This window comes from Streptomyces sp. NPDC007896 (genome assembly GCF_042959425.1).
Taxonomy (GTDB): domain Bacteria; phylum Actinomycetota; class Actinomycetes; order Streptomycetales; family Streptomycetaceae; genus Streptomyces.
Map to the genome: position 1 here is coordinate 1 of NZ_JBIBKX010000013.1, position 57671 is coordinate 57671.

Annotated in this window: 47 protein-coding genes (1 of these 47 running past the window's edge); 19 read left to right on the top strand and 28 right to left on the bottom strand. The window is 71.4% G+C overall.

Annotated elements, in window-relative coordinates:
• Positions 1-204: 204 nt before the first annotated feature.
• Together ACFZDJ_RS34940 and ACFZDJ_RS34945 are read right to left on the bottom strand one after the other, a co-directional pair.
• On the bottom strand, positions 205-2166 hold the full coding sequence (locus tag ACFZDJ_RS34940; RefSeq protein WP_390930426.1) for an MFS transporter: 1962 nt from the start codon (positions 2164-2166) through the stop codon (positions 205-207).
• A gap of 308 nt (positions 2167-2474) precedes the next feature.
• The gene (locus ACFZDJ_RS34945) at positions 2475-5171 is read right to left on the bottom strand and encodes a D-alanyl-D-alanine carboxypeptidase (RefSeq protein ID WP_391064966.1); all 2697 of its coding nucleotides are present in this window, start codon (positions 5169-5171) and stop codon (positions 2475-2477) included.
• Between the two features lie 230 nt (positions 5172-5401).
• Between ACFZDJ_RS34945 and ACFZDJ_RS34950 the strand changes: the two genes are divergently transcribed.
• From ACFZDJ_RS34950 to ACFZDJ_RS34960, 3 genes are all read left to right on the top strand, one after another.
• Positions 5402-6157: a GPP34 family phosphoprotein gene (locus ACFZDJ_RS34950; RefSeq protein ID WP_101404483.1), complete on the top strand. Its 756-nt coding sequence runs from the start codon at positions 5402-5404 to the stop codon at positions 6155-6157.
• Positions 6158-6573: 416 nt separating this feature from the next.
• Positions 6574-7431 (top strand): helix-turn-helix transcriptional regulator, encoded by an 858-nt coding sequence (locus ACFZDJ_RS34955; protein ID WP_168509247.1) that lies wholly within the window; start codon positions 6574-6576, stop codon positions 7429-7431.
• A gap of 263 nt (positions 7432-7694) precedes the next feature.
• Positions 7695-7904, top strand: a complete 210-nt coding sequence (locus tag ACFZDJ_RS34960; protein ID WP_168509248.1) for a DUF397 domain-containing protein — start codon at positions 7695-7697, stop codon at positions 7902-7904.
• Between the two features lie 143 nt (positions 7905-8047).
• Here ACFZDJ_RS34960 and ACFZDJ_RS34965 read toward each other — a convergent pair whose 3' ends face one another.
• On the bottom strand, positions 8048-8887 hold the full coding sequence (locus ACFZDJ_RS34965) for a hypothetical protein (protein WP_390930431.1): 840 nt from the start codon (positions 8885-8887) through the stop codon (positions 8048-8050).
• A 119-nt stretch (positions 8888-9006) separates the two neighbouring features.
• Between ACFZDJ_RS34965 and ACFZDJ_RS34970 the strand changes: the two genes are divergently transcribed.
• Positions 9007-9792 carry an SDR family oxidoreductase gene (locus tag ACFZDJ_RS34970; protein WP_391064969.1) on the top strand — a complete coding sequence of 262 codons (786 nt, stop codon included), beginning with the start codon at positions 9007-9009 and terminating at the stop codon, positions 9790-9792.
• Positions 9793-10188: 396 nt separating this feature from the next.
• Entirely contained in the window at positions 10189-11769 is a 1581-nt protein-coding gene (locus ACFZDJ_RS34975; protein WP_391064972.1) for a sodium:solute symporter family protein, read from the top strand.
• Between the two features lie 242 nt (positions 11770-12011).
• Here ACFZDJ_RS34975 and ACFZDJ_RS34980 read toward each other — a convergent pair whose 3' ends face one another.
• From ACFZDJ_RS34980 to ACFZDJ_RS34990, 3 genes are all read right to left on the bottom strand, one after another.
• Positions 12012-13127, bottom strand: a complete 1116-nt coding sequence (locus ACFZDJ_RS34980) for an ADP-ribosylglycohydrolase family protein (protein ID WP_391064976.1) — start codon at positions 13125-13127, stop codon at positions 12012-12014.
• 331 nt (positions 13128-13458) lie between these two features.
• Positions 13459-15768: a tetratricopeptide repeat protein gene (locus ACFZDJ_RS34985; RefSeq protein ID WP_391064979.1), complete on the bottom strand. Its 2310-nt coding sequence runs from the start codon at positions 15766-15768 to the stop codon at positions 13459-13461.
• 112 nt (positions 15769-15880) lie between these two features.
• Positions 15881-16456: a hypothetical protein gene (locus ACFZDJ_RS34990; RefSeq protein WP_391064982.1), complete on the bottom strand. Its 576-nt coding sequence runs from the start codon at positions 16454-16456 to the stop codon at positions 15881-15883.
• 278 nt (positions 16457-16734) lie between these two features.
• Between ACFZDJ_RS34990 and ACFZDJ_RS34995 the strand changes: the two genes are divergently transcribed.
• Entirely contained in the window at positions 16735-17937 is a 1203-nt protein-coding gene (locus ACFZDJ_RS34995) for an RNA-guided endonuclease TnpB family protein (protein WP_390930440.1), read from the top strand.
• A 33-nt stretch (positions 17938-17970) separates the two neighbouring features.
• Here the strand turns inward: ACFZDJ_RS34995 and ACFZDJ_RS35000 are convergent, their stop codons facing one another.
• Positions 17971-20556: a bifunctional FO biosynthesis protein CofGH gene (locus tag ACFZDJ_RS35000; protein ID WP_391064986.1), complete on the bottom strand. Its 2586-nt coding sequence runs from the start codon at positions 20554-20556 to the stop codon at positions 17971-17973.
• 240 nt (positions 20557-20796) lie between these two features.
• Between ACFZDJ_RS35000 and ACFZDJ_RS35005 the strand changes: the two genes are divergently transcribed.
• Entirely contained in the window at positions 20797-22344 is a 1548-nt protein-coding gene (locus ACFZDJ_RS35005) for a CehA/McbA family metallohydrolase (protein WP_391064989.1), read from the top strand.
• A gap of 97 nt (positions 22345-22441) precedes the next feature.
• Here the strand turns inward: ACFZDJ_RS35005 and ACFZDJ_RS35010 are convergent, their stop codons facing one another.
• The 4 genes from ACFZDJ_RS35010 to ACFZDJ_RS35025 all read right to left on the bottom strand — a co-directional run bounded on the left by ACFZDJ_RS35010 (position 22442) and on the right by ACFZDJ_RS35025 (position 25899).
• Positions 22442-23182, bottom strand: coding sequence for a TetR/AcrR family transcriptional regulator (locus ACFZDJ_RS35010; RefSeq protein WP_384924956.1), 741 nt, complete (start codon positions 23180-23182; stop codon positions 22442-22444).
• A gap of 29 nt (positions 23183-23211) precedes the next feature.
• The gene (locus ACFZDJ_RS35015) at positions 23212-24141 is read right to left on the bottom strand and encodes an SDR family NAD(P)-dependent oxidoreductase (protein WP_391064992.1); all 930 of its coding nucleotides are present in this window, start codon (positions 24139-24141) and stop codon (positions 23212-23214) included.
• A 58-nt stretch (positions 24142-24199) separates the two neighbouring features.
• On the bottom strand, positions 24200-24958 hold the full coding sequence (locus ACFZDJ_RS35020; RefSeq protein ID WP_391064995.1) for an SDR family oxidoreductase: 759 nt from the start codon (positions 24956-24958) through the stop codon (positions 24200-24202).
• Between the two features lie 95 nt (positions 24959-25053).
• The gene (locus ACFZDJ_RS35025) at positions 25054-25899 is read right to left on the bottom strand and encodes an alpha/beta fold hydrolase (RefSeq protein ID WP_391064998.1); all 846 of its coding nucleotides are present in this window, start codon (positions 25897-25899) and stop codon (positions 25054-25056) included.
• 85 nt (positions 25900-25984) lie between these two features.
• Between ACFZDJ_RS35025 and ACFZDJ_RS35030 the strand changes: the two genes are divergently transcribed.
• Positions 25985-26605 carry a sigma-70 family RNA polymerase sigma factor gene (locus ACFZDJ_RS35030; RefSeq protein WP_391065001.1) on the top strand — a complete coding sequence of 207 codons (621 nt, stop codon included), beginning with the start codon at positions 25985-25987 and terminating at the stop codon, positions 26603-26605.
• Between the two features lie 156 nt (positions 26606-26761).
• Here the strand turns inward: ACFZDJ_RS35030 and ACFZDJ_RS35035 are convergent, their stop codons facing one another.
• The 7 genes from ACFZDJ_RS35035 to ACFZDJ_RS35065 form a co-directional block, all read right to left on the bottom strand.
• Positions 26762-27070, bottom strand: coding sequence for a hypothetical protein (locus ACFZDJ_RS35035; protein ID WP_391065004.1), 309 nt, complete (start codon positions 27068-27070; stop codon positions 26762-26764).
• 74 nt (positions 27071-27144) lie between these two features.
• On the bottom strand, positions 27145-28620 hold the full coding sequence (locus ACFZDJ_RS35040) for an aldehyde dehydrogenase family protein (protein WP_391065006.1): 1476 nt from the start codon (positions 28618-28620) through the stop codon (positions 27145-27147).
• Complete coding sequence (locus tag ACFZDJ_RS35045; protein WP_390930921.1) at positions 28617-30401, bottom strand: amidohydrolase family protein; 1785 nt, start codon at positions 30399-30401, stop codon at positions 28617-28619. The genes ACFZDJ_RS35040 and ACFZDJ_RS35045 overlap by 4 nt, the downstream gene beginning before the upstream one ends.
• Positions 30361-31479: an LLM class flavin-dependent oxidoreductase gene (locus tag ACFZDJ_RS35050; RefSeq protein ID WP_097285170.1), complete on the bottom strand. Its 1119-nt coding sequence runs from the start codon at positions 31477-31479 to the stop codon at positions 30361-30363. The genes ACFZDJ_RS35045 and ACFZDJ_RS35050 overlap by 41 nt, the downstream gene beginning before the upstream one ends.
• 117 nt (positions 31480-31596) lie before the next feature.
• Positions 31597-32373 (bottom strand): SDR family NAD(P)-dependent oxidoreductase, encoded by a 777-nt coding sequence (locus tag ACFZDJ_RS35055; protein ID WP_101404461.1) that lies wholly within the window; start codon positions 32371-32373, stop codon positions 31597-31599.
• A gap of 53 nt (positions 32374-32426) precedes the next feature.
• Positions 32427-33332, bottom strand: coding sequence for a TIGR03619 family F420-dependent LLM class oxidoreductase (locus ACFZDJ_RS35060; protein WP_391065406.1), 906 nt, complete (start codon positions 33330-33332; stop codon positions 32427-32429).
• 83 nt (positions 33333-33415) lie between these two features.
• Complete coding sequence (locus ACFZDJ_RS35065; protein ID WP_168509261.1) at positions 33416-34687, bottom strand: amidohydrolase family protein; 1272 nt, start codon at positions 34685-34687, stop codon at positions 33416-33418.
• A gap of 242 nt (positions 34688-34929) precedes the next feature.
• On the opposite strand from ACFZDJ_RS35065, the gene ACFZDJ_RS35070 reads away from it, so the two are divergent.
• From ACFZDJ_RS35070 to ACFZDJ_RS35080, 3 genes are all read left to right on the top strand, one after another.
• Positions 34930-37890 carry a BTAD domain-containing putative transcriptional regulator gene (locus tag ACFZDJ_RS35070; protein WP_391065010.1) on the top strand — a complete coding sequence of 987 codons (2961 nt, stop codon included), beginning with the start codon at positions 34930-34932 and terminating at the stop codon, positions 37888-37890.
• A gap of 216 nt (positions 37891-38106) precedes the next feature.
• The gene (locus ACFZDJ_RS35075) at positions 38107-38277 is read left to right on the top strand and encodes a hypothetical protein (protein WP_390930461.1); all 171 of its coding nucleotides are present in this window, start codon (positions 38107-38109) and stop codon (positions 38275-38277) included.
• Positions 38278-38551: 274 nt separating this feature from the next.
• Complete coding sequence (locus tag ACFZDJ_RS35080) at positions 38552-39541, top strand: hypothetical protein (protein ID WP_391065013.1); 990 nt, start codon at positions 38552-38554, stop codon at positions 39539-39541.
• Between the two features lie 2 nt (positions 39542-39543).
• Here the strand turns inward: ACFZDJ_RS35080 and ACFZDJ_RS35085 are convergent, their stop codons facing one another.
• Positions 39544-41151 carry a FadD3 family acyl-CoA ligase gene (locus tag ACFZDJ_RS35085; RefSeq protein ID WP_391065016.1) on the bottom strand — a complete coding sequence of 536 codons (1608 nt, stop codon included), beginning with the start codon at positions 41149-41151 and terminating at the stop codon, positions 39544-39546.
• A gap of 101 nt (positions 41152-41252) precedes the next feature.
• On the opposite strand from ACFZDJ_RS35085, the gene ACFZDJ_RS35090 reads away from it, so the two are divergent.
• Genes ACFZDJ_RS35090 through ACFZDJ_RS35100 form a run of 3 tightly spaced genes read left to right on the top strand, consistent with a single transcriptional unit; the run spans position 41253 to position 43621 of the window.
• On the top strand, positions 41253-42401 hold the full coding sequence (locus ACFZDJ_RS35090) for a lipid-transfer protein (protein WP_391065019.1): 1149 nt from the start codon (positions 41253-41255) through the stop codon (positions 42399-42401).
• 9 nt (positions 42402-42410) lie between these two features.
• A complete protein-coding gene (locus ACFZDJ_RS35095) occupies positions 42411-42842 on the top strand; it encodes a Zn-ribbon domain-containing OB-fold protein (protein WP_384926174.1) in 432 nt (143 codons plus the stop codon).
• Positions 42818-43621 carry an enoyl-CoA hydratase-related protein gene (locus ACFZDJ_RS35100; RefSeq protein WP_391065022.1) on the top strand — a complete coding sequence of 268 codons (804 nt, stop codon included), beginning with the start codon at positions 42818-42820 and terminating at the stop codon, positions 43619-43621. Before ACFZDJ_RS35095 ends, ACFZDJ_RS35100 begins: the two co-directional genes overlap by 25 nt.
• 186 nt (positions 43622-43807) lie before the next feature.
• On the opposite strand, the gene ACFZDJ_RS35105 is transcribed toward ACFZDJ_RS35100, so the two are convergent.
• Entirely contained in the window at positions 43808-46132 is a 2325-nt protein-coding gene (locus tag ACFZDJ_RS35105) for a PQQ-binding-like beta-propeller repeat protein (protein WP_391065025.1), read from the bottom strand.
• Positions 46133-46292: 160 nt separating this feature from the next.
• Complete coding sequence (locus ACFZDJ_RS35110) at positions 46293-47045, bottom strand: VOC family protein (RefSeq protein ID WP_391065028.1); 753 nt, start codon at positions 47043-47045, stop codon at positions 46293-46295.
• Positions 47046-47213: 168 nt separating this feature from the next.
• Between ACFZDJ_RS35110 and ACFZDJ_RS35115 the strand changes: the two genes are divergently transcribed.
• The gene (locus ACFZDJ_RS35115; protein WP_101404450.1) at positions 47214-47849 is read left to right on the top strand and encodes a TetR family transcriptional regulator; all 636 of its coding nucleotides are present in this window, start codon (positions 47214-47216) and stop codon (positions 47847-47849) included.
• 85 nt (positions 47850-47934) lie between these two features.
• On the opposite strand, the gene ACFZDJ_RS35120 is transcribed toward ACFZDJ_RS35115, so the two are convergent.
• Positions 47935-48486 (bottom strand): nitroreductase family deazaflavin-dependent oxidoreductase, encoded by a 552-nt coding sequence (locus ACFZDJ_RS35120; RefSeq protein ID WP_391065032.1) that lies wholly within the window; start codon positions 48484-48486, stop codon positions 47935-47937.
• Complete coding sequence (locus ACFZDJ_RS35125; protein WP_391065035.1) at positions 48486-49676, bottom strand: acyl-CoA dehydrogenase family protein; 1191 nt, start codon at positions 49674-49676, stop codon at positions 48486-48488. The genes ACFZDJ_RS35120 and ACFZDJ_RS35125 overlap by 1 nt, the downstream gene beginning before the upstream one ends.
• A 114-nt stretch (positions 49677-49790) precedes the next feature.
• Between ACFZDJ_RS35125 and ACFZDJ_RS35130 the strand changes: the two genes are divergently transcribed.
• Positions 49791-50957, top strand: a complete 1167-nt coding sequence (locus tag ACFZDJ_RS35130) for an acetyl-CoA acetyltransferase (RefSeq protein WP_391065038.1) — start codon at positions 49791-49793, stop codon at positions 50955-50957.
• 87 nt (positions 50958-51044) lie between these two features.
• Here the strand turns inward: ACFZDJ_RS35130 and ACFZDJ_RS35135 are convergent, their stop codons facing one another.
• The 4 genes from ACFZDJ_RS35135 to ACFZDJ_RS35150 form a co-directional block, all read right to left on the bottom strand.
• Complete coding sequence (locus tag ACFZDJ_RS35135; protein WP_390930478.1) at positions 51045-51995, bottom strand: AraC family transcriptional regulator ligand-binding domain-containing protein; 951 nt, start codon at positions 51993-51995, stop codon at positions 51045-51047.
• Positions 51996-52176: 181 nt separating this feature from the next.
• The gene (locus ACFZDJ_RS35140; protein ID WP_391065041.1) at positions 52177-53517 is read right to left on the bottom strand and encodes a hypothetical protein; all 1341 of its coding nucleotides are present in this window, start codon (positions 53515-53517) and stop codon (positions 52177-52179) included.
• Positions 53514-53693: a DUF397 domain-containing protein gene (locus tag ACFZDJ_RS35145; RefSeq protein ID WP_390930482.1), complete on the bottom strand. Its 180-nt coding sequence runs from the start codon at positions 53691-53693 to the stop codon at positions 53514-53516. Before ACFZDJ_RS35145 ends, ACFZDJ_RS35140 begins: the two co-directional genes overlap by 4 nt.
• Positions 53690-54484 (bottom strand): Scr1 family TA system antitoxin-like transcriptional regulator, encoded by a 795-nt coding sequence (locus ACFZDJ_RS35150; protein WP_391065044.1) that lies wholly within the window; start codon positions 54482-54484, stop codon positions 53690-53692. The genes ACFZDJ_RS35145 and ACFZDJ_RS35150 overlap by 4 nt, the downstream gene beginning before the upstream one ends.
• Before the next feature lie 107 nt (positions 54485-54591).
• Here ACFZDJ_RS35150 and ACFZDJ_RS35155 point away from each other — a divergent pair, with 107 nt between their 5' ends.
• Positions 54592-54999 (top strand): hypothetical protein, encoded by a 408-nt coding sequence (locus ACFZDJ_RS35155; RefSeq protein ID WP_168509272.1) that lies wholly within the window; start codon positions 54592-54594, stop codon positions 54997-54999.
• A 10-nt stretch (positions 55000-55009) separates the two neighbouring features.
• On the top strand, positions 55010-55681 hold the full coding sequence (locus ACFZDJ_RS35160) for a pyridoxal 5'-phosphate synthase (RefSeq protein WP_391065048.1): 672 nt from the start codon (positions 55010-55012) through the stop codon (positions 55679-55681).
• Here the strand turns inward: ACFZDJ_RS35160 and ACFZDJ_RS35165 are convergent.
• Complete coding sequence (locus ACFZDJ_RS35165; protein ID WP_391065409.1) at positions 55618-56589, bottom strand: LysR substrate-binding domain-containing protein; 972 nt, start codon at positions 56587-56589, stop codon at positions 55618-55620. The genes ACFZDJ_RS35160 and ACFZDJ_RS35165 overlap by 64 nt on opposite strands.
• Positions 56590-56799: 210 nt before the next feature.
• Here ACFZDJ_RS35165 and ACFZDJ_RS35170 point away from each other — a divergent pair, with 210 nt between their 5' ends.
• Positions 56800-57671, top strand: partial view of an NAD-dependent epimerase/dehydratase family protein gene (locus ACFZDJ_RS35170; protein WP_391065052.1) — the 5' portion only. It continues 37 nt past the right edge of the window; the window shows 872 of its 909 coding nt (coding positions 1-872); the start codon lies at positions 56800-56802; the stop codon falls past the right edge of the window.

Here is a 57671-nt window from a genome sequence, read left to right on the forward strand (position 1 = left end):
CTCACCCTGGGGGCTCCGCCCCCAGACCCCCGATCGGCCTGACCGGCCTCGTCCTCAAACGCCGGACGGGCTGAAGGACGCGGGCCGGGGTGGGTGGGGGATGCGGGGCGAAGCCCCGCCTTCAGGGGCGCGGGGAACTGCGCGGCCAGCCCCCCACCGGCCCGCAGCCGAAGCACTCCACGCGGAAGGTGGCCGCGGGGCGGGTCAGCGCAGTTCTTCGGGGCACGGGGTTCCCCGGGGGAGTTGGTACGGGGCCGCCAGGCGGTAGGTGCCGGGGGCGGGGGCCAGGAGCTCCGTCCACTTGTCGCCGGAAGCGTTCTCCGGGGTTTCCATGAGGCAGCCGTTGAGGTTGTCGTACGTCTTCGGCTTACCCTCCGCACGGTGCTTGGACTTCTGCGTCTCCTGCGGCGGCTTCACGCCCTTCCCCTTGGCGTCGACGAGCCCGAGCCACGGGGAGTACGGGATGCGAATGAGAACGCGGCCCGCCTTCTTCACCTCGATGGTCAGTTCGCCCTGCTCCGCCCGGTCGACGACGGCCGGCGGATCGGCCAGCGGCATGGGGTCCGTGACCGAGAAGAGCTGCCAGTTCGCGTCGCCCCAGATCTGGCGGAGGTAGGGCATGCCGCGCTGGACCAGCCGCCGCTCGCGTTCGCCGCCGTCCCCGTCCGGTTCTCCCTTGGGCAGCACCACGTAGTGGACGGCCCAGCGCTGAAGCCACTCGTGGTAGTTCGCGGAGTTGAGGGTGTCGTCGTAGAAGAGCGGGTTGCGCTCCATGTCGGCCTGGCGGTTCCAGCCGCGGGCGAGGTTCACATACGGCGCGAGCGCGGACGCCTCGCGGTGGGAGCGGGCGGGGACCACCTCGACGCGGCCCTTCTCGGCACCGACCACCTGGAGCTGGTTCACCAGCGGAGCGAGCTCGCGGGCCCAGGACGCCGCCGGTGTCGTATGGATGATGTCGTCGACCGACTTGAAGCCGATCCACCCGACGAATCCGGCGAAGGCGAGGACGGTCACGTACCACTTGCGTGACTTCGGCACGGTGAAGGGGAGCGCGGCGAGCAGCACGACGCCCTCGAGCAGCATCGCCAGGCGGGTGATGTTCGAGCCGATCTGTGAGCTGATCAGCCACACGAGGAGCACGGCGAGGCCGTACACCGCCGCCGTGATCCGTACCGTCTTCCACTCCTTGGGAACGAGCGCGAAGACCAGCCCGGCGGAGATCAGCGGCAGCGAGGCCGAGCCGAAGGACATCGGCTGGGTGCCGGAGAAGGGGAACAGCCAGGCCGAGAGCGCGACGACGACGGTCGGCGCGATGCCGAGCGCGTACGCGCCGGGGCGGCGCTTCTGGAGGAAGAGGGCCGCCGCGACCAGGCCCACGAACAGTCCGGCCACCGGCGACGCGGCGGTCGCCAGCGCGGCGAGCGGCGCCGCGCACAGGGCCTTCGCCCAGCGCTTGTAGCGCCAGCGGTGCGGCCAGCAGAAGACCACGGCGGCCGCGGCGAGCCCGAAGACCATGCCGAGGCCGTACGTCACCCGCCCCGATATCGCGTTGCAGATGAGCGCGAAGACACCCGCGAAGGCCGGCGCCAGCGGCTGCCGTATCGCGCGGCTGCGGATGAGGATCATCGTCAGCAGGCCCGCCGAGATCGTCCCGGCGATCATCATCGTCGTACGGACGCCGAGGACCGACATCAGATACGGCGACACCACGCTGTACGACACCGGGTGCATACCGCCGTACCAGGCGAGGTTGTACGCCGAGTCCGGGTGCCGTCCGACGAACTCCGCCCACGCGTCCTGCGCCGCGAGGTCTCCGCCGCTGTTCGCGAAGGTGAAGAACCAGACGACGTGCAGGAGGCCGGCCACGACGGTGACGAAGGCGACGGGGTGGCGCAGGGCGAAGGCCTTGAGGCGGGTACGCCGCCCCTGGACCGCGGACTCGCGCGTCAGGGACTCCCGCGTCACGGACTCGCGCCTCAGCGACTCCGGCGTCACGGGCTCCCGCGGCTCGTCGTCCGTGAGGCTGTCGTCAGCGGGGTCGCCGGTGGCGTGTGCGGGCAGCCGTATTCGCGAGCCCGGTCCGCGATCCGGTTCAGGACCTGGTCCAGGGCCAGTGCCAGTGCCAGGATCGGCGTCGTCGGCGTGTGTCGGCTCCGCTGTCGCCACTGCAAGGCTCCCGTGTCCCGTTTTCTCGTGTTCGGCCCGGGACCCGCGGCCCGCGACCTCCCCCGATCTCGCGACGCTAGCACGCACCCCGCCGGGGAGCTCCCGGGTGGGGCGCCCCGACGGGGTGCGGTGCGTTCGTGCCGCGCTCACGGCGGGCTCACGGCGCGTTCACATGGTGTTCGGGGCGCTTCCGGCGTACGGGGGATACGCCCCCTGCCGGAAGCGCCCCCCACTCGTACGCCCGTACCCGTACCCGTACGCCCATACCCTCCTGCGTACGTCCACTCGGGCTCACTGTGTACGGCCGCTCAGCTCACGCGGGTCAGCTTGGCGCCGAAGCCCGGCTCGACGAGGTCCTTCTGGAGCTCGACGGGAACCTGCACGGCGCTGCTGCTGCCGCCGTCGCCCACGGTGAGCGAGCCCACCTTGGTGCCGGCCTTCGCGGAGTGCGGCAGCTCGGAGGAGACGAAGGACAGCTTCACCTTGAGCCCCGCCCAGCCGACCGCCGTGACGTCCTTGGTGATCACGACCGGCGTACGGCCACCGAGCCCGTCGTCGACGTAACCGACGACATCGCCCTTCTTCAGGATCGTCGCGGACTTCAGCGAGGCCTGCGCGGCGCGGATCAGCTTGTCGCCCGCGGCCAGGGCGCCGCCGAGGATGGTGTTGTCATTGCCGCCGGGGCCCTGGCTGATCACCGCTCCGACGATGGTCCGCACCTCGCCGCCGATCTCCTTGGTCGCCGCGAAGACGAGGTTGCCGCCTGCCGCGGTGGTGGTGCCCGTCTTGATGCCAATGACGTTGTTGGAGCCGACGAGGTGGTTCCAGTTGCTGTGCCTGGTGCCCTTGTAGTCGGTGTACTCCATCATCCGGGCGACCTCGCGGAAGGAAGCGTCCTTCATCGCGGCCTTGGCCAGCTTCACCTGGTCAGCGGCCGTGCTCACGGTCGTCTTCGTCAGGCCGGACGGGTCGGTGTACGTCGTGTTCGTCATCCCGAGTTCCTTGGCGGCGGCGTTCATCTTGGCGACGAAGGCCGTCTCGGAACCGGCGTCCCAGCGGGCCAGCAGCCGGGCCACGTTGTTCGCCGAGGCGATCAGGACGCCCTCCAGGGCCTCCTTCTGCGTGATGGTGTCGCCCGCGTGCACGTTGACGGTCGACTCGTCGCCGGCGTCCGACTGGTCCTGGGCCTTCTGGTCCACCTTGATCTTCGCGCCGTCGCCGGACTTGATCGGGTGGTCGCGCAGGATCAGGTACGCCGTCATCACCTTGGCGACGCTCGCGATCGGCGCCGCCTTCTGCTCGCCGGACGTGCCGAACGAACCGATGCCCTGGACGTCGAGCGCGCCCTGACCGGAGGACGGCCACGGGATGGAGGCGCCGCCGCCGCCGAAGGTGTAGCTGGATTCGGCGGTGAGGTCCAGCGTGGGGGTCGGCACCGGCCGGAGCGACTGTGCGACCGCAAAGATGACCGCGAGCAGCAGGACCAGCGGCGTCCAGATCTTCACCCGGCGCGCGAGCGTCCGCACGGGGGTCTGCGGGGGCGGCGGCGTGTTCGTCAGCTCGGCCAGCAGGTCCAGCGGCGGCTTCGGCGGCAGCGGCTGCTGCGTGGTGCGCTCGGGGCCGACCTGCGGGAGGGCGGCGGTGGCGTCGGCGGGGGCCACCCTGGTGGGCGAGGAGGAGGCGGAGGGAACGGGCGGGGTCGCGGTGGTCTTCGGCTTCACCCTCGACACGGGTTCGTCGAGGGGCTTGAGGGCCACGAATTTGCTGGTGCGCTCGGACGGGGTCTCGGGCTTCGGCCGGTCCGCCTTGGGCTGGTCGGCCTTCGACTCGTCCGTGGGCTTGTCGGTGGCCGGCTTGGCGCCGCCCAGCTTGAGCATGGTGGTGGGCTGGTCCACCGCCGGGCGCTTCGGCGCCTTGAAGATGGCGGTGGGCTGGTCGACGGGGGGCTCGGGCGCGTCGTCGGTGTCCGGGGCGTCCTTCGCGGACGGCGAATCGTCCGCGGACGGCGTGTCCTTGGAGCCCTCGACGTCCGAAGGGGCCTCGGGGGTCGCGGAATGCTCGGGACCTTCGGAGTCCTCGGAGGTCTCGGAGGTCTCGGAGGTCTCGGAGGTCTTCTTCGAGGTCTCAGACGTCTCGGACGCGTCCTCCGGAGAGTCCTTCGCCTCCGGCTTCGAGTCCTCGGTCTCGGTCTCGGTCTCGGACTCCGTCTCGGTCTCGGACTCGGCGTCCGCCGTGGACTTCGCGTCCGTCTTCGGTCCGGCGTCGGCGTCGGCGTCGGCGTCATCCGCCGCCGTGCCCTCGGCCTCGGCTTCGGCTTCGGCTTCGGCTTCGGCTTCGGCTTCGGCTTCGGCATCAACTTCGGCCTCGACCTCGGACTTGGCGTCAGAGTCCGCGTCGGAGTCGGAGTCGGCATCAGCGTCGGCATCGATGTCGGCACTGGCGCCGGACCCCGAAGCCGACTCCCCGTCAGCCTCGCCCTCAGCCCCAGCCCCAGCCTCAACTTCGGTCTCAACCTCGGCCCCAGCCTCGGTCTCAGCCTCCACCTCAGCCCCGGTCCCGGCCTCGACCTCGGCCCCGGCCCCGGCGCCGTCCCCCTCCGCCGCAACGGCCTTCTCCGCGCCCTTGGAGGCCTTGGAGGCCTTGTCGGAGCCCTCCGGGCCCGTGGAGGCTTCCGGAACCTCAGACTCCCCCTCAGGGGCCTCCTCGTCCGCCCCTGCGACCCAGGCGGCCACGGCCTCGCGCAGTCGCGCGTCCTCCACGGAGCCCTTCCCCCCGGACCCGGCGGAACCTTCCGCCAACGCCCGCGTCGAGAACACCGCCGTCGCCTGATCCACCCGTACGGTGGCGGCCCGTTCGCGGGCCACCGCCAGACGGGGATCGGCCGACGCCGCCGCCGCGGCGGCCCGGATCGGGCCCGGAACCGCGGCCGGGCTCCCCGGCGTCGCTTCTGCCGACGAAGCCGACGACTCGTGCTGCTTCGACCTGTCGGGGGACTCGCCCGCCACCGATGCCTCCTCCGTGCGCCACCCACCGGGCGCCCAACGAACCGTGAACCCTTGTCCCGCCGCCCGGACATCGCTGTCCGAACCATGTACCAGTGTCCTGTGTGCGGGCTTAACCCCTGCGGTAGACGAGAACGACATACCTGCTGGTTCCATCACGAACCGGTCAGGCACTCTCGACAGACCAATGTGAGAGGGGTCACCCTGTCATTCATCCACGCGGGGAGGCATGGATGGGCAGGAGCCGCAGAACTCTTCCGGAAGAGCTTCTGCTGCTGGCGTTGGACCCGACGACGGGTACCACCGCACAGCCGCAGTCGCTCGACCTCGGTCTGGCCGGAGCACAGCTAGTAGAGCTGGCGCTGGCCGGACGGATAGCCCCAGACGGGGATCGTATCGCCGTGGTGCAGCCACGGCCGACTGGAGATCCAACACTGGACTGTGCGTTGGAACTGCTTCGCCGACGCGGAGCACCCGTACGCGCGGTCAACTGGATTGGCGGACCCCGACTGGGGCTGCGCCAGACCTACCTCTCGCATCTGGAGAGGTGCGGCATGGTCCATGCCGTGGCCGGCCAGATGTGCGGGGTGCTTCCGACGACTCGCTACCAAGCGACGGACACGGAGATCAGCCGGGAGATCAAGTCCCGGCTGGACAGCGCGATCCGCACCGGCGTACCGCCGGACCCGCGGACCGCGGCGCTCGCCGCGCTGGCCCATGCGGTCGGTCTCGGCAAGCACCTGTATCCGGGCAATGAGGGACGCTCGTCCCGCTCCCGGCTACGGGACCTGATCAGGCATGACCCCATGGGCGGCCTCGTGGCCCACGCGGTCATGGACGTTCAGAACGGTGTGGGTGCACAGCCACGCCGCAACCCGGCACCGGCAGGCCGCCCGGCCACCGCCGGAGTCAGGTCCGCACCGGAACCCGCACACGGCGTTCCGATGCAACCGCGCCACGGTTCCATGGCGCGCGCCGTGGTCCACTGAGCCGCAGTCCCACGGCGCCACCAGGCACCGCACGCACCACCACGCACAACAGCACCGCCACGCACCACAAAGAGCACCGCCACGCACCATCAGCACGACCCCAGCGCCGCACCGCAGTCCCCAAGACCCGGTTCGGGAGCCGCTGGCTCGCGCGGGACGGTGGGGCCGTACGTCCGGACGACGACACGGCTCCACCGCCCCGCGCGGCCGCATTTCGCGGGCGTCGCGCATATGCGGGCGGTACGGGTGAAGGCGGCGTACGCGTACGCGATCCGCGTGATATGTACGCCGGATCTCCGAACTGGCGCGTACCCAGCGCATATCCGGTGTTTTCCAGCGGTAGAACGCACCTTGGTGGCAGTCTGCTCAACAGCAGATACGCAAAGTAGAGGCCCGCAGCCGGAGGTGCACGTCCCGTGGCGTCAAGTGTCAATCCCACCGTCCGGCGGCGCCGGCTGGGCCAGGAGCTGCGCCGGCTCCGCGAGCTCAAGGGCATGACGGCCGAAGAGGTCGCCGAGCGACTGCTGGTCTCGCAGTCGAAGATCAGCCGGCTGGAGAACGGACGGCGCAGTATCAGCCAGCGTGACGTCCGCGATCTGTGCGGGGTCTACGAGGTCGAGGACCACCGGATCGTCGACTCCCTGATGCAGATGGCCAAGGATTCGCGCCAGCAGGGCTGGTGGCACTCCTTCGGCGACATCCCGTACAGCGTCTACATCGGGCTGGAAACCGACGCCGCGTCTCTGCGTGCCTACGAACCGCAGATTGTGCCCGGCCTGTTGCAGACCCGCCCCTACGCCGAGGCGCTCATCCAAGGTGCGCTGCCGGAGACTTCGACGGCCGACATCGAAAAACGCGTCCAGGTACGCCTGCGGCGGCAGGAACGTGTCTCCACCGAGGATTCCCCTCTCCGCCTCTGGGCGGTGCTGGACGAGGCCGCCCTGCATCGGGTCGTCGGGAACCGGCAGGTGATGCGGGAGCAGTTGGAGCACCTCGCCGAAATGTCCCAACTCCCGCACATCACCGTGCAGGTGCTGCCATACGAGGTGGGGGCTCATCCCGGTCTCAATGGTCAGTACGCGATCCTGGAGTTCCCCGACGCGGCCGATTCGAGCGTCGTCTACATCGAGGGAGTCACCAGTGACCTCTATCTGGAGAAGGCCGCGGACGTGCAGAAGTACAGCGTCATGTACGAACACCTTCGGGCCCAGGCTCTGAACGTCGACCAATCGCGCCAGTTCATCGCGGACATCGCGAAGGAGTTCGCGCGCTGAAGTCCGGCGGACCAGCAGCCGGGGGAACGATTCTCCGAGTTGTCGGCCAGCGAGGCGGGGAATATACACCTTCGCCACCTCGAAACGGAAGACTCCACTGGAATATGCCACCCGGTCGAGTGAACGGTCACTTCGCCCGCCGATGTTGGCGAGTAGCGTCGATCACGCCATCACGCAACAACGTTGGCGCAATCCACACCGCTGGTTCCAGCAAGGACCGGCAGTGCGGTGACAGCAACTCGACACTGGCTACCGGAGCAAAAATGGCAATTCATCAGGGTGCTACGGAAACGTGGACCAAGTCCTCGTATTCGGCCGGCAACGGCGCGTGCATCGAGGTCAAGTCCCCGGTTCTCACGGCGCTGGCCGTACGGGACTCGAAGGTCCCCGAGGGCCCCACGCTGGCGTTCCCCGCGAACTCGTGGAACGCCTTCGTGACCGAGGTCAGCCGGGGGGCTTTCGACCGCGCCTGATGCACCGACCCCAACCTCATCACCCACAACTGCACCGACCAACCGCATACGCACCACGCAAAGAGCCCTCTCGACTGGCCCGCCGTCCTAGCCGAGGGGGCTCGGCCGTGCTCAAACGGCCGCCGGGCAGCACCCCTGAACGTCTACCGCAGCTGGTCCACGTAGCGGTCCGTCCCGGGGGCTGTCGGCACGAATGGGGCGACGAACTCCACGCGCCCGAGCCCCGAGTCCCCCACCTCCGTGTCCAGGCCGACGAAGTGCTCGTCCCAGACCTCGCGTGGGTCCTGCTCGAGGAACCACAGCAGCGTCAGCCGCGTCCCGACTCCTTCAACCTGTTTGACGTACGTCATCCGGTCCAACGGCAGCGGCGTAGGCGCGAACACCGTCACCATGGCCGTTGGTCCGCCCTCCAGGCGCCGGGGAAGGTGGCGGAAGCGGAGCCATTCGAGCAGCTCGGCGCGCCGGTCGGCGGAGTCGACGTCGACGACCTGGAGGACGAGGCCCGCGTAGGGGTGGTCCAGGGCGTGGAAGTCGCGGGGGCCGGCGGCGCCGTCGCGGTACACCGTGGCCTCGTGGTCCTGGAAGGCCGTGAAGACATGGGTCCGGTCCTGGTACACACGGCCGTCGCGATTCAGTCGTTTGTTGATGCCGACGGTCCACCTCATGTGGTCGTCGTAGCGGCCCTCGGTGACCCAGTACGTCGAGAGGTAGCAGCCGGCGGTGACCGGCTGGGCGACCGCCGACTTCTCCGGGTACCGCAGGAGCTGGAGATCGCGGGTGGCGACCCAGCGGCGGCCCGCGTACATCCAGGGCATGGCCATCGCGCCGGCGTAGTAGTGGTCGTCCTCGTACCAGCGGTTGTACGCGTACTCGTGGCCCGGGTGCGGCTCGACCATGGTGATCAGGGCGTGGCCCGGGTGGACGCCGTACGGGCCGAGAGCGGCCAGTTCCGCGTACACCTCGCTACGGGTCTCCTCCGACATGACGATCCCCTTCCTCGCTCTTCCTTCCTCCGCCGGACGCCCATACTCTGACGCTCCGTCAGACAATGCGCCAGAGCCACGTCAGGGCGAACCGAGCCACAAAGAAGGGGAGGCCTCGGATGTCACTGCTTGCGGGGAAGACGGTCGTCGTCTCGGGGGTCGGCGCCGGGCTCGGCCATCAGGTCGCGGCGGCCGTCGTACGGGACGGGGGCAACGCGGTACTGGGGGCGCGCACGGAGGCCAATCTCGCCTCGTCCGCGGCCGAGCTCGATCCGGACGGCGCGCACACGGCGTACCGGGCCACGGACATCACGGACGAGAAGCAGTGCGAGGCGCTCGCGGAGCTCGCGACGCAGCGGTTCGGGCGGATCGACGCGGTGGTGCACGTGGCGGCCTGGGACAGCTACTTCGGCGGCCTGGAGGATGCGGATTTCGCTACCTGGCAGTCGGTCATCGATGTGAATCTGCTGGGCACCCTGCGGATGACCCGGGCCTGCCTGCCCGCGCTGAAGGTGTGCGGCGGCTCGGTCGTCATCATCGGGACGCAGTCGTCGGTGGCCGCGCCGAGCCAGGTGCGGCAGGCGGCGTACGCGGCGTCCAAGGGCGCGCTGACGAGCGCGATGTACTCGCTGGCGAGGGAGCTGGGCCCCCATCGCGTCCGCGTGAACACCGTGCTGCCGGGGTGGATGTGGGGGCCGCCCGTCGAGGCGTACGTCCAGTTCACGGCACACACCGAGGGCGTACCGGAGGCGGACGTCCTGAAGCGGCTCACCGAGCGGATGGCGCTGCCCGAGCTGGCCACGGACGGGGATGTGGCGGACGCCGCGGTGTTCCTGGCGTCCGACCGGGCACGGGCGATCACGGGACAGTCGCTGCTCGTGAACGCCGGCGAACTCATGCGCTAGCGGAACCGATGGTGGATTCCAGTCGGCCGTCCCCTCCCAGCCGCGCGGGACCCGCATCCCGTACGCCTGATCGACTTGTCGGTGTGAACCTGCCTGTGTGGTCTGACGAAGTGCCCGCTCATGGTGTGGTCCACGTCACGAGCACGACAACAGCCGTACGGGTAAAGTGGAGGCAAAATCGTTCTGCTTTCTGATCTGTGTTCATATCTGTGACCGGGAAAGGTCTTGACCGCCCCCTCCGAACGGCGGTTCAATCCCCAAAGTCCCCGCTCCCGCACGGGGGCGCCGCCCTCCCCCAAGCTCTCGGCTTCGCTCGAGCAGGGGGACCCCCATGTGTGCTGGCGAAGTGCCGTCCGGTATCTGCAGGTTCACAAGGCGGACCCCTGGAGGGGGCACATGAACGGCTTCGACTGGGCCGTCCTGGTCGCGTACTTCGGCGTCATGACCGCGATCGGTGTCTGGTCCCACAAGCGTGTGGACGACGTCAGCGACTTCTTCACCGCGGGCGGCAAGATGCCCTGGTGGCTGTCCGGCATCTCGCACCACATGTCGGGCTACAGCGCGGTGATGTTCACCGGGTACGCCGGTATCGCGTACACGTACGGCATCACCTCGTACGTCACCTGGGCGCTGCCCATCGCCATCGGCGTGCTGCTCGGCGCGAAGCTGTTCGCGCCCCGGCTCAACCGGCTGCGCTCCCGGCTGCACGTGGCCTCACCGCTCGAATACCTCAAGGACCGCTACAACGTGCCGACGCAGCAGGCGCTCGCCTGGTCGGGCATCCTGCTGAAGATCGTGGACGTCGGTGCGAAGTGGGCGGCGATCGCGACCCTGCTGAGCGTCTTCACCGGGGTCACACTCACCCAGGGCATTCTCATCACCGGTGGCATCACGGCCGTGTACTGCACGATCGGCGGTCTGTGGGCGGACGCGCTGACGGAACTGGGTCAGTTCGTGATCCAGTTGCTGGCGGGGCTCTCGATGCTGATCATCGTGCTGAACAAGATCTCCGACCAGGGTGGCCTGTCCAAGGCTCTCGACTCGCCGAAGCTGCACGGTCACGCGAACGGATTCGCGGGCCCGTACCTCACCGTGTTCTTCATCGCGTACCTGTTCATCAAGCTGTTCGAGTACAACGGCGGGATGTGGAACCAGGCCCAGCGCTACATGGCGACGGGCAGCGCCAAGCAGGCCACGAAGTCGGCCTTCCTGTCCGCCGCGCTCTGGTTCGTGTGGCCGGTGATCCTTTTCATCCCGATGTGGCTGTCGCCGCTCCTCGTCACGGCGAAGAAGCCCGACGGCTCGGACGCGTACGGTCTGATGACCGAGCAGCTCCTCCCCCACGGGTTGCTGGGCCTGGTCGTGGTCGGCTTCTTCTCGCACACGATGGCCATGTGCTCGTCGGACGCGAACGCGATCGCCGCGGTCTTCACCCGGGACGTGGCCCCGGTGCTCTCCAAGGCCGCGCGTGCCTGGGACACGCGGACCGGGCTCATCGCGGGGCGGATCACGACCGTCGCCTTCCTCGGGTTCTCGATGGCGGTGGCGACGCAGGTCAACTCCCCCACGTTCAAGGACATCATCACGGTCGTCATCAAGTGGGTGGCGGGGCTCATGGGGCCGATCGCGATCCCGTTCATCCTGGGCCTGCTGCGACCGTTCCGTAAGTCCGGCCCGACGGCGGCGCTCATCAGTTGGGCCTGTGGTCTGCTCGCGTTCTTCTTCGTCAACTACAACCTGGACTTCTCCCAGCGCACCGATGTGAAGCTGGAGTACCAGGTCTCCGTCCCGATGGTCATCTCCCTCGTCCTGTACATCCTCATCGGCTTCCTGAAGCCCGAGGACACGCCGGAGCGGGACGCGATCATCGAGAAGATCAACACGGATGACGACGGGGACGGGGCCGCGGCCGCGGCGATCCCGTCCCCGGCGGAAGCCGCGGACGGGGCCGGCACCGCCAGCCCGTCCGGCGTCTGAGAACCCCCGGCGGCCGGCAGTCGTACGGCTGCCGGCCGCCGGGGGCCTCAACCGGGGCCGTCGTTTGGCTGCGGACCGGCGGGGGCTGGTCGCGCAGTTCCCCGCGCCCCTGGGGCGGGGCTTCGCCCCGCATCCCCCGGCCCCCTCAGGGACGCGGGGAACTGCGCGGTCTTTTGGCGGGGGCTGGGGGCGCAGCCCCCGGGGGACGGGAATGGGTAGGGGCGGCGGGGGCGAAGGGCGCCTTATGCCCGCGGGTATCGGGTCAGCCAGCCCGGTGCGGAGCCGCCTGGGCCGTGCAGGGCCGGGCCCTGGGTCATCTCCATGGCGAAGTCGTCCGCCAGGGCCAGCATCGTGGGACGGCCCTCCAGCTCGGCCAGCCAGGCAGGCGGGAGGGCCGTCTCGCCGTGCAGGGCCCCGAGCAGCCCCCCGGTGAGGGCGCCGGCCACCCCGGAGGGCCCACTCTGGTTCACCGCGAGGCACAGGCCGTGCCGGATGTCCTCCCCCACCAACGCGCAGTACACGGCGACCGCGAGCAACCCCTCCGCCGTACCGTCCCCGGCGAGTTCCTCGACGCGCCCCGGCGTCGGCATCCCCTGCCGCACGGCCCCCAGCGCATGCTGGAGCGCGTCCGCGACGGGCTGCTGCCCCGGCCGCGCCGCGAGAATCGCGAGCGCCCGCTGCACGGCCCCGTCGAGGCTCTCGCCGCGGGCCAGCGCGTGCACGATGACGGCGTACGCGCCCGCCGCGAGGTACGCCGTGGGGTGCCCGTGCGTCTGCGCGGCGCACTCGACGGCGAGCTGCATCACGAGCTGTGGCTCCCAGCCGACGAGCAGCCCGAAGGGCGCGGAGCGTGCGGCGGCCTCGGGACCGAGCTCGCCGGGGCTCTTGGGCGCGTCCAGCGTGCCCATGATGTCGTCGCCGAAGCCGATCAGGCAGGAGCGGGCCGGGTCCCGGCGGGCGTACAGCCACTCCTCGCGGGCCAGCCAGCCGTCGTCCTTGCGGCGCTCGTCGGGGCCCCAGTCGCTCTGGGTGGCCGCCCAGCGCCGGTACGCCCGGTGGAGGTCGGTGGGCGGATGCCAGGCGCCGGTGTCACGGCGTACCTGGGCGCGTATCAGACCGTCCAGGGTGAAGAGGGTCAGCTGGGTCAGGTGGGTGACGGCGCCGCGCCGGCCGTGCCCGAAGGCGAGGTCGACCAGCCCCTCCACGCCGTGGGCCTCCCGGATCCCCTCCAGGGTGAGCCCGTCGACCGGCGCCCCGAGGGCGTCCCCGACGGCCGCGCCCAGCAGGGTCCCGCGTACCCGGCTACGGAAGTCCTGCTGCTCCGCACGGCCCCAGACGGCACCGGCTGTCGCACCCACCGAGACCTCCCCAGGCACAGTCCGTACGTCCGACAGCTCAGCACTGTAATCGACCGGGAACGGTCCGTTCAGGGCACGATCGGTATACGGAGTGTGGGTCGAGTGAACCCGCCCGGTCAGGTTGCGACGGCTCCCTCGGCGATGTGGCCTTGGTGAGGGCCTGGATCCACTCGGTCCTCCGGGGAGGCCGATGGTCAGCCCTACCAGGTCACCGGGATCAGCGGTCCGTACGGGCCGTTGGTCTGGGCGCTCACGGTGACCTCCGGTGCGGGTGGCTCGGCCCTCGTACGGTACCGGCGGAGGGGGTGTTGCGCTGCTGCGACTGCGCCTGTCATGCGGATTCTCCGGGGCCCAGGAGGCGGGCGCGCAGGGCGCCGGCCCACTCGTAGGAAGGGCGGAGTTCCAGCGCGCGGTCCAGGGCGGCGAGTGCCTCGTCACGGCGGCCCAGGTCGGCCAGCGCCGCGCCCCGGCTGGCGTGGGCCGAGGCGTACTCGGGATCGATGGTGAGCGCCTCGTCGTAGTCGGCGAGGGCCTCCTCGTGGCGGCCGGCCACTCTGAGGGCGTCGCCACGTTCGCAGTGGCCCCAGCCCCAGTCGGGCCAGAGGGCGAGGGCCCGGTCGAGGTCGGCCAACTGGCGGTCGTGTTCGGCCAGTCCACGCCAGACCCGGGCCCGGCGGCCCAGCGCCCAGGCGTAGTCCGGCTTGAGGTCGAGCGCGCGGCCGAAGTCGGCGAGCGCCGCATCGGGGTCTCCGGCGCGCTCGTGGGTGGCGCCTCGGGAGGCCCAGGCGAAGGCGTTGGCCGGGTCGCGTCGAATGCCTTCGCTCAGGTCCCGGACCGCCTCGTCGTCATGGCGCCGGAGGCGGTGGTGCTCGCCGCGCAGGACGATGTTGTTGGGGTTGTCCGGCTCCAGCTCCACCACGCGCTCGACGTCGGCGAGTGCGCCCTCGTGGTCGCCCAGGCCACCGCGGGTCAGGGCCCGCCCTCGGTGAGCCCGCACCAGGTACGGGTCCAGGGCGAGGGCGCGGCCGTACTCCTCCAGGGCACGCTCGTAGGCACCGTCCCGCGCGAGAAAGTCGGCCAGCTCCGCCCGCGCCCGCGCCCGCCAGGGCTCGTCGCCCCGTGCCCGCCCCAGCAGGAACCGGAGCACCTCGGGCTTGCCTCCCTCGTCAAGCACCCGCGTCAGGTCGCTTCCGCAGGCCCGCACGGCCTGGGCGTCCGCGTCCTGTCCCGCGTCGACGAGCAGCCGCATCCAGCGCCTCACCAGGTCGTCCGCCTGACCACAGGCATCCACGACGTCGGTGAGGACGGCGGGAAGCGCGGAGCGCGGTGCGGCGCACAGCAGGTGGTACGACTCCGCGAGCCGCAGCTCCCGCCAGTCCTCGTCGGCCCACTCGTGGCCGTCCTCCAGCCTGGCCTCGGTCTCCTCCCGCCATCCGGCGAAGGCCGCCGCGAGCCGCTCGTGCCGCTCGGCCCACCGCCTGGGCGAGCCCTTGCGCTGGAGGCGCAGCATCGGGGCCCGTACGACGTCGTGGTACTGCATCCGGTCGCCGCGTTCGTCGACGAACGGTCGTTCCCGCAACCAGCCGTAAAGGGCGTCGAGTTCGGTGTCCGTACCGTCCACCACCGCCCGGAACACGTCCGCGTCCAGGCGCCGCGGCAGCGCACACGCCAGAGCGACCGCGCGCCGCACCGGGTCCGGCTCCCACTTCAGGAACCGCTCCACCGCCGTCGTGCTCGGGTCTCCCACGTCGTCCGGATCGGCCGGCCGGGTCTCCGCGAGGGTCGACACCAGCACCGGCAGCCCGCCCGTGAGCCGCAGCACCTCGTCGACAACCGGCTCGGCCACCACCCCCTTGCCGGCGAGCAGCCCCCGTGCCTCCGCCTCCGTGAACGGCCCGAGCGGCACGTCCGTCATGAAGTCCGCGAAGCCGCCCCAGCGGGCGGTGTCGAAGGGCCGTTGGCCGGAGGTGACGATGACGACGTCGGCGGACAGAGTGCCGTAACGGTCGGTGGTGATCACCTCGTGCAGCCAGCCGTCGAGGAACGGCCCGGTGCGTTCGTAGGTGTCGAAGAACAGGACGATCCAGGGCGCCGTCGACGCCGCCTGCGACAACTCGTCCAGCAGCACCGGCGTCAGCACCCGTTCGGGTGTCAGGACCAGCTGCACGTCCTCCTGGCCGCGGAAGCGGGCACTGAGGCTTGCTCGGAACCTGTCGGTGCCCTGGACCAGTTGGCCCGCGTCCAGGGCGCCCGCGAAGGCGCCCACGCCCGGCACCATGCCAAGTCCGACCAGTCCGGCGCGTGCCACCAGCAGACCGGCCGCCGAGGGCTCACCGGGTTCGGCGTCGACCACGGCGAGCGCCTCGGCCTCGTGCCGCCGCTCCCGGTGAACGGCGAGCATCCGATCCAGTTCCTTGAACCTCCGCCCCTGCAGGCCGAGTTGGCGACTGATCGTGCTCATGGCCTCGGGCACGCTACCGACGCTCTCGTCGACGTACGCCGTCAAGGCCCCGCGCTCCCGGGCGATCTGCTCGAACTCCCTCACCAGGAAGGTCTTTCCGACCCCCGCGTTGCCGTGCACATGGAAGAGGAAGCGGTGGCGTTCGTCCTCGGGCCGCAGCTCCAGGTTCCGCCGGAACACGTCCCGTTCGTGGCTCCGCCCCACGAATCCCGCCCGTCTGCGCCGAGCGATCAACTCCTGCATCGACGGCCGCGCGCGCCCCATCCGCCAGCCCCCTCCATCGCCCTGGCCGTTACTTCACCACGGAGACCTTCGTACCCTTGCTGCCGAACGCCCAGACGGCGTCCCCGTCCGCGCTGTGCATACGGATCCCGCCGGTCTTCACGCCCGCCGCGGGCTGTGGCGAGGAGCCGTCCTGGGCGTTGGAGAACGCGATGTTCACGCCGGACGCGACGGTGAAGTAGACGATGTTCTCGACCTTCGTGCCGTCCGTTCCCGTGGTGGAGGGGACGGTGGTCGACACCGCGTACCGGCCCGGCGCCGGGCTCACCGTGCCCGGCCACACCGTGAAGGTGCGGCGGACGGCCTCGCTGGTGTCGACCAGCCACACGCGCTGCTGGGCGAGCGAGTAGACGATCCGGCGTCCCGTGCCCGAGCCGTCGGGCACGGCGACCGGCTCGGCCTTCCTGGGCGAGGCGGAGGGCCGCGGGCTCGCCGACGCGGACGGCTTCGCCCCGGAGGCGTGGGCGGCGGTCGGGTGCGCTCCTTGGTCGGCCTGCGCGGCGAGGGCGGTGACGCCCACGATCGCCGCGGCGGTCAGACCGGTGACCCAGATCCAGGAGGGAAGCCGTCGGGCAGGCACGGACACGCAACTCCTCAGGCTCACAAGGCTTCTATGCCCTCCACCGAGGGTCGGATCATCGTACTCCGACGCGCCGTGGGGCACCGCACGCTTCGGCCGTCACCTGACTCTTGCAACGATGCCTCGGCGTTCACACCGGAAGGGAACGCATCCCGCAACGACAGGCGAACATGCGTGCCTGCGTTCGCTGGTTCTGGTGGCTGTGACGTGATGAGGGTACGGGTGTACGCATGTCGTTCATACGGTCTCGTTGTGGAAGCCGGGGTGAGAGGGAGGGGGATGTCGTGTCGGGGGTGAAGGAGGCTGAAGAGGGCGGGCATATCCGGTACACGTATCGGCTCCGCGTGTCGTCGACGGCCCGTACGGCGCTGCTGGCGGAGTGGGACCGGTGCCGGTGGATCTGGAACGAGTGCGTTGCGCGTTCCACAAAGGCCCACCGCGAGGGGGAGAAGTGTGGCCCTGCCTTGTTGGACAGGATGCTGACCGGGGCCCGTGCCATAACACCGTGGCTCGCCGCGGGCTCGTCGGTGCCGCAACAGCAGCTCATCCGGGACTTCGGCAAGTCCCGCGCGAAGGTGCTGAAGGACATCAGGGACCGCCTGCCCGTCAGGCAGCGGGCCCGGATGCCCAGGCACAAGAAGAAGCGCGTAGCCAGCCCCACGCTGAACTACACCCGGCGCGGTTTCCGGCTCAAGGACGGGCGTCTGCACCTGGCCGGGAACATCGTCCTGACCGTGGTGTGGTCGCGGGAACTGCCCGCCGAGCCGTCCAGCGTGCGCGTGTACCGCGACAGCCTCGGCCACTGGTACGCCTCGTTCGTCGTCCCCGCCGAAGTCCGGCCGCTGCCTGAGACCGGCCGTGTGATCGGTATCGACTGGGGTGTGAAGGAGACCGCCACCACCACGTCGGACGCCCACGACCTCCCCCACGCCGAACACGGCAGGAAGGCCAAGGCGAAGCTGACCCGCTACGACCGGATGATGGCCCGCCGCAAACCCGACGCGGGGCAAGCGGCGTCGAAGGGTTACCGCGAGGCGCAGAAGCTGCGCGCGAAGACCTACCGGAAGATCGCCCGACAGCGGCAGGACACCGGCCGCAAGTGGGCGAAGAAGGTCGTGATCGACCATGATTCCCTCGCCGTGGAGGACTTCCGGCCGAAGTTCCTCGCCAGGACCACTATGGCCCGCAAGGCCGCCGACGCCGCCATCGGTGCCGCCAAGGCGGCCTTGCTTGAGATGGGCCGCAAGCACGGGCGGGACGTCCGCCTCGTGCACCCCGCGCACACCACCATGGACTGCGCATCGTGCGGAGCGAGAACCAAGCACGCACTCCCGCTGTCCGAACGTACCTACACCTGCACCGCGTGCGGAGTCGTCTCCCCCAGGGACAAGAACTCCGCCCGCGTGATGCTCGTCCGGGCTGGTCTGGCCCCGGCTGGCGCCGAGGGCGTAAGACCTCCTGGAGTGCTGCTCCAGGGGGCGGCCTGAGCCAGGAACCTCCTCCCTTCGGGAGGGGGGCAGTCAATCCAGGACCGGCAGCAGCTGCGGCAGGTGTCCGTCCGACGCCTCCGCCGCCCGTTGCCGCTCCTCGGAGACCTCCCCGTACAGGGTCGTCCGCGGCCTCGCCGGACGCCCCGCCGCCTCCGCGACGGCGATGAGGTCCTTGACGGACTTGTACGAGCCGTACGAGGAGCCCGCCATCCGGGAGATGGTCTCCTCCATCAGCGTGCCGCCGAGGTCGTTGGCGCCGGAGCGGAGCATCTCCGCCGCGCCCTCGGTGCCCAGCTTCACCCAGCTGGTCTGGATGTTGGGGATGTGCGGGTGGAGCAGGAGGCGGGCCATGGCCATCACGGCGCGGTTGTCGCGGGTGGTCGGGCCCGGACGGGAGATGCCCGCCAGGTACACCGGCGCGTTGGTGTGGATGAACGGGAGCGTCACGAACTCGGTGAAGCCGCCGGTCTGCTGCTGGATACGAGAGAGCGTGCGGAAGTGGCCGAGCCAGTGGCGGGGCTGGTCCACATGCCCGTACATCATCGTGGACGAGGAGCGGATGCCGAGCTCGTGCGCGGTCGTGACGACCTCGATCCAGGTCGCCGTGGGCAGCTTGCCCTTCGTCAGGACCCAGCGGACCTCGTCGTCGAGGATCTCCGCCGCCGTGCCGGGGATGGTGTCGAGGCCCGCCTCCTTCGCGGCGGTCAGCCACTCACGGATGGACATCCCCGTACGCGTCGCGCCGTTGACGACCTCCATCGGGGAGAAGGCGTGCACGTGCATGCCCGGGACGCGTTCCTTCACCGCCTTCGCGATGTCGAAGTACGCCGTACCCGGCAGGTCCGGGTGGATACCGCCCTGCATGCAGACTTCCACGGCCCCCAGGTCCCAGGCCTGCTGGGCGCGGTCGGCCACCTGGTCCAGCGACAGCGTGTACGCGTCGGCGTCCGTGCGGCGCTGGGCGAAGGCGCAGAAGCGGCAGCCGGTGTAGCAGACGTTGGTGAAGTTGATGTTCCGGGTGACGATGTACGTGACGTCGTCGCCGACGGCGGACTTGCGCACGTCGTCCGCGATCCGGCAGAGGGCGTCGAGTGCCGGACCGTCCGCGTGCAGCAGGGCGAGCGCCTCGTCGTCGGTGAGCTTCGTCGGGTCGTCGGCCGCGGTCGCGAGGGCCGCCCGTACGTCGGTGTCGATGCGGGAGGGCAGCATCCCGGGCGCCGCCGCCTCCCGCAGCGCCTCCCAGTCGCCGTACACGAGGTCGAAGTCGTCCCGGCGGTCGCCGGTGCGCCCCTCGGTGTCGATGGTGTGGTGCAGATCGGTGCGCCCCGATGCCGTGAAGGCCTCCTCCGGCTCCTGCCAGGGGTGCCCCTCGACGACGGCGTCCTCGAGGGCGAGCCCCGTCTCCGGGTCCGCGAGCGCCCGTACGTGCGGCAGCAGCCGCGGGTCGAGCCAGGGCTCCCCGCGCTGCACGAACTCGGGGTACACACACAGCCGCTCGCGCAGTTCGAAGCCGACGGCACGCGACTGCTCGGCCAGCTGCTCGATCTGCGGCCAGGGCCGCTCGGGGTTGACGTGGTCGATGGTGAGCGGCGAGACCCCGCCCCAGTCGTCGATCCCCGCGCCGATCAGCCGCCCGTACTCACTGTCCACCAGGTTCGGCGGGGCCTGGAGGCAGGCTGCCGGTCCCATGATGTGCCGGGCGACGGCCACCGTGGCGACCAGCTCGTCCAGTTCGGCGTCCGGCATCCCGCGCATCGCCGTGTCCGGCTTGGCGCGGAAGTTCTGGATGATCAGTTCCTGGATGCCGTGGTAGGACCGGGACACGCGCCGCAGCGCGAACAGCGACTCGGCGCGCTCCTCGTACGTCTCCCCGATCCCGATCAGCAGCCCGCTGGTGAAGGGAACGGACGACCGCCCCGCGTCCTCCAGGACCCGCAGCCGTACGGCGGGCTCCTTGTCCGGAGAGCCGTAGTGCGGACCGCCGGGCTCGCTCCACAACCGCGTCGCCGTCGTCTCCAGCATCATGCCCATGCTCGGCGCGACGGGCTTGAGCCGCTGGAAGTCGGTCCAGGACATCACCCCCGGGTTGAGGTGAGGCAGCAGCCCCGTCTCCTCCAGGATCCGGATGGAGATGGCACGGACGTACGCGATCGTGTCGTCGTACCCGTGCGCGTCCAGCCACTCCCGGGCCTCGGGCCAGCGGTCCTCGGGCTTGTCGCCGAGCGTGATGAGGGCTTCCTTGCAACCGAGTTCCGCGCCGCGCCGGGCGACGTCGAGGACCTCGTCCGGCGACATGAACATCCCGTGCCCGGCGCGGCGCAGCTTGCCCGGCACGGTGACGAAGGTGCAGTAGTGGCACTTGTCGCGGCAGAGGCGGGTGAGGGGGATGAAGACGCTCTTGGAGTACGTGATGACGCCGGGGCGGCCGGCCGCCTCCAGACCCGCGTCCCGCACCCGGGCGGCGGACGAGGCGAGGTCGTCGAGGGCCTCGCCGCGGGCCTGGAGCAGCACCGCGGCCTCGGTCACGTCGAGGGCGACACCGTCACGGGCGCGTTTGAGGGCGCGACGCATGGAGTTCTCGGTCGGGCCGGTTCCGGAGGTCGCGGTGGTCGTCATCCTTCGAGCATACGATCGTGGTGATCAGGCATTACAGGGCGTGGCCGTATTCCTCCGGGGCGGCAGATCGTTACAGGTTGCCACTGGCACCCCGCGCGGGTCGGTCCCCGGCAGGCGCGCCGCCTCCCCGAAAGCTGTCGATTTCCTTGTCTTGCCCCGCAGTTCACAGCCGACTACCAGGGTTGTACGTGCCCACGTGCACCACCCATGTCACTCTCACGACACCCTGGGAGCAGCAGCATGTGCGAGGACGACCACGGCATCGAGAGCTTCGACGGAATCGGCAGACGCGCGCTGTTCGTGACGGGGGCGGCGGCCGCCCTTACGTTGGGAAGCGTGACCTTCGCGAGCGGCTCCGAGGCGACCGACCGTACCGAGACCCGAACGGTGTCCGGCACCCTGCCCACCGGTTCACCGGACTTCGTGTACCTCCCGGTGGAGGTCCCGCGCGGCGTGCGGGAGATCCATGTCGCGTACACCTACGAGAAGCCGTCCGTCCCGGCCGGCACCGCGGGCAACGCGCTCGACATCGGCCTCTTCGACGAGCGCGGCACGGCACTGGGCGGCGAGGGCTTCCGCGGCTGGTCGGGCGGCGCGCGCACCGAGTTCTTCGTCCGCGCGGACGACGCGACGCCGGGCTACGTCCCCGGCCGGATCCGCCCCGGCACCTGGCACATCGCGCTGGGCCCCTACACGGTGGCGCCGCAGGGCCTGCCGTACGAGGTCACGATCACGCTGACGTACGGGGAGCAGGACGCCACCCCGGTCCCGGCGTACCCGCCGTCCCGTGCGAAGGGCCGGGGCCGCGCCTGGTACCGGGGTGACTGCCACCTCCACTCCTGGTACTCGGACGGCCGCCGCACCCCCGCGGAGATCGCCGCGCTGGCGCGCGCCGCGGGCCTGGACTTCATCAACACCTCGGACCACAACACGCACTCCTCGCACCCCCACTGGGCGGACCAGGCGGGCCCCCATCCCGACGGCGAACTGCTGATCCTGCTGGGCGAGGAGATCACGACCCGCAACGGTCACGTGGTGGCCCTCGGCACGGACCCCGGCACGTTCGTCGACTGGCGCTACCGGGCCCGCGACAACCGTTTCGGCCGTTTCGCCCGCCAGATCCGTCGCGCGGGCGGCCTCGTCGTCCCCGCCCACCCGCACGCCACCTGTGTCGGCTGCGGCTGGAAGTTCGGCTTCGGGGAGGCGGACGTGGTGGAGGTGTGGAACGGCCCGTACACCCCCGACGACGAGGTGACCCTCGCGGACTGGGACAACACACTGGTGGCGGCCGTACGTTCGGGCACCCCCGACCGCCCTTGGCTCCCGGCGATGGGCAACAGCGACGCCCACCGCGACCCCGATCCGGTCGGCAGCCCGCAGACGGTCGTCCTAGCCGACGACCTGACCCGCGAGGCCATCCAGGAGGGCCTGCGCGCGGGACGCTCCTACGTGGCGGAGTCGAAGTCGGTGTCCCTGACGTTTTCGGCGGCCGGTGCGAAGGGCGAGCACGCGGGCATCGGCGAACGCCTGCGGGTCGCCCCCGACACTCCGGTCACCGTCCGCCTGGAGGCCACCGGCGCCCCCCGCTGCACGGTCCGCCTCGTCACCGACCAGGGGGTTCTTTTCACGAGCGCCCCCTTGCCGGTCTCGGGTTCCGGGACGGTGGAGTGGAACACGACGGCGCAGTACGCGGCCTACCTACGGGCGGAGTTGCGCCACGAGACGGCGGCGGGACCGGTGCCGGGGGCGTTGGCGGCGTTCACAAACCCGATTTTCCTGGGGGCTTGAGCCGGCCGGGGCGCCACCGCCGTCGGCGGTGGAACTGTCCCGGCACTCACTGGCCGAGGGCCGGCAGCGTCACCATGATGTCGTGGCCTGAGTACGGCTACTCCGGTGTCGTGTTGGAGAGGCGGTCCAGCCACTCGCCCAGGAGGGTGGACTCGCCCGGGGTGAAGTCCGGCCTCGGGGTCTGGCGGAGGAGGGCGGCGAGGTGGGTGGCGGTGGCGGGGAGTACGTCCTCCGCTTTCGCTTCCTCGTCGCCCGCGGACGCGGTCTCCGGCCCCATCGCCTCCGGGGTGAAGACCACCGCGTGCACCGCGTCCCGTATCCGCCGGGAGAGCGTCTCGTCCGTGAAGGTCGTCGGACGGGAGACCAGCATCAGGGAGACGCCGACGTTGGCGGACATGATCATCTGGGCGGCGAGTTCGGGGGCCAGGCGCAGCTTGCCCTGTTCGGCCGCGCGCCGGAGGTCCGCGGTGAGGATGCGGTGGGACTCCAGGGCGGCGGCCGGCGGTGTGCGCATCGCCGGGGAATTCATGAGGCGGTACAGGTTCGGGTTGCGCAGGGCGAACTCGATGTGGGTGTCCCAGCCGTCGCGCAGGTCCTGAATGGGGTCCGTGCCGGGCCTGCGGCTGCGCTTGGTCGCCAGGTACTTCTCGTACCCGTGGTCGACCACCGCCGACAGCAGGCCCTCCTTGTCCCCGAAGTGGCGGTAGAGGGCCGGGGCGCCGACCCCCGCCGCCTCGCAGACCGCCCGGGTGGAGACGTCCCCGTCGGGGGAGTTCGCCACCAGGTCGGCCGCCACTTCGAGGATGCGCGCTTTCGTACTGCTCACGGACGTACTCACGGGAGCGACGTTATCGGAGTCGTCCGAGGTCACGCCGTCCCCTTCTGCGCTACGGGGGACAACAGGTCCGCCAGGCCGATCCGGGTCAGGAACTCCGCGCGGACACGGTCCGCGACCACGCTGACCTCCTGCGAACCGTCGTCCGCCGGGTCGACGTGCACCCGGAAGGGACGCTTCCCGTACGGGGTGTCCACCACGTCGACGATGGCGTCGGCGACGAGCGACACGTCCGCGTCGGGCGGCGTGAGGGCCGCCAGGCGTCCCGCGACCTGGTCCATCAGGCCCGCGTAGTGCTCCTCGTAGGAGGGCAGCACGGTCTCTTCGGAGGGGTGGCCGCCGCTCGCGAAGTGGTTCGTGCCCGAGGTGAACGCGCCCGGCACCACGATCGTCGTCTCGATGCCGAAGCGGGCCAGCTCGGCGGCGTACGACACGGCGAGCGCGTCCATCGCGGCCTTGGCGGCGAAGTACGGCGCCAGGTACGGCGGGGTGCCGCCGCGCGAGGAGGTGGACCCGACCCACAGCAGCAGGCCGTGGCCCTGGGCCCGCAGGTGCGGCAGCGCGGCCCGGTTGACCCGCTGGGTGCCCAGCACGTTCGTGTCGTAGACCGCGGCCAGTTCGGCGGGCGTGAAGGCCTCCGTCGGGCCGGTCACCATGTGCCCGGCGTTGTGGACGAGGACGTCCAGCCGGCCGGCCTCCGCCAGCACCGTGGCGATCGCCGCGTCCGCCGACTCCTGGGAGAGGACGTCGAGTTCGACCGTACGGAGGTCCACCGCGTACTCGGCGGCGTACGCCTCGGCCTCCGCGACCCGGGCCGCGTTGCGCCCGCCGGTGTCCCGCATCGCGGCGTACACCGTGTGCCCGGCGCGGGCGAGGGCACGGGCGGACAGCGCGCCGAAGCCGGATCCGGCCCCCGTGATGACGATCGTCTTGCGCGAAACAGCGTCCATGTCCGAATCCATGACTGAACTCCTTTTGATATGTGGCAGGTTGACTCGTGGCAGGTTGACTCGTGGCGAGTTACGCGATGCCGCCGTTGGCCCGCAGCACCTGGCCGTTGACCCAGCGGCCGGCGGGACCGGCGAGGAAGGACACCACGTCGGCGATGTCCCGGGGGGTGCCGAGGCGCTCCAGCGGCGGCTGGGCCGCCATCCGCGCGATGGTCTCCTCGTCCTTGCCGTCCAGGAAGAGGGCGGTGGCGGTCGGTCCGGGGGCCACGGCGTTGACGGTGACGTCCCGGCCGCGCAGCTCACGCGCGACGATCAGGGTCATGGCCTCGACGGCACCCTTGGTGGCGGCGTACGCGCTGTACCCGGGGATGGCGAGCGCCACCACGGAGCTGGAGAAGTTGATGAGCGCGCCGCCCGCGCGCAGCCGTCGTGCCGCCTGCTGGTCGACGACGAACGTGCCGCGGATGTTGGTGCGGTGCATGCGGTCCAGCACGTCGAGGTCGAAGTCGGCCAAGGGCCCGAGAAGCATGACACCGGCCGCGTGGACGACGACGTCCACCCCGCCGAAGGCGGATTCGGTGGCGTCGAAGAGGGCTGCCACCTGGGTCTCGTCGGCCACGTCGGCGCGGACGGCGATCGCCTCTCCGCCCGCCTCGGTGATCGCGGCGACGGTCTTGTCGGCCTCGGCCTCGTTGCCCGCGTAGTTCACGACGACGGCGTAACCGTCGGCCGCGAGGCGCTCGGCGGTCTCCCGGCCGATTCCGCGGGATCCGCCCGTGACGACGGCCACTCGGCGAGACGTTCCCGACGTGGTGGAGTGCTCGGTCATGACGATGCTCCTTGATATGGCGGGGGTGGCTGTGTTCGCCACCCGACGAGAGCAACGCTAACACCAGTTCGGTAGCGACGCTACCGCCACCGTGCTCAGCCCAGAAACGCCGCTACGGTCACCACGAACCGCCCGGCGTCGTCGAGCCAGGGATAATGACCGGCCCCCGGCTGCACGACGAGCCGTCCGACGGGGAACAGCCCCGCGAACTCGGCCGTCGCCCCGGGCGGGCTGTTCAGGTCGAACTCCCCGGTGAGCAGCAGGGCGGGGGCCCGGCAGGCGGCGAGCGCGGCGCGGGTGGCGGGCGGATCGAAGGCGCCCTCGGCCGCGAAGAGGGCCACGGCTTGCGCGTTGCGCGGCCGGGCCGCCGCATGGTGCCGGCGTGCCGCGGCGTCCCAACGGCCCCAGAAGAAGGGGGCGATGGCCTCCCAGTCGCTGCCCGTTCCGGCGCCGATCGCCTCCAGGGCCCCGAACGCCGCCGGGAACCAGGGCTCGTCCTCCCTGAGCCGCGCGAGTGCGCGCCGCGCCTCCCCCGTGACCTCGATGCCGACGGCCCGGGTGCCGGGGCCGATCAGGGCGAGCCTGCCGACGCGCTCCGGGTACCGGGCCGCGTACTGCGTCACGACGTTCGCTCCGGCGGAGTGGCCGAGCAGGTCGAGCCGGGCCGGCCCAAGGTGCGCGCGCAATGCCTCGACGTCGTCGACCAGGCGGTCGCAGCGGTAGCCGGCGGTGTCGTGCGGGAGCGCGGACCGGCCGGTACCGCGCAGGTCCAGGACAGCCAGCCGGCGGTGGGCGGAGAGGCCTCCGAGGTCACCGAGGTAGCGGGAGTCCGTGGGGCCGCCGGGAACGCAGAGGACCGGATCGCCGCCGCCGTCCCCGTTCCCCCCTCCCATCAGGCGGTAGGCGAGGCGGGTTCCGTCAGGTGCGGTGAAGGTGGGCATGACGCGGATCCTGACAGTCATAACCCGGTTATACAACCGGGTTATGACTCGGCTGGGACACTCGACCTCGGTATATAACCGAGCTATGGCAGCCGAAGAGGACACGCGTCGAACCCCCGAGCCCCCGACCGGGCCCCTGACCGAGGCACAGGCAGAGCGGATGTTCGCCGACATGAACGACGTCATCCGCGCGGGCGAGGAGATGCGCCGGCTGCGCGCCGAGATGATCAAACTCTTCGCCGGTCTCGGCTGGACCCAGGACAGGATCGCCCGCCTCACCGGCATGAGTCAGCCCGCCGTGTCCAAGCAGGTCACCAAGCACAAGGGGGACGATCCATCACCCCCGCCGCGCCTCTCCCTCGACCAGCACGACACCCCCTGGCTCGAGGGACGCCTCTGGGGCCTCGCCGAGGAGATCTCCGAGACCCTCCACGACACCGCCCGCTGCACCCGCCACCTCAACGCCGTCGCCCGCGGAAAGAAGCACTTCACACCCCAGAGCGTCGACGAACTCCGGCGCCTGGTCGAGGAGGACCTGCGGCTGCACCGGGCCGCTCTGCCCGGCGGCCACCGGCACGCCTACGACGAGATCAGCCGCGCCCTCGACATTCCCGTCCCCGCGACGGCCACCCCCACCGAATCCCCCTCCGTACGCCGCACCCTGGCCCGCCAGATCCAGCGCACCCGCCTCAGGGACGAGGCCTGAGCCGACGCTCGCTCACCCGCCGCACCGCACCGGGGCCGGTGTTCCTACAGCCGCCATACGCAACACCATGAACCTGCCCCGGGGCGTACGAGATCGACGCACGCCGGTGTCGCGGGCGGCCCCTCCTCGCCGGAGCTTCGGCTAAGTCCCCTTCGTCTAAGTCCCCTTCGTCGCCCGAGCCCGGTCGCGGGCCCACGCACCCGCGCCTACCAGCACGGCCGCCCCGGCTCCGTACAGGGGCAGCCACAGGGTCGTCGTGGCCGCCAGGCAGTCGGCGACGGCCTCATCGCTCTGGGCCTGCTGCGCGTACGCCAGGGCGGCGCCGTCGCGATCAGCCAGGTTCGCCAGCGCGGCCTCCGACTTGATGGCCTCGTACCTGCCTCTCCCCTCACACCCGCTACGCGTGCCCGACATCGGAAACAGCCAGGCCCAGCGCTGCATCATGGGGGCCAGTGCGATCGCCACGCACAGGCCGACGACCAGCGAATACCGGTCCGGACAGGCCCAGGGCCTGTCCGGCCGATCATGCCGGACAGGGCCTAGGTCCCCGACGGCCACACGATCGCCTGCACCTCGCTGTACGCGTGCAGTGCGTACGACCCCACGTCCCGCCCCACCCCGCTCTTCTTGAAGCCGCCGAACGGTGCCTCCATGTTGCGGCCGACGGTGTTGACGCCCACCCCGCCCGCACGCAGCGCGCGGGCGACGCGGAAGGCGCGGGCGACGTCGCCCGACCAGACGTAGTCGATCAGCCCGTAGTCGCTGTCGTTGGCGAGGGCGATGCCTTCCTCCTCGTCGTCGAAGGGCACGACCACGACGACGGGCCCGAAGATCTCCTCGCGGACCACCCCCATGTCGGGGGTGCAGTCCGCGAGGAGGGTCGGGGCGACGTAGAAGCCGCGGTCGTACGGGGGGCGCGTGCCGCCCGTGACGATCCGCGCGCCCTCCTTGCGGCCGAGTTCGACGTAGGCCTCGACCCGGTCCCGGTGGGCCGCCGAGATGACCGGCCCGACGACCGTCCCCGGCTCCCGCGGGTCCCCGACCGTCAACCGCCCCGCGTACGCGGCCAGTTGCTCGACCAGGCGGCCGTAGATCCCCTTCTGCGCGATCACCCTTGTCGGCGCCGTGCAGATCTGGCCGCTGTAGAAGGAGAACGTCGTGCCGATGCCGGACACCGCCGACTCGACGTCCGCGTCGTCGAAGACGACCGCCGCGCCCTTCCCGCCCAGCTCCATCAGCTGGCGTTTCATCCCCCGCCCGCACACCTCGGCGATGCGCTGCCCCACCGCCGTCGAGCCGGTGAAGCTGACCATGTCCACGTCCTCGCAGTCCACGGCCGCCTCGCCGACCTCCGCGCGCGAACCGCTCACCACGTTCACGACACCCGCCGGTACGCCCGCCGCCTCCAGGGCCTGAGCCATCCGGTACACGGAGAGCGGGTCCTGCGGGGCGGGCTTCACGACCACCGTGTTGCCCATGGCCAGGGCTGGGGCGATCTTCCCGGCCGGGTTGGCCCAGGGGTTGTTGTAGGAAGTGACGCAGGTGACCACGCCGACCGGCTGGCGGACGGCAAGGGCGCCCATCACCGCCGCCTTCCCGAACGGCCCGGCCTCATTGATCTGCGGCGGCAGCGGCTGCTCGACGGGCTCCACGCGCGCGTAGCGCCGGAAACGGGCCGCGCCCACCCCCACCTGCATCCCGCGCGCGGTCCCGGTCGTGGCACCGCTCTCGGCCTGGGCGAGATCGGCGTAGGGGAGGACGTTGCGCCGGATGATGTCCGCCGCCCGGCCGAGGAGCGCCGCGCGCTCCTCGGGGGGCGTCCGTGACCATGGCCCGAAGGCCTCCCGGGCCGCGGCGGCGGCCGCGTGCACCTGCTTCCGCGAGGCCTCCGGCGCCATCCCGACGACACCCTCCGTCGCCGGGTCGATCACCTCGTAGTGCCCGTCGTCGGGCTCCACCCAGGAGCCGCCGATGAACAGCCGCTGCTCCTGCCCCGCCCCCCGCACATCGGTCACCGCGTGCTCACCGTCTGCGTGTCCCGCCCGGAGCGGAGCACCTTCCCGGGGACGGCGCCCGTCACCACGTCCCCCCGGATCGACTCGACCCCGTTGACCCAGACCGCCGTGATGCCGATCGCCTTGGAGTCGAGTCGCGGGCTGTCTCCCGGCAGGTCGTGCACCAGGGTGGCCTTGCCGGCGTCGATGCGCTCCGGGTCGAACAGCACGAGGTCCGCATGGAAGCCCTCCGCGATCCGCCCGCGTTCCCTCAGTCCGAAGAGCCGCGCCGGGTCGTCCGTGAGCATCTTCACGGCCGCCTCCAGCGTGGTCAGCTTCCGCCCGCGCAGACAGTCCCCGAGGAACCGGGTCGTGTACGGGGCCCCGCACATGCGGTCCAGATGGGCCCCCGCGTCCGAGCCGCCGAGCATGACGTCCGGGTGCTGCCAGGTCTCGGCGCGCAGCGTCCAGGAGTCGGTGTCGTTGTCGGTGGGCATGGGCCACAGCACCGTCCGCAGGTCGTCGTGCGCGCAGATCTCGACCAGGCACTCGAAGGGTTCCTGGCGGCGCCGGGCCGCGATGTCCTTCACGACCTGCCCGGTGAGGCCGTCGTTCGCCGGGCTGTAGGTGTCCCCGATCACGTACCGGCCGAAGTTGGCGAGGCGGCGGAAGACGCCCGCCTCCTTGCTGTTCGCCCGGGCCAGCATCTCGGCCCGCACGGAGGGGTCCCGCAGCCGTGCGATGCGCTCCGGGACGGGCAGGGCGAGGATCGGCCCCCACCCGGGGATCAGGTTCAGCGCGCAGAACGTGCCCAGGGACATGTTCATGGGGGTGAGGATCGGCATGGTGAGGGCCACCACCCGGCCGCCCGCCTTCCGCGCCCGTTCGCTCGCGACCAGTTGCCTCGGTACGCGCTCGGGGACGGCGGCGTCGACGGTCAGCACGTTCCAGTTGAGCGGGCGGCCCGCCACCGCGCTCATCTCGACGAAGAGGTCGATCTCGTCGTCGCTGAACTGGTCGAGGCAGCCGGCGACGATCGCCTCGATCTGGGTGCCCTCGTGCTCGCCGACGGCCCTGCTCAAAGCCAGCAGCTCCGCAGGCTTCGCGTGCCGGGACGCGACCGGTTTCCCGTCGCCGTCGGAGTGGGTGGAGGACTGGGTGGTGGACAGGCCCCAGGCTCCCGCCTCCATCGCCTCGTGGAAGAGGGCGAGCATCTGCTCCAGCTGTTCCCCGGTCGGCTGCCCGCCCACCGCGTCCGCGCCCATGACGTACCGCCGCAGCGCGCAGTGCCCCACCATGAAGCCCGCGTTGACGGCGATCCGCCCCTCCAGGGCGTCGAGGTAGTCGCCGAAGCTGTGCCAGTTCCAGGGCGCCCCCTCCTCCAGGGCGACCAGCGACATCCCCTCGACCTTGGACATCATGCGGCGCGTGTAGTCGGCGTCCTCGGGCCGTGCCGGGTTCAGCGGGGCGAGGGTGAAGCCGCAGTTGCCGCCCGCGACCGTCGTCACCCCGTGGTTCAGGGACGGGGTGGCGTAGGGGTCCCAGAAGAGCTGGGCGTCGTAGTGCGTGTGCGGGTCGACGAATCCGGGGGCCAGGACGAGACCGGAGGCGTCCTCGCTCGTGCGGGACGCCTCCGTGACCGTGCCGATCGCGGCGATACGGCCGTCGCGGATGGCGACGTCCGCGGTGTAGCCGGGCGCGCCCGTGCCGTCCACGACGGTCGCGCCCTTGATGACGTGGTCGAGCATGGCCGCACCCTCCTCAGACCGCTTGCCGGAAACGGGTCGTCCGGTGCACCGGATCCGTGTCGATCTTCGGAATCACGTGCTCGCCGATCAGCCGGATCGTCTGCAGGGTCTCCTCCTTCGGGACCCCGACCGGCAGCCCGAAGGAGAGCTGGTCGGCACCCGCCTGCTCCCACCGCTTGCACTGGGTGAGCACCTCGTCCGGGTCACCGCAGATCAACAGCTCCTCCTCGATGAGGAGTTCGACGAACTCCGCGTTGTACTCGGGGAGTGTCTCCGGCCAGACGGGGAAGCCCTCGGGGCGCGGGAAGGTGTCGTGGTAGCGGAAGACGAGGGAGGGGAGGTAGTGCAGTCCGCCGCCGACGGCGATCCGTATCGCCTCGTCGTGGGTCGGCGCGCAGATGGCGGTGGTCGTCACCATCACGTTGTCGTTGACGAAGGCACCGACGGGCTCGGCGTCCACGATGGCGGTCTTGTACTGCTGGAGCACCCACTCCATGTCGGAGACCTTCTGCACGCTGAAGCCGAGCACGCCCAGGCCCTTGCGGGCGGCCATGGCGTACGAGGGCGGCGACCCGGCGGCGTACCACATGGCGGGGTGCGCCTTCCCGTACGGCTTGGGGAGCACCTTGCGGGGCGGGAGCTGCCAGTGCTTGCCCTGGAACCCGACGTACTCGTCCTGGAGCCACATCTTCGGGAACTCGGCGATGGTCTCTTCCCAGATCTCCTTGGTGTAGTTCATGTCGGTGATGCCGGGGAGGAAGCCGAGGATCTCGTGGCTGCCCGCGCCCCGTCCGCTGCCGAACTCGAAGCGGTTCTCGCTGAGGTGGTCGAGCATGGCGACCTTCTCGGCGACCTTCACCGGGTGGTTGACCTGGGCGAGCGGGTTGAAGATGCCCGAGCCGAGGTGGATGCGGTCCGTGGCGTGGGCGAGATAGCCGAGGTAGACGTCGTTCGCCGAGAGGTGCGAGTACTCCTCCAGGAAGTGGTGCTCGGACGCCCAGGCGTACTTGAAGCCGGACTTGTCCGCCTGGATGACGTACTCGGTCTCCTCCATCAGCGCCTTGTGCTCCGCGAGCGGGTCGGTCTCGGCGCGCTTGCCCACGTATCCCTGTACAAAGAGCCCGAATTCCAAGGAGGTTCACCGTCCCCACATTCGTATCTGACGTTCCGTCAGATCTACTTGCCGCCGACTGTTGCACCGAGCCCGTGAAGCGTCAATAGCTGACGAACCGTCAGCTGTCGATGGGCCTCACAGAACGCTGACCCCTGCCAGCCACCCCCCGTCGATCACGAACGGCTGCCCGGTGATGTACGAGGAGTCCTCGGAGGTCAGGAAGAGGGCGAGCCGGGCGACCTCCTCGGGCCTGCCCACCCGCCCGAGCGGCACGAGCTTGCTGTACAGCTCGTCCAGGGCCCTGGTCATCTCCTCGGGGTCGGCCGTCGGGTCGAGCTGGGCCGGGTTCGACATGGGGGTGTCGACGGCGCCCGGGCAGATGGCGTTGACCCGTATCCGCTGGTGCGCCAGCTCCAGGGCGGCGACGCGGGTGAGGCCGAGGATGGCGTGCTTGGTCGCCGTGTACGTGCCCACGGCCGCCATCCCGGTCATCGCGGTGTACGAGGCCGTGTTGACGATCGTGCCCCCGCCGGCCGCGGCGATCTCCCCCGCCACCGTCTTGATCCCGAGGAAGCAGCCGACCTGGTTGACCTGCACGACCTGGAGGAACTCGTCCAACGGGGTGTCCACGAGGGCGTTGAAGCGCAGGATGCCCGCGTTGTTGACCAGCCCGTCGATCCGCCCGTACGCGCCCTTCACGGCGGCGACGGCGGCCGCCCAGTCGTCCTCCCGGCCCACGTCGAGGTGGACGTAGAGCGCGTCCAGCTCCTTGGCCACGTCCTCGCCCCGGTCGTCGAGCACGTCCGCGACGACGACCCTGGCGCCCTCCGCGGCGAACAGCCGCGCCTCCTGCTCGCCCTGCCCGCGCGCCGCCCCGGTGACGATGACGACGCGTCCGTCCAGCTTGCCCATACCCTGACTCCCTAGTTGAGGTGCGGCGCGATCCGGTTGAGGTGGGGCGCGATCTAGTTGAGGTGCGGCGCGACGTCGGCGCCGAACGCCGTGATCTGGTCGACGAGCTCACTCAGCCCCCGCGCCCGGAACCGCACCTGGATCTGGTGCACCCCCATCGCCCGGTACGCCCGCAACGACTCGGCGACCGCCTCCGGGGCCCCGCTCACGGTGCGCCGCCCGACCTGCCAGCCGGGCGTGCCGACGTACAGGGGCTCGGTGATGGCCCCGACGACGAGAGGCGCCAAGATCCCCGCCCCCTCCCTGATCCGGTACAGGCGGGCGATCTGCTCCGGCAGCCGCTCGCGCGGATCCCCCTGCGGCAGCCAGCCGTCGCCCCGCAGCGCGGCCCGGCGCACGGCGGCGGGCGAGGAGCCGCCCACCCACACGGGCACGCGCTCCTGCGCGGGCCTGGGCCGCTGCCCGAGCCCCTCGAAGTCGTACAGCTTCCCGTGGTGCACGGGGAACTCGTCCGCCCCCAGGGCGGCGCGCAGGGCGTCGATGGACTCGTCGAGCACCGCCCCCCGCCGCGCGAAGTCGGCGCCCACCGCCTCGAACTCCTCCTCCACGTGCCCGGCGCCGACCCCGAGGATCAGCCGCCCGCCGGAGAGGTGGTCGAGGGTCGCGTACTGCTTGGCCGTGATCAGCGGATGCCGCAGCCCGACGACCGCGACATGACTGAGCAGCCGTACGCGCTCGGTCACGCCCGCGAGGTAGGCGAGGGTGGCGACGGGGTCGTACCAGATCGTGCTCATGGCGTCCGCGAGACGGCGCGGGACGGCCACGTGGTCGCAGCTCGCCACGTACGCGAAGCCGGCACGGTCGGCGGCGCGGGCGACGGCGACGAGCTCGCCGGGACCGGCCTCCGCCTCCCAGGGTTCGGCGTAGAGCGTGCTCTGGGACTGGATCGGGAGCTGCATCCCGTAGAGCAGGGGTGCGGGGTCCGACGGGGACTGCCTCGACGCCGACTGGTTCGACGGGGACTGGTTCGACGCCGACTGGTTCAACGGGGACCACCGGGCCCGGCCCAGAGCCCGTCCTCCGTCAGCCCCAGCAGCTCGATGGCGTTGCCCCGGACGATCCGTTCCACCACGTCCGCGTCCAGGTGCCCCATCTGGGCCTCGCCGACCTCGCGGGACTTGGGCCAGGTGGAGTCGGAGTGGGGGTAGTCGGTCTCGTAGAGGACGTTCGGGACCCCGATGGCGTCGAGGTTCCGCAGGCCGAACGCGTCGTCGAAGAAGCAGCCGTAGACGTGCTCGGCGAAGAGTTCGGACGGCGGGCGGTGGACCTTGTCGGCGACGCCGCCCCAGCCGCGGTTCTCCTCCCAGACCACGTCGGCGCGCTCCAGGATGTAGGGGATCCAGCCGATCTGGCCTTCCGCGTACATGACCTTGAGGTTCGGGAAGCGTTCGAACTTGCCGCTCATCAGCCAGTCGACCATCGAGAAGCAGCAGTTGGCGAAGGTGATGGTGGAGCCGACGGCGGGCGGCGCGTCGGCCGAGGTCGACGGCATTTTGCTGCTGGAGCCGATGTGCATGGCGACGACCGTGCCGGTCTCGTCGCAGGCGGCGAGGAAGGGGTCCCAGTCGTCGGTGTGGACGGAGGGCAGCCCGAGGTGGGGCGGGATCTCGGAGAAGGCGACCGCGCGGACGCCGCGGGCGGCGTTGCGGCGTACTTCCGCGGCGGCGAGTTCCGGGTCCCAGAGGGGGACGAGGGTGAGCGGGACGAGCCGGCCGTGCGCCGCCGGGCCGCACCACTCCTCCACCATCCAGTCGTTGTAGGCCTTCACTCCGAGCAGGCCCAGCTCACGGTCCTTGGCCTCGGTGAAGGTCTGGCCGCAGAAGCGCGGGAAGGTGGGGAAGCACAGGGCGGACTGGACGTGGTTGACGTCCATGTCGGCGAGGCGCTGGGGGACGTCGTACGAGCCGGGTCGCATCTGCTCGTACGTGATGATCTCCAGCCGTATCTCGTCCCTGTCGTAGCCGACGGCGGTGTCCAGACGGGTGAGGGGCCGATGCAGGTCCTCGTAGACCCACCAGTCGCCGACGGGTCCGTCGTCGCCGGGGCCGCCCATCACCGGGGCGAACCTGCCGCCGAGGAAGGTCATCTCCTTCAGCGGTGCGCGGACGATGCGCGGTCCGGTGTCCTGGTACTTCGCGGGGAGGCGGTCGCGCCAGACGCCGGGGGGCTCCACGGTGTGGTCGTCCACGGAGATGATCTTCGGGAACGGGGTCGTGGACGCCTGGGCGGCCTCAGTGGTCCTCGTGGTCTCCATACGGCCCACGGTAGCGCCGATCTGACGGCCCGTCAGCTATCTGGTACGGCTCTGCCGACTGCTGCACGCCTCTGGAATGGGCGGCTCTGTGCGGAGATGTGCGCAGTGGTTGTGAGAGCCCTGTGGTTCCCCGTGCCTGTACGGTGTGCGGGCCTGTGATCGCTGTCTCGCACGGCTGACGCATCCGCCATGAACAAGGCAAACTGGCCTCGTAGAACTGACGGTTCGGCAGGGGGACGGCGATGGACGGTGTACCGCGAGTGCCGGAGCAGCGACGTGCCGGGGAATCGGCGGCGTTGCGCTTCAGCGTGCTCGGCCCGGTGCGCGCCTGGCGCGGCGAGGATTCCTTGCCCACGGGGTCCCCGCAGCAACGCGCCCTGCTGGCCGCGCTGCTGCTGCGGGAGGGCCGGACGGCCACGTCCGGCGAGCTGATCGACGCCCTGTGGGGCGAGGAGTCCCCGCCCCAGGCGCTGGCCGCCGTACGGACGTACGCCTCCCGGCTGCGCAAGGCCCTGGACCCCGGCGTCCTGATCAGTGAGTCCGGCGGCTACGCGATCCGGCTGGCCGGGAGCGACAGCTCCCTCGACCTCGCCGAGGCCCAGGAACTCGCCGCCGACGCCGAGAAGGCCAAGCACTCCGGAGACCTGTGCTCCGCCCGCGACCTGCTGAACCGGGCGCTGGGCCTGTGGGACGGGGAGCCGCTGGCGAGCGTGCCCGGTCCGTACGCGGAGACACAGCGGGCGCGCCTGGAGGAGTGGCGGCTCCAACTCCTCGAATCCCGCCTCGACATGGACCTGGAGCAGGGCTGCCACGCGGAGGCGGTCTCCGAACTCACCGCCCTCACCGCGGCGCACCCCCTGCGCGAGCGGCTGCGCGAACTGCTGATGCTCGCCCTGTACCGCAGCGGGCGGCAGGCCGAGGCGCTCGCCGTGTACGCCGACACGCGCCGCCTCCTCGCCGACGAGCTCGGCGTGGACCCGCGCCCGGGCCTGAAGGAACTCCAGCAGCGGATCCTCCAGGCCGACCCGGGCCTCGCGGAACCTTCGGCCCCGGCGGCCGAGCCCACCCCGGCACCGGTCCGCCCCGCCCAGCTCCCCGCCACCGTCACGGACTTCACGGGCCGCGCCTCCTTCGTCCAGGAACTGAGCGACGTCCTGGCCTCCGCCTCCTCCGCCGAGGGCGAGGGCCAGGTCATGGCCGTCTCGGCGCTCGCGGGCATCGGCGGCGTGGGCAAGACGACCCTCGCCGTGCACGTGGCCCACCAGGCGCGCGCGGCGTTCCCCGACGGGCAGCTGTACGTCGACCTGCAGGGTGCGGGCCAGCGCGCGGCGGAGCCGGAGACGGTCCTCGGCGCGTTCCTGCGTGCCCTGGGCACGGCGGACTCCTCCATCCCCGACTCCCTGGAGGAGCGCTCGGCGCTCTACCGCTCGGTCCTGGACGGCCGACGGGTCCTGGTCCTCCTGGACAACGCCCGCGACGCGGCCCAGGTCCGTCCGCTCCTCCCCGGCACGGAGGGCTGCGCGGCCCTCGTCACGTCCCGGGTGCGGATGGTGGACCTGGCGGGCGCCCACCTGGTCGACCTCGACGTGATGTCCCCGGAGGAGGCCCTCCAGCTCTTCACGAAGATCGTCGGCGAGGAGCGGGTGGCGTCGGAGCGCGAGGCGGCCCTCGACGTCGTCGCGGCCTGCGGCTTCCTCCCCCTCGCCATCCGCATCGCGGCCTCCCGGCTGGCCGCCCGCCGCACCTGGACCGTCTCGGTCCTGGCGGCGAAGCTCGGCGACGAGCGCCGCCGCCTCGACGAGCTCCAGGCCGGCGACCTCGCGGTCAAGGCCACCTTCGAACTCGGCTACGGCCAGCTGGAGCCGGCCCAGGCCCGCGCCTTCCGCCTGCTGGGCCTGGCCGACGGCCCCGACATCTCCCTGGCCGCCGCGGCCGCCGTCCTCGACCTCCCGATCGACGACACCGAGGACCTCCTCGAATCCCTCGTCGACACCTCCCTCCTGGAATCCGCCGCCCCCGGCCGCTACCGCTACCACGACCTCGTACGCCTCTACGCCCGCGCCTGCGCGGAACGCGACGAACAGCCGCCGAGCGAGCGGGACGCGGCGATGTCGCGGTTGCTGGACTTCTATCTGGCTACGGCGGCGGGGGTGTACGCGCTCGAACGTCCCGGTGACCGGCTGGTGGACCATCTGGAGGCGACCGAGTACACCGGTCTGACGTTCGACGACCGCCACCCGGCCCAGGATTGGCTGTACTCCGAGGCGATCTCGCTGCTGGCCTGCGTGCGTCAGTCCAGCGGCACGGACATGCTGCGGCGCGCCGTCGACCTTCTGTGGGCGTCGGTCGATCTCGCCGAGTCCGGTGCCAACTCCAAGGAGTACGAGGCGATCGCGGGGTCCGCCCGTGTCGCCTCGCAGAAAGCCGGTGATCCGCGCACCGAGGCGCGGGCCCTGACCACGCTGGCCTACGTGCACCACATCGCCGGCCGCTTCGACCTGGCCGCCCAGGAATCGGCCCGCGCGGTGGAACTGGCCGCCTCCGCCTCCGACCCCGTGACCGGCTACTGGTCCTCCAACATCGGCGGCGTCGTCGCGCTCTACCAGAATCGCCACGAGGACGGCGAGGAGCAACTGACCCGCGCCATCGAAGGCTTCCGCTCCTGCGACGACCGCCCCGGCGAGGCGAGCGCGCTGTGCAACCTCTCGCGCATCCACCTGGCCACCGGGCGCACCGCGAGCGCGGTCGCCCTGGCCCAGCAGGGCACGGACATGTACGACGACATGGGACACGCCCTGAAGGGCGCCAACGGCCGCTACGCCCTCGGGCTCGCGCTCACCCAGAGCGGGCAGCACCTCCAGGCCACCGAGCGCCTCCAGGAAGCCTTGGAGGTGTTCAGAGACAGCCGCCAGCGCCTGTGGGAAGGCATGACGCTCTTCCGTCTCGCCGAGGTCGACCTCGCCGCCCGACGGCCCGCGCAGGCGGCCCCGAACGCCGAGATGGCGCTGACCGTGCTGCGCGGCATCGGCGGCGAGTGGCGTCGCGGAAACGTCCTCACCGTGCTGGGGCGCGCCCTGAGCGGCATCGGCCAGAACGGCCGCGCCCAGGTCTGCTGGCGTGAATCGCTGGACATCTTCGAGGCGCTGGGCTCCCCGGAAGCCGATGCCGTACGCCTTCTCCTGAACCCTCTCGCCGTCGCCTGAGAGCGTGCGCCTGCGCGTTCATCATTCGTTTATCGCCGCCCGGCACTCTCAACGAGTCGATCCGTCGCGTCGGGGGGCAGACGGGATGACAGTCGGCCGCACCTCTAAGGTGAACCGGCCCAGAAGTGCCCGCCCGGCGGTCCTCGGGGGAGTTGCCGGGCGGGCGCTTTACGCCTTACCGCCCTACCGCATCGAAGAACTGCAGGGGAGCCAGTCATGAGCGACACCAACAGCACCGACAACGTCCACGCCACCGACGAGCCCACGGCCACCACGGACAACGTCCACGCGACCACCGAGCCCCTCACCGGCAAGAACCCGATCGCCCCGGCCGAGACCGGCGAGGCCACCACGGACAACGTCCACGCCACGGGCGAGCCGGTCTAAGCCCGCCCCGGGGGGGGACACCTAACTCACACCACACGGGGATCGGCCGCGGCGGCGCGGAGGGGGAGCCGCCGCGGCCGACGTGTGTGGTCCCTGGCCACGGTCGAGACGCCCCGTGGGCGATCGGCAGATTTGGGCCACCCACCCCGCCCGATCACCCCACCGCAGCAGCCCCACGTTGGCCCAATTCCGCCAATCCCCCTCGCCGACCGCGCCCGTCCCGGTTATCCACAGGGGGAAACGGCTGGGGCGGTGCTCCGGGATCCTCGGGGGTGTGGAGCTGAGGGAGCTGGCCGAAGGGGGCGTGTTGCTCACCTCGCGTGCCCGGGAGGCCGGGTGGGCGCGGAGGTCGCTTCTTCGGGTGCTCGGAAGGGAGGGGTGGACCCGGGTTCAGGCCGGGGCCTGGACCGAGCCGGGCCGGGATGCGGACCTCGCCACTCGGCTGCGGGCCGTGCAGCTCCTCAAGCCGCGGCTCGTCGTGAGTCACCGTTCGGCGACCGCGCTCTGGCGGATCGAGACGCTCACCCCGAGGGGCGAAGGGACCCTGGAGTTCATCGATCCCGACCTCACTCTCCGCAGCGGAGGCAAGGGCGTGCTCGTGCACCGCATGCCCCTCGACGAGGGAGACGTGGTCCGGCGTGAGGGCCTGCGCGTCACGAGCGCCGGCCGTACGCTCGCCGACCTCCTCCGGGCCGGCCCGCGCGACGAGGCTCTCGTCGCCGTCGAGTCGGCCCTGACCTGGCGGAGGGTCGGAGGCGTCCGCCGCGCGCCCGTCACGACCGCCGCCCTGGTCTCCCTCGCGCTCGAAGCGCCCATGCGCGGAGCGGAAAGCGGCAGCCGCCGGCTGAAGCTCGCCGATCCGGACTCCGGCTCCCCCGCGGAGACCGTCGCGCGCCTGCGCCTGCACGACGCGGGTCTTCACCCCGAGAGCCAGGCCGAACTCCGTACGGCCGACGGCCGCCGCCGCTACCTGGACTTCCTGTTCCGAGCCGAGGGGCTGGCCGTCGAGATCGAGGGGTACGCCTACCACGGCACACGCGAGTCGCACCGCCGGGACATCGCCCGCTTCAACCAGGTCCTCCAGTGCCCGGAAGTGCGTCTCCTCCTCCGCTACACCGCCGCGGATGTCTTCCACCGTCCCGCGATGATGATCGAGGAGGTCCGCGCCGCCCTCTCCCGGCTCCGCGACCGCGACCGCGACCGCGAGCGCGAGCGCAACCGTGACCGTGACCGCGAGCGCGGCTCAGGAACTTCCGCGCCCTAGCTTCAGAAGGTCCCGGAGCGCAACTCCCCCTTCACCACCTTCCCGCTCGCGTTCCGCGGCAGTTCCCGTACGAACTCGACCGCTCTCGGGACCTTGTAGTTCGCCATCTCGCGGCGGGACCAGGCGATGAGGTCGTCGGAGGTGAGGACGGAGCCCGGGCGGCGGACCACGTAGGCCTTGCCGACCTCGCCCAGCCGGCCGTCCGGTACGCCGATCACCGCCACGTCCGCGATGTCCGGGTGGAGGCCGAGGAGTTGTTCTATCTCGGCGGGGTAGGCGTTGAAGCCGCCGACGATGAACATGTCCTTGATGCGGTCGGTGATGCGGAGGTTGCCGGCCGGGTCCAGGACGCCCACGTCGCCGGTGCGCAGCCAGCCGTCCGGGGTCAGGGCGCGGGCGGTCTCCTCGGCGTCCTCGAAGTAGCCCCGCATCACGTTGAAGCCGCGGACCAGCACCTCCCCCGGGGTTCCCGCCGGCGCCTCGACGCGTACCTCCACGCCCGGGATGGCGCGTCCCGAGGTCGACGCGATCACGGACGACGGGTCGCCCCGGCGGCACATCGTCACGAATCCGCTGGCCTCCGAGAGGCCGTACGCCGTCAGGACCGTCTCCACGCCCAGTTCGGTGCGCAGGCGTTCCACCAGGCGGAGGGGGACCACGGCCGCTCCCGTGACCACCAGCCGCAGCGTCGACAGGTCGTACGACGCCCGCGCCGGGTGGTCGAGGAGGGACTGGTGGAGGGTCGGCGGGCCGGGCAGGACCGTGACCCGCTCGGACGCGATGTTCGCCAGCACCGTGTCCACGTCGAACACCGGCTGCGGGACCATCGTCGCGCCCCGCATCAGACAGGCGAGCACCCCGGCCTTGTAGCCGAAGGTGTGGAAGAAGGGGTTCACGATCAGGTAGCGGTCCTCCCGGCGCAGACCGGCCAGCTCGCACCACACCTCGTACGCCCGCAGGCTCTGCGCGTGCGTGATCACGGCGCCCTTGGGCCGGCCCGTCGTACCCGAGGTGAAGACGATGTCCGACGGCGCCGACCCCGGCACGGCCGCCGCCCTCTCCCGCACCTCCGCCGCCCCGACGCCCTCCCCGTCCGCCAGGAAGTCCTTCCAGGTACGGAAGTCGGCGGGGGCGTCGTCCGCCAGTACCACCACCTGTTCGAGGTGCGGGAGTCCGGGGAGGGGTCCGTTTCCGACGCCCTCCCCGGACTCCCGTTCCCCCTCCCCCGCCGCCCGTCGCAGCGACGCCACGTACGACGTCCCCAGGAACGTCCCCGTCACGAACAGCAGCCGCGCGCGGCTGCGGGACAGTACGTACGCCGCCTCGGCGCCCTTGAAGCGGGTGTTGAGCGGGACGAGCACCGCGCCCGCCGACACCGCGCCGAGGGCGGAGACGATCCAGTCCAGGGTGTTCGGCGCCCAGATGGCGACCCGGTCGCCGAGCCGTACGCCGTTCGCGAGGCAGGCGGCCGCCGCACGTTCGACGCGGGCGCCCAGCTCGGCGTAGGAGATCCGCGTACGGCCCTCGATGACGGCCTCGCGGTCCGCGAAGCGCGTCGCCGCCGACCGCATCAGCCCCGGGATGCTGCCCCACTCCAGGTCTCCGCGCATCTCACGCCTCCGTAGGCACGAACCCACTAGCTGACTACCCGTCAGATTAGCTGTAGCCTGACGGCCTGTCAGCAGTCGGGCCCTTCCGTGGAGGTGCACCCATGCCGGGGATCAAGGACGCCACCGCCGTCGTCGGCATCGGTCAGACCCCCTTCGCCAGGCAACTCCCCGAGTCCGAGAAGACCTTGGCCTGCCGCGCGATCCTCGCCGCCCTCGACGACGCCGGAATCGCACCCTCCGAAGTCGACGGGCTCGCCTCCTACACCATGGAGGAGACCGACGAGGTGGAGGTCGCGAAGGCGGTCGGCCTCGGCGATCTCACCTTCTTCAGCAAGGTGGGCTACGGGGGCGGCGGCTCCTGCGCCACCGTCGCGCACCTCGCCGCCGCCGTCGCCACCGGCCAGGCGACGGTGGGCGTGGCCTGGCGGTCGCGCAAGCGCGGCAGCGGGCCGAGGCCGTGGAAGAACACCGCCGTCCAACTGCCCACCCCCGCCCAGTGGACCCGCCCCTTCGGACTGCTCAGACCGGCCGACGAGATAGGCATGCTGGCCCGTCGCTACATGCACGAGTACGGCGCCACCCGCGACCACCTCTTCAACGTCGCCCTCGCCTGCCGCAACCGCGCCAACCAGAACCCCGCCGCGATGATGTACGAGCGCCCGCTGACCCGCGAGATGTACATGACCTCCCGCTGGATCAGCGAGCCCCTCTGCCTCTTCGACAACTGCCTGGAGACGGACGGCGCGTTGGCCTGCGTGATCGTGTCCGCCGAGCGCGCCCGGGACTGCCGGCGGCGCCCCGTGTACGTCCACTCCGCCGCCCAGGGTCTGCCCGCCCAGCACCACGGCATGGTCAACTACTGGAACGACGACCCGCTCACCGGCCCCGCCTGGACGGCCGCCCGGCACCTGTGGAAACACGCCGACTTCGCCCCGGACGACATCGACGTGGCCCAGATCTACGACGCCTTCACCCCCCTCGTTCCGCTCTCCTTGGAGGGCTACGGATTCTGCGGACGCGGGGAGGGCGCGGCCTTCACGGAGGGCGGCGCCCTGGAGATCGGGGGCCGGCTGCCCCTCAACACCGGCGGGGGCGGACTCAGCGAGGCGTACGTCCACGGCTTCAACCTCATCAACGAGGGCGTGAAGCAGTTGCGGGGCACGAGCACCGCCCAGGTCCCCGGGGCCGCCACCTGCCTGGTCACGGCGGGGGAGGGCGTCCCCACCTCCGCGATCCTGCTGCGGAACTGAGGAGCCGAGATGACCGAGCCCCTTCTCACCCCCGTCCTCGACGACGACGGCGCGCCCTTCTGGGGGTACGCCGCCCAGGGCGAGCTACGGATCCAGGCGTGCGCCGACTGCGGCGAACTGCGCTTCCCGCCCCGCCCCTGCTGTCCCCACTGCCAGTCCTTCGGCAGCGAGTGGCGACGGATGAGCGGACTGGGCCGCGTCTGGTCGTACGTCGTGCCGCACCCGCCGCTGCTCCCGGCGTACGCGGCCCTGGCCCCGTACAACGCGATCGTCGTCGAACTCGCCGAGGCCCCGCACATCCGTCTGGTCGGCAACCTGGTCACGGCCCCGGGCGCACCGCTCGACTCCTTCTCCCCGGACCGGGTCCGGATCGGAGCGCGGGTACGGGTGGTGTTCAGCGGGGAGGGGCTGCCGCAGTGGGTTCTGGACGGCCGGTCGTGAACGGCGGCGCGCTGCGGATCGCGACCGACAAGGACACCGGCGTCGCGGTCCTCACCCTGGACCGCCCGGAAAAACTGAACGCCATCGACGAGGCCCTGGCGTCCGAGCTGTCCACCGCCTGGCGGACGTTCCGCTTCGACGACTCGGTACGGGCCGTCGTCCTCACGGGGTCGGGCGAACGGGCCTTCTCCACAGGCCTCGACCGCACCACCGAGACTCCCCAGCCCACCTCCCCCTACATGATGGACGACCCGCTCCTGCGCATCGGCCCGAAGGCCAACGACCTGTGGAAGCCGGTCGTCGCGGCCGTGCGCGGGATGGCGTGCGGAGGGGCCTTCTACCTCCTCGGGGAGGCGGAGTTCGTCGTCGCCGACGAGACCGCCACCTTCTTCGACCCGCACACGACGTACGGCATGGTCAGCGCGTACGAGTCCGTGTACGCGGCGCACCGGATGCCGTACGGGGAGGCGGCGCGGATGGCACTCATGGGGAACGCCGAACGGATGTCCGCGCGGCGGGCGTACGACATCGGGTGGGTCTCCGAACTCACCCCGCCCGGGGGTGCGTTGGAGGCCGCCGTCCGCTGCGCCACGGTGATCGCCTCCTACCCCTCCGAAGGAGTGCAGGGCACCGTCCGCGCCCTGTGGGCGGCGCACGAGGCGGCCCGCGCCCACGCCTTCGCGCAGGCGCCGCACCTCATCTCCCTGGGCAACCTGCCCCCGGCCCGGCAAGCGGCTCTGTTCTCCGCACGCCGACCGAACGGGTTCCGGGTGCGGTGATTCGGCTGCGGGTGGGTGGGGGCTGGTCGCGCAGTTCCCCGCGCCCCCAAAAGCCCCCGGCCGACCGGCGTTCGAGAGCGAGGCCGATGGGGCACCGGGGCGCAGCCCCGTGCCCCAGGGGCGCGGGGAACTGCGCGCCAAGCCCCCACCGGCCCGCGGTCGAAGAAACAGGAAAGGCCGGTCCCCCTACGCCGTACGCGCCGTCCCCGTCCCCTTCTCCGCGTCCAGCGCGTACACGCACCGGTCCTTGCTGCACGCGTACACCACCCCGTCCTTGACCACCGGCGCACCGGTGATCTCCCCGCCCGTCGCCAGCTTCCAGCGGAGCCGGCCGTCGTCCGCCTTCAGGGTGTAGAGGAGATGGTCGGTGGAGCCGAAGTGGATGCGGCCCTCGGCGACCGCGGGCGCGCCCACGAGGTCGCCCCCGGCCTGGAAGCGCCACTTCGGGGTGCCGGTGACCGCGTCGAGGGTGTACAACCCCTTGCCGCTGCCGACGTGGACGTGGCCGGCGGCGACCAGGACGGGATCGATCGAGGAGCGGGCCTCGGTCGCGATGCGCCAGCGGTCGCGACCGTCCGTCGCGTCGAGGGCGTACACCGTGCCGAGGTAGTCGGCGAGGTAGACGCCGCCTCCCGTGACCGCGGGGCCCGACACGAAGGTCGGCGGGGAGAGGAAGACCGCGGGGGCCTCGAAGTGCCAGCGGACGTGCCCGCTCGCGACGTCGACGGCGAGGACGCGGGTGCCCGCGGAGATGTAGACGTAGCCGTCGGGGGCGGACGTGATCCGTACGGGTACGCCTCCGCACGACGCGGCGTCGCCGATCGGGTACGACCACCGCTCCTCACCCGTACGGGCCTCCAGGGCACACAGCCGGGCGTCCTTCCACACGTACACCGTGCCGTCGTGGACGGCGGGCCCGGCCTCCGTGGACTCGAAGTCGGTCTGGGCGCCGGTGATCTCCCAGAGTTTCTGGCCGTTGGAGGCCTCCCAGGCCTGGACGCCGCCCCCGCGCGTACCGGTGATGACGGTCCCGCGGTCGGCCTTCAGGGAGTACACCCAGGCGTCCGTGGACAGCCGCCACAGGTCCGCGCCCTCCCGCGCGTTCAGCGCGAAGAGGGTGGGGCCGTCGGAGGCGTGGATGCGGCCGTCCGCGACCGCCATGGACCAGGCCACGTCCCGCGTCTTGAAGCGGCGGCGGCCGGTCGCGACGTCCAGGGCGTGGACTTCGAAGGAGGTGACGTAGACGAGGTCGCCCGCGACCGAGGGCGTACCCCAGACGTCGTTCGACATACGGAAGCGCCAGGGACGCCAGCCGGACGGGGAGTCCGGTGTGGGCGGCGGAGCGACCGTCGGAGCGGGGTCGGCGCCGTTGACGCCGACGCGCGGGCGGGACCAGGAGGCGGCGAGGCCCGCCTCCGGAGGAGGTGCCTTCACGGCGGCGGCACGGGCGTCGGCGACGCGCGGTCCGGGGCCGATGGGCACCTGGCCGCCCGCGAGCCGTACGGGGCCGCTGTCGGGCGCCCCGACGGGCACGGGAGCGTGCGAGGGCGGCGGCGGAAGGGCGGGGCGTCCGCCACCGCTGCGACCGCCCAAGGACGGGGGCTTCGGCGCCGGACGGCCCCCGCGGCGTGCCTCGATCAGGCCTACCGCCCGCTCGGGCAGCCACGCCGACGCCGTACCGCTGTCGTCGGAGCCGGAGCCGAAGAGGTGGGGTGCCAACTGGGCCTGGAGGTCGGCGGGGTTGGGACGGCCGGTCGCCTCCATCTGCATACAGGACTCGATGAGGGGGCGCAGCTCGTCCGGGAGGCCCTCCAGGTCGGGGCCCTCCCGCAGCAGCATGAAGACCGTCTCGACCGGGTTGGCGCCGTGGAAGGGCGCGTGCCCCGTGGCGGCGAACACCAGCATCGAGCCGAGCGAGAAGACATCGCTCGCACCGGTGACGCTGCGCGAGTCCTTCGCCTGTTCGGGGGACATGTAGGCCGGGGTGCCGACGGCGACGTTCGTCATCGTCAAACGGGTGTTCGAAACGCCGGAGGCGATACCGAAGTCGATGACCCGCGGCCCGTCCTCCACCACCAGCACGTTCGAGGGCTTCAGGTCACGGTGGACGAGCCCGGCGCCGTGGATCGACTGCAGCGCCTCCGCGACGCCCGCCGCCAGCCAGCGCACCGCCTGGGCCGGCATCGGCCCGCACTCGTTCACTATTTCTTCGAGGGAGGGCGCCGGAACGTACGCGGTGGCCAGCCACGGCACGGCCGCGCGCGGATCGGCGTCGACCACGGCCGCCGTGTAGAAGCCGGAGACCGCTCGCGCGGCCTCCACCTCACGAGTGAAGCGGACCCGGAACAGCTGGTCCTCGGCGAGCTCGGTCCTGACCGTCTTGATCGCCACGCGCCGGCCCGAAGCCGAGCGCGCGAGATAGACCAGCCCCATGCCACCGGCACCCAGCCGTCCCAGCACCTCGAACGGCCCGATCCGCCGCGGATCGTGCTGTGTCAGCTGATCCACCACTTGCCTGCCACCTCCCCGTACGAGCCACGTCATCCACGTATGAACGCGGCCCCGTGCAGCGTCTCACCACCGCACCGCCATGGCGGCACGCACCCCGATTCTTCCTGTCCCGGCCACAGGTTGCGAACCCAGGGGCGGAACGGGGTGTCTCGGGACAAAATCACCGGCCCCGTACCTGGAGTACGGCGAACGACGCCCCTTGATTGTCCGTGACGACGGCCGCCCTTCCGTACGACGTGTCGAAAGGGGGCGTCTGGACGCGTCCGCCGAGCCGGTTCACCGTACCGAGAACCGCGTCGACGTCCTCCACTCCGAAGTGCACGAGGAAGTGCGGCGGCATCTCGGCCGGGAAGACACCGGAGACCGGGGCGCGGCCGAAGTCGGGCGAGGCGTCGGGGCCGAACAGGGCTTCGTGGAACAGGGTGCCGTAGAAACGGTCGACGGCTTCCGGGTCCCGCGCGTACAGCTCGGCCCAGCAGAAGGAACCCGGCTCGTGCCGCTTGCCGAAACCGGGGTGGGTGCCCGCCTGCCACAGGCCGAAGACCCCGCCCTCGGGATCGGTCGCGAGGGCGGTCGTACCGTAGGGGCCCAGCTGGGTGGGCGCGGTGATCACCTGCCCGCCGGCCGCCTGGATCCGGGCCGCGAGCGCGGCGGCGTCCGGTGTCGCGAACGACACCGTCCAGACGGTGGGCATCCGGCCGTCCCGCTTGGGCGTGAGGGCGGCGACGGGCTCCCCGTGACGGAGCGCCCACACGCCCTCCGTGTGCGGCCCGAACCCCTCCCCGAAGGTCCAGCCGAACAGCTCACCGTAGAAGCGCCTGCCCGCCTCCACGTCGGGAAGCTGCGCGTCGACCCAGCAGGGGACGCCCTCTGAGTAGGCGTGCGTTGCGTCGGATGCCCGGGATACGGCCATGCGGCCAAGTTAACGGCCTTTCATCCACTCCGCGCGACGGCCCGGACACCCTCAGGCATCCCCCAGGGACCCACTCGCCGCCCGCACTCCCCCCCCATGCACCCCATTTGCAGTCGGCCGAATCGCGCTCCGATCACCCCTCGGTAAGCTGACGGCATGACAGGACAAGTGCGTACCGTCGACGGCCGTGTGGCCGGACGGCGAGGGCAGGCGACCAGGCAGAAACTGCTCGACTGCCTCAGTGAAATGCTCAGCTCGTCGCCGTACCGGGACGTCAAAGTCATTGATGTCGCCCGGAAGGCGGGCACGTCGCCGGCGACTTTCTACCAGTACTTTCCGGACGTCGAAGGTGCCGTTCTGGAGATCGCCGAACAAATGGCCGCGGAGGGCGCCGGGTTGACCCAGCTCCTCGAAGGGCGCTCCTGGGTCGGCAAGGCCGGCTGGGCGACCGCGCAGGAACTCGTGGACGGCTTCCTGGAGTTCTGGCGGAAGAACGAGGCGATTCTGCGCGTGGTCGACCTGGGCGCCGCCGAGGGCGACAAACGCTTCTACAAGATCCGCATGAAGATCCTCAACTCGGTGAACAACTCCCTCTCGGACTCGGTCGCCGAGCTCCAGTCCAAGGGCAAGGTCGACAAGGACGTGAACCCCGGGGCGATCGCCGGTTCGCTCGTCGCGATGCTCGCCGCGGTGGCCTCGCACCAGAAGGGCTTCCAAACCTGGGGGGTCAAGCAGGCCGAACTCAAGCCGAACCTGGCGCTCTTGGTGCACCTCGGGGTGACCGGGAAGAAGCCGACCAAGTAGCGCGACCGTATCTTCTGGGGCTCCTGTTCGGCCCACATCCTGTCATGCAGGCGGCAGTTCACTTCGTGGACTGCCGCCTGCTGCGCTATGCGCCGCGACGCACGATGCGAAACAGCCTGATCTCACGATCGATCCGCGCCTGGTACGTGGCGTACGGCGGCCAGAACGCCAGCACCGCCTTCCAGACCGCGTCCCGCTCCTCCCCCTCCAGCCGACGGGCCGTCACGGGGATGTCCTCACCCTCCCAGCTGATGACGGCGTCCGGATGGGCGAGGAGGTTGGCGGTCCAGGCCGGATGATCGGTGCGCCCGAAGTTGGACCCGATGAGAATCCAGCTGCCTGCCCGGCCGCCCGTCCCCTTCGGCCCCTCGGTCCCCTGCGCCCCATCCGTCCCCTGCACCCCCTCTGGCATACAGGCCAGTGGCGTGCGCCGCTCCAGCCCGCTGCGGGCCCCCCGCACGGTCAGCACGATGCCCGGCAGCAGCTGCGCGCTGAGCAGCACCTTGCCGCGCGTCAGCCGGTGCACCGCGCGGTCGAGGGCCGGGACGAGGTGCGGGGCGATCCGGGCGAAGGCCCGCGTCGAGGACACCTTCTGCACACTCCGTACGACGGCTCGCGACCGAATTCCCGGCGCCATCAGACCGCCACCTCCGCCCCGTCGAAGAGCCGCGCCGCGTCGGCGGCGTACGCCCGCAGCCGGTGCACGGGCCCGAAGAGCAGTTCGTCGCCGGCCGCGCGCTTGAAGTACAGCTGGGCCTCGTGCTCCCAGGTGAAGCCGATGCCGCCGTGCAGCTGGATCGCCTCGGCGGCGGCCGTGCGCAGCGCCTCCAGGCCCTGGGCGAGCGCGAGCCCGCCGACCCGCTCACCCCCGGCCCCCGCCGCCCAGGCGGCGTAGTACGCGGCGGACCGCGCCGCCTGCACCCGCACGTACACGTCCGCGAGCCGGTGCTTCACCGCCTGGAAGGACCCGATCGCCCGCCCGAACTGCTCCCGCTGCCGCACGTGGGCGACGGTCCGCTCCAGCGCCCGGTCGGCGGCTCCGACGGCTTCGACGGCGAGCAGGGCGGCGGCGCTGTCCCCGACGGAGGCGAGCGCGCCGAGCACGTCGCCGTCCTCCTCGCCCAGCACCTCGGCCCGCACCTGCCGCAGTTGCACCCGCCCCTGCGCCCGCGTCTCGTCCAACGACGTCTGCCGCATCCGTACGAGTCCCTGGGCGCCCTCCGTCACGAGGAAGATCCGGGTCCGGGCCCGGGCGAACCCCCCGGTGTGCGCGGCGACCAGCAGGAGCCCGGCGCTGTGCCCGTCGAGGACCTGTTCCACCTCCCCGTAGAGGCGCCAGCCGCCCTCCTCGCCCCGCCGGGCCTGTACGCCCCCGGCCCGGCCGCCGCCCGCCCAGTCCCCGGCGTTGTCGCCGACCAGGCCGAGCGCGGTGGGAAGCCCGGCGCCCGGTACCGCGAGGGCGGCGGTCAGCTCGCCGGCCCCGATCCCGGGCAGCAGCGCGGCGCGCTGGGCGTCGGTGCCGAGGGCGAGGATCAGCGGGGCCGCGAGGGCGGCCGTGGCGAGCAGCGGCGAGGGCGCGAGGGCCCGCCCCGACTCCTCGCAGGCGAGGGCGAGGTCGGCGAACGAGCAGCCGACCCCGCCGTACGCCGTGGGCAGTGCGAGCCCCGGCAGCCCGAGCTGCTGTGCGAGTGCCTCCCAGAGCCCGGTGTCGTATCCGACCCCGGTGCGCACGGCCGACCGCACCTCCTCCGGACCGCAGCGCTTGAGCAGGAGTTCCCGCAGGGTGCGGCGGATCTCGTCCTGTTCGGCGGTGAAACGGGCGTCCATGGCCAGGCCCTTTCTCCCGATCTGACGGCCCGTCACATTAGCGCCGTGCGGTACGGATGCCCAGAGCCACGACGGCCTCCCGCGCACCGCCACATCTGATGTACCGTCAGATTCATGACTCCGGGAAAGCGCAAGGTCGCCGTCGTGGGTGTCTCCCTCTCGGACTGCGGTCGTGTGGACGACGCGACGCCCTACGCCCTGCACGCCCAGGCCGCCAGGCGTGCGCTGACGGACGCGGGGATGGACCGCTCGCTGGTCGACGGGTTCGCGTCGGCGGGCCTTGGCACACTGCCACCGGTCGAGGTGGCCGAGTACCTGGGCCTGCGCCCCACCTGGGTCGACTCCACCGCCGTCGGCGGCTCCACCTGGGAGGTCATGGCCGCGCACGCGGCGGACGCGATCGCGGCGGGCCACGCCCGCGCCGTCCTCCTCGTCTACGGCTCGACCGCCCGCGCCGACATCAAGGCGGGACGCCGCACCGGCGACCTCTCCTTCGGCGCCCGGGGCCCTCTCCAGTTCGAGGTCCCCTACGGCCACACGCTCATCGCCAAGTACGCGATGGCCGCGCGCCGCCACATGCACGCGTACGGCACGACACTCGAACAGCTCGCGTCGGTGGCCGTCCAGGCGCGGGCGAACGCGGCGCTGAACCCGGAGGCGATGTTCCGCACCCCGATCACCACCGACGACGTCCTGTCCGGCCCGATGATCGCCGACCCCTTCACCAAGCTGCACTGCTGTCTGCGCTCCGACGGCGGCGCGGCGGTGCTGCTGGCGGCCGAGGAGTACGTACGGGACTGCCGTACGGCCCCGGTGTGGATCCTCGGCACCGGCGAGCACGTCTCGCACACGACGATGTCCGAGTGGCCGGACTTCACCGTCTCCCCCGCGGCGGTGAGCGGACGCCTCGCCTTCGAGCGGGCGGGGGTGCGGCCCGACGAGATCGACGTGGCCGAGATCTACGACGCCTTCACCTACATGACCCTCGTGACCCTGGAGGACCTGGGCTTCTGCGCGAAGGGAGAGGGCGGTCCGTTCGTGGAGAAGGGGCGCCTGACGGTGGGCGGGGAGCTGCCCGTGAACACGGACGGCGGCGGACTCTCGGCCCAGCATCCGGGCATGCGGGGCCTGTTCCTCCTGGTGGAGGCCGTACGGCAACTGCGCGGGGAGGCCGGGGAACGGCAGGTCAGGAAGGCGGGCGGACGCCTTCCTGAGCTGGCGGTGGCCTCCGGGACGGGCGGCTGGTTCTGCTCGTCGGGGACGGTGGTGCTGGGGCGGTAGGGGCCGGTGGTGCTGGGGCGGTAGGGGCCGGTGGTGCGCGGACGATCGGCCCCGTCGGCGCTGGGGCGGTAGGGGCCGGGCAGCGGTTCAGCGTGCGGCCCAGCGGCGTCTGGCCCGGCGCAGGGCGCGGGCGTCGGAGTAGCCGAGGAGACCGGACGTGCCGCCGGAGGGCGCGGCCGGGTGCCGGTGGAGCCGCGCGAACTGCGCCTGCCGGGCGCGATCGACCTCATGGCGCCAGGTGGTGCCCGACTCGGCGAGCCGGCGCTGGAGAGTTCTGGGGCTCGTCGCCAGCCGTCGCGCGACGGAGGTCAGGGAGAGGGGGTCCTCCGCGAGCACCGCGGCGGCCAGCACCTGCTGGACGCGGTCGGGCCAGCTGGTGGGGCGCGGCTGGATGCGCGGCAGCGAGGCCGCGTGGCGCTCCATGATGGCGGCGAGGGCGGGATCGGCGGTGCGCAGCGGCAGCTCCAGATCGGCGGCGCGCAGGGTCACGCTGTCGGTGTCGGCCCCGTACGTGATCCGGGTGGTGCCGAGGAAGTCGCTGAACGTGGTGGACCTGCGCGGTGCGCGCTGCCGCAGGCTGACCTCCACGGCTCCGATCGGCCGTCCGGTCGCCCAGCGGGAGCGGGAGAGCAGGTCGGACATCCCGGTCTGGATGGCCAGCTCCCGCCCCCGGTCCTCGTCCTCAGCCAGCGAGAAGGTGACCCGCACGACTCTCTCCGTGGCGGCCACGACGGCGTACTGCCCCACACCGGTGATCAGGTCCACATACCGCCCGCTCGCCGCGTAGCCCTCCCCGAGGGTCCGTGCCGTGGTGAACAGATAGTCGTAGACACCGAGTTGGCCGGGCGCGAAGTCGCCGCCGACGCGCAGTCCGACGTCGGGCACACCGTGGTGGTGCTCGGCCAGTACCAGGGTCCGCAGGAAGCAGTCGTTGGCGACGGTGATGTCGTCGCTGTCCATGGCCCACGCCGGGATCCCCGCTTCCCGGGCGAGGCGGCCGGCCTCGTACCCGGTTCCCGCCGTTCTCGCGAGCACCATCTTCGGCAGGGCAACGCTGTACAAAACAGGCACCTCACAACACCGCGGCGGTGACTGGCGTGTTCAGCCGCGTCGCTGACACGTTCGGTCCTCCCGCACAGGCCGATCCACGCCGCATCTTAGAGGCAGCGGAAAACGTCCGTTCCCTGGCGTCACGGGGGTGCGCCAGGGACACGGAAGGTCAGGGCAGAACGGTGACAGGAGCCGTGTCGTTGGCCGGGTTCGGGTCGCGGCGGCCCGTGGACGGCTCGGCGTCCTGGAGGGCCACGCCGCCCTGCCCCGGACCGTCGAGGCTGAGGGTGAACTCGAAGTCACGGGTCTCGCCGGGGTCGAGTTGGCCCACGAGGCAGCTGTACGCCGGGCCGTCGGAGTCGCAGTACGGCTCGTACGCGTCCTCGTCGATGGCCTCCATGGGTTCTTCCAGCACGGTGCCGGGCGGCGGCGTGAACAGCAGTTTCGTACCGGCGCCGGGGATGCCGGGCCCGTTGTTGCGCACCTTGAGCCGCAGCGAGCGCTTCGCGCCGGGGCTGCCCCGCAGTTCGACGTCGAAGACCTCGTAGTCGGCGTGGGTGTCCAGACGCACGTCGGTGAAGACGTCTCCCTCGGCGAACGTGCCGTCGGTGTCGTCGGCGTCGCGCACGGCCTCGGCGGTCAGGGGCGGGCCGTCACCGTGGTCGCCGCCCGGCGGCACCACGGTGTACTGTCCGGGCCCCGAGTCCAGCGGCCAGGCCTCCTGGCTGAAGGAGCCGTACATCCGCGTCTTCGACGCACGCAGGCGCAGGGCGGGGTGCAGGACGACAGTCCCGCCGGGCGGGATGCGCAGGTCGGGAAAACGGCAGACGGCCGTGTGGCCGTGGTGTTGCGGCGGGTAACGGCAGTTGGCGTACCGCTGCCGGAAGTCCAGGTCCCCGGAGCCAAGTTCGAGGGCCAGCCCCTTCACCGGCACCTCGCCGTCATTGCGGACGACGACCGGTACGGTCACGTCGGCGCCGGGGCGCACGTCTGTGATGACCTTGGGAGTGCGCACCTTCACCACGGGCTCGCCGACCACGACCCGGGTGCGGGTGGTGAGCGTCTTCCCGTCCTTCGTGGTGAACGTGAAGCGCACGATGCCGGTGTCGCCGGGCTTGCTGCCCTCGGCGGCGACCGGGTGGACCCGGTCCAGGTCCGACCAGCTGTCGTAGGCACCGCTGACGTCGCAGATGGCACGCACGGTGTCGTTGATGCACCGGGTCCCGCCCTTGCGCAAGCCGACCGCCTTCAGCCGTACGACGCCCTCGGACCCGCGCACGTCGACGGTCAGCCGGTGATCCTGCGTGCCGTAGCGGCTGGTCGCCTTGACGTCCTCGGCCTGCAGATGGAACGGCATCTTGGCCTTGGGCCCGGATGTGTCACCGACGGGACGCAGGTAGAAGACCTCGGGGGCGGAGATGAGGGACTTGGGGTCCTCCGCGAGGGGGCCGCAGGCGGCGAGGGGGAGCAGGAGGGCGCCGCTGAGAGCGACGCCCGCTGAGCGCCTCAACGGACGGTACGGAGGAAGGCCGTCCAGGTGGTGGGGGTGACGGCGAGGGTGGGGCCGGTGAGGTTCTTTGAGTCGCGGATGTGGACCATTTCGGGGCGGGTTGCTATTTCGAGGCAGGCGCCGCCTTCGTTGTTGCTGTAGCTCGACTTGAACCAGGTCAATTTGGTCGTGTTCACAGTTCTCCAGCCTTTTGCTTGATCAGCTCCTCGGACTCCCAGGGGTTGAGCGCCTGGGCCCGCAAGATGCCGAAGATTTCGAACAGATCGGTCACCAGCTCCGGCTTGTGGATCAACTTATCGCCGCCATGCGCCTCCACGTACACCAGATTGCGCCCCTCCTCGGTGCCCATCAGCTGCATCGGACCGTTCAGCCCGGCGTGCGTATGCCGCTTGGTCGGCATCACCTGAACTGTGAGGTGCTGCCTCATCGTCCGAATGCACTCCAGGATGTGCAGCAACTGGCCCTTGAGCACTTCCGCACCCCCGAGGTGCCGTTCCAGTACGGACTCCTCGATCACGTAACCCACGTACGGCGGCAGATTGCGCGTCAGCACCGACTGCCGTTCCAGTCGAGCCGTTACGTGCCCCTCGATCTCCTCCTCAGTGAACGCAGGCCGCCGCGCTTCGTACAGCGCCTGTGCGTGGGCCCGGGTCTGAAGCAGCCCCGGGATCAGCATGTTCTCGTACGCGCTGATCACCCGCGCGTGCCGTTCCAGCCGCACCCAGTTGACGAAGGTGGGCGCGTACTTCTCCTCCTCCATCATCTCGATGCACGCAACGAGCGCACCCCTCGCGTCGAGCCCGTTGTCCGCGTCCTTGAGGAACTGGATCGGCGGAATGCGTTCCGCCCTCTCGTACGACCCGAAGCACCCCTCGGAGACCAGTAACAACTCACCCGCCTCCTTCTGCGTCAGCCCCAACCGCCCCCGTTGGATGCGCAACAGCCCCCCCACCAACCTGCGCCCCATGGACGCCCCACCATTCGCCCCCACAACAACCACCATCCTCCCCACAACCGGCAATGTGGACCGTGTTCGTCTAGTCACGCTACGCAACCACCGTCACGCTCATAGTCATGACGAACAAACTCACCCCGAATTGGGTCCCAAGGTCCGGGCTTCAACTACGCCTCGCCGGGGTCCACTTCGACGCCATCCGGGTGTGCGGCGTACGCGGGGAAGCCGTGCTGCACCACCTCGTCGCGCTCACCGACGGTCACCCCGGACCGGTCGTCAGGGAATCCAACGGCTGCCGCTGGACGTACTTCCTGCTGGCGCCCGGCGAGGGCGCGGAGCACGACTGGCCGCCCGGCGCCCGCCGGTTCACACGCTCGGCGCACGACGAGTACGTGGGCGTACCCGCGCCGGAGGGGAACACGTACCCCCTGAGCTGGGGGCACGGCGCACCGGAGGTGGGTGAGTTCGTGGACGCGGAGCTGCTGCACGGGGTGCTCATGGCGCAGCTTTGCCGGACCTCCGAGTGATACTTGGGGCATGGGAACGGATCTTCACGAGCTGCTCAGGTCACTGCGGGTGTGGGACGTAGAGCTGCCCTCCTTCGACCCGGCATCCGCACCCGCCGAACCGCTCCCCCTGTTCACGGAGTGGTTCGCGGACGCGGTCGCGGCGGGGCAGAGCGAACCGCACACGATGTCGCTGGCGACGGCGGACGAGGACGGGCTGCCCGACGTCCGGATCGTGATGCTGCACGGCGCGGACGCGGACGGCTGGGCCTTCGCGAGCCATGTCACCAGCCGCAAGGGCCGTCAGCTGGCCGCGCGCCCGTACGCGGCTCTGGGGTTCTACTGGCCCGCCCAGGGCCGTCAGATCCGGCTGCGGGGGCCGGTCGAGGTCGCCCCGGCCGAGGAGGGGCAGGCGGATCTGCACGCCCGTTCGACGGGGGCGCTGGCCGCCGCGCTCGTGGGCGGGCAGAGTGAAGTGCTGGGTTCCGTGGCGGAGTTGGGGCGGGTCTCGGACGAGGCCTGGGACCGCGCTCGGCGCGAGCCCGACGCTCCGGCCCCGACCTGGACCCTCTACCGCCTCCGGCCGGAAGAGGTGGAGTTCTTCCAGGGTGACGCGAGGCGCCGGCACGTACGGCTCGTCTACCGCCGCCCGGAACCCTCTTCGGAGGGCGGAGGCTGGCGCAAGGAGCTGCTCTGGCCCTGAGACCCGGGACCGGTCAGGTGGGCCTGGGCGCACTTGCGGAAGGCCGTCACGAGGCGGCTGCGGTCGTCGGCGCGGGTCGCGAGCACGACGTGGCTCGGTTCGACGCCGTGCAGGGGGACCGTGGTGAGGTCGGGGCGGATGCGGTCGACGCGCGGGTCGGCCGGGACGATGGCCACGGCCTGCCCGGAGGCGATGAATTCGAACTTGTCCTCCAGGGCCTCGATGAGCGGACCGTCGGGCGCCCGGCTGCCGTCGGGGCGCGGGTCGATGCGCCAGAACGCGTTCCAGGCCGAGTCGGACACCCGGGGCAGGGGTTCGTCGGCGATGTCGTCGAGGGTGACGGATTCCTTGCCGGCCAGGCGGTGGTCGAAGGGGACGAGGAGCACGCGGGGCTCGTCGTAGAGGATCGTGACGTGGAGCTGGTCGGTCCGCATCGGGAGGCGGGTCACCGCCACGTCCACCCGGTGCTCGACCAGCGCCGCGTGGGCGTCGTTCCAGACGAGGTGCTGGGCGACCACCTCGGCGTCCGGGTGCAGCCGGCGCATCTCGCGCACCGCCGGGGTGACGATGATGCCGGAGGTGTAGCCGATGGTGACACGGCTGGGCTGGGCGGCGGCCCGGGTGCGCGCCGCGGCCTGAGTGGCCGAGCGCAGCAGCGCCTTGGCCTGGGGCAGGAAGACCTCGCCCGCCTCGGTGAGCCGGCTGCCCTGCGGGGTACGGTCCAGCAGACGGGCGCCGAGTTGCTGTTCGAGGCGGCGGATCTGCCGGCTCAGGGACGGCTGGGCGATGCACAGGGCGGCGGCGGCACGGCCGAAGTGCCGGTGCTCGGCGACGACCGTGAAGTACCGCACGAGGCGCAGATCGAGGTCGACCGGAGGCGAAGGCTGCTGCGGCGACGAAGCGGACATCATGCCTTCACGGTATCCCCCGCACACATCGGGTGACAGCACTCTTCGGGCATTGAGCTGTGGTGATACCTGAAACGCATGCACCGTTTCGAAACAGGCCTTGGACGCGGATCTCCACGTGGCCGCACGGTGGATCCGGAACCACCGGACGGAGAAGCGACAGGCGGGGAACCGCCGGGCCGGACCTCATCACCCTTTCTGGAGTGCACCATGCGTGTGTTCGTCACCGGAGCCACCGGATTCGTCGGCAGCGCCGTCGTACGCGAACTGCTGGACGCGGGACACCGGGTACTCGGCCTCGCCCGCTCGGACCGGGCCGCCGCGTCACTGACGGCCGCGGGGGCACAGGCGCACCGCGGCGCCCTCGACGACCTCGACAGTCTGCGGGCGGGCGCGGACGCGGCGGACGGCGTGATCCACACGGCGTTCCAGCACGGCTCCTCCGACTTCGCGGCCGCCGCCCGGACGGAACTCCGTGCCATCCAAAGGCTCGGCGAGACGCTCGTGGGATCGGGTCGGCCCTTCGTCGTGACCTCCGGGACCGCCGATCTCACGCTCGTGCCGGGCCGTGTCGCGACCGAGGACGACGAGCAGGATCTCTCACCGTCGCCCGCGGCGGCCCGGATCCGCGCGGAGACGGAAGCGCTGTCGTTCGCCGAGCGCGGTGTGCGGGCCTCGGTGGTGCGGCTGCCGCCGTCGGTGCACGGCGAGGGGGACCACGGCTTCGTCCCGCAGATCATCGCCGTCGCCCGCGCGAAGGGCGTCTCCGCCTACCCCGGTGACGGCTCCAACCGCTGGGCCGCCGGGCACCGGCTCGACGCCGCGCACCTGTACCGGCTGGCCCTGGAGGAGGCGCCCGGGGGTGCGCGGCTGCACGCGGTCGGCGACGAGGGCGTACCGGTCCGCGACATCGCCGACGCCGTCGGCCGGTACCTGAAGCTGCCGGTGGCCGCCATCCCCCGCGAGGAGGCGGCCGACCACTTCGGCTGGCTCGGACACTTCTTCTCGATGGACCTACCGGCGTCGAGCACCCTCACGCAGAAGCGGCTGGGATGGCGTCCCGAGCGTCCCGGCCTCGTCGA

Bases quoted from the DNA above. Each gene is read 5' to 3' on its own strand.
- ACFZDJ_RS35110 (WP_391065028.1), bottom strand. From the start codon at position 47,045: ATGGCCGTATCCCGGGCATCCGACGCAACGCACGCCTACTCAGAGGGC.
- ACFZDJ_RS35060 (WP_391065406.1), bottom strand. From the start codon at position 33,332: ATGCAGCTCCCGATCCAGTCCCAGAGCACGCTCTACGCCGAACCCTGG.
- ACFZDJ_RS35130 (WP_391065038.1), top strand. From the start codon at position 49,791: ATGACTCCGGGAAAGCGCAAGGTCGCCGTCGTGGGTGTCTCCCTCTCG.
- ACFZDJ_RS35065 (WP_168509261.1), bottom strand. From the start codon at position 34,687: ATGGAGACCACGAGGACCACTGAGGCCGCCCAGGCGTCCACGACCCCG.
- ACFZDJ_RS35120 (WP_391065032.1), bottom strand. From the start codon at position 48,486: ATGGCGCCGGGAATTCGGTCGCGAGCCGTCGTACGGAGTGTGCAGAAG.
- ACFZDJ_RS35125 (WP_391065035.1), bottom strand. From the start codon at position 49,676: ATGGACGCCCGTTTCACCGCCGAACAGGACGAGATCCGCCGCACCCTG.
- ACFZDJ_RS35055 (WP_101404461.1), bottom strand. From the start codon at position 32,373: ATGGGCAAGCTGGACGGACGCGTCGTCATCGTCACCGGGGCGGCGCGC.
- ACFZDJ_RS35155 (WP_168509272.1), top strand. From the start codon at position 54,592: ATGACGAACAAACTCACCCCGAATTGGGTCCCAAGGTCCGGGCTTCAA.
- ACFZDJ_RS35160 (WP_391065048.1), top strand. From the start codon at position 55,010: ATGGGAACGGATCTTCACGAGCTGCTCAGGTCACTGCGGGTGTGGGAC.
- ACFZDJ_RS35025 (WP_391064998.1), bottom strand. From the start codon at position 25,899: ATGCCCACCTTCACCGCACCTGACGGAACCCGCCTCGCCTACCGCCTG.
- ACFZDJ_RS35075 (WP_390930461.1), top strand. From the start codon at position 38,107: ATGAGCGACACCAACAGCACCGACAACGTCCACGCCACCGACGAGCCC.
- ACFZDJ_RS34970 (WP_391064969.1), top strand. From the start codon at position 9,007: ATGTCACTGCTTGCGGGGAAGACGGTCGTCGTCTCGGGGGTCGGCGCC.
- ACFZDJ_RS34965 (WP_390930431.1), bottom strand. From the start codon at position 8,887: ATGTCGGAGGAGACCCGTAGCGAGGTGTACGCGGAACTGGCCGCTCTC.
- ACFZDJ_RS34975 (WP_391064972.1), top strand. From the start codon at position 10,189: ATGAACGGCTTCGACTGGGCCGTCCTGGTCGCGTACTTCGGCGTCATG.
- ACFZDJ_RS34950 (WP_101404483.1), top strand. From the start codon at position 5,402: ATGGGCAGGAGCCGCAGAACTCTTCCGGAAGAGCTTCTGCTGCTGGCG.
- ACFZDJ_RS35005 (WP_391064989.1), top strand. From the start codon at position 20,797: ATGTGCGAGGACGACCACGGCATCGAGAGCTTCGACGGAATCGGCAGA.
- ACFZDJ_RS34960 (WP_168509248.1), top strand. From the start codon at position 7,695: ATGGCAATTCATCAGGGTGCTACGGAAACGTGGACCAAGTCCTCGTAT.
- ACFZDJ_RS35070 (WP_391065010.1), top strand. From the start codon at position 34,930: ATGGACGGTGTACCGCGAGTGCCGGAGCAGCGACGTGCCGGGGAATCG.
- ACFZDJ_RS35020 (WP_391064995.1), bottom strand. From the start codon at position 24,958: ATGACCGAGCACTCCACCACGTCGGGAACGTCTCGCCGAGTGGCCGTC.
- ACFZDJ_RS35165 (WP_391065409.1), bottom strand. From the start codon at position 56,589: ATGTCCGCTTCGTCGCCGCAGCAGCCTTCGCCTCCGGTCGACCTCGAT.
- ACFZDJ_RS35135 (WP_390930478.1), bottom strand. From the start codon at position 51,995: ATGGTGCTCGCGAGAACGGCGGGAACCGGGTACGAGGCCGGCCGCCTC.
- ACFZDJ_RS35150 (WP_391065044.1), bottom strand. From the start codon at position 54,484: ATGGGGCGCAGGTTGGTGGGGGGGCTGTTGCGCATCCAACGGGGGCGG.
- ACFZDJ_RS35030 (WP_391065001.1), top strand. From the start codon at position 25,985: ATGGCAGCCGAAGAGGACACGCGTCGAACCCCCGAGCCCCCGACCGGG.
- ACFZDJ_RS35090 (WP_391065019.1), top strand. From the start codon at position 41,253: ATGCCGGGGATCAAGGACGCCACCGCCGTCGTCGGCATCGGTCAGACC.
- ACFZDJ_RS35085 (WP_391065016.1), bottom strand. From the start codon at position 41,151: ATGCGCGGAGACCTGGAGTGGGGCAGCATCCCGGGGCTGATGCGGTCG.
- ACFZDJ_RS35015 (WP_391064992.1), bottom strand. From the start codon at position 24,141: ATGGATTCGGACATGGACGCTGTTTCGCGCAAGACGATCGTCATCACG.
- ACFZDJ_RS35095 (WP_384926174.1), top strand. From the start codon at position 42,411: ATGACCGAGCCCCTTCTCACCCCCGTCCTCGACGACGACGGCGCGCCC.
- ACFZDJ_RS35000 (WP_391064986.1), bottom strand. From the start codon at position 20,556: ATGACGACCACCGCGACCTCCGGAACCGGCCCGACCGAGAACTCCATG.